Annotated in this window: 45 protein-coding genes (2 of these 45 cut by a window edge); 22 read left to right on the forward strand and 23 right to left on the reverse strand. The window is 48.4% G+C overall.

The features are described from left to right. The 12 genes from AB6805_RS16100 to AB6805_RS16155 form a co-directional block, all read left to right on the forward strand. Positions 1-598, forward strand: partial view of a FecR domain-containing protein gene (locus AB6805_RS16100; protein WP_370910456.1) — the 3' portion only. It extends 581 nt beyond the left edge of the window; 598 of the gene's 1,179 nt are visible here — the last part of the coding sequence; the start codon falls outside the window, past its left edge; the stop codon is at positions 596-598. A gap of 227 nt (positions 599-825) precedes the next feature. Beyond that, positions 826-4,197, forward strand: coding sequence for a SusC/RagA family TonB-linked outer membrane protein (locus tag AB6805_RS16105; RefSeq protein ID WP_370910457.1), 3,372 nt, complete (start codon positions 826-828; stop codon positions 4,195-4,197). A 10-nt stretch (positions 4,198-4,207) separates the two neighbouring features. Next, positions 4,208-5,707: a RagB/SusD family nutrient uptake outer membrane protein gene (locus AB6805_RS16110; RefSeq protein ID WP_370910458.1), complete on the forward strand. Its 1,500-nt coding sequence runs from the start codon at positions 4,208-4,210 to the stop codon at positions 5,705-5,707. A 1-nt stretch (position 5,708) separates the two neighbouring features. Next, positions 5,709-6,500 (forward strand): DUF4397 domain-containing protein, encoded by a 792-nt coding sequence (locus AB6805_RS16115; RefSeq protein ID WP_370910459.1) that lies wholly within the window; start codon positions 5,709-5,711, stop codon positions 6,498-6,500. A 36-nt stretch (positions 6,501-6,536) separates the two neighbouring features. After that, positions 6,537-7,463, forward strand: coding sequence for an ABC transporter ATP-binding protein (locus AB6805_RS16120; protein ID WP_370910460.1), 927 nt, complete (start codon positions 6,537-6,539; stop codon positions 7,461-7,463). A 9-nt stretch (positions 7,464-7,472) separates the two neighbouring features. Next, positions 7,473-9,803: a Gldg family protein gene (locus tag AB6805_RS16125; protein ID WP_370910461.1), complete on the forward strand. Its 2,331-nt coding sequence runs from the start codon at positions 7,473-7,475 to the stop codon at positions 9,801-9,803. A gap of 11 nt (positions 9,804-9,814) precedes the next feature. Then, positions 9,815-11,119: a DNA mismatch repair protein gene (locus AB6805_RS16130; RefSeq protein ID WP_370910462.1), complete on the forward strand. Its 1,305-nt coding sequence runs from the start codon at positions 9,815-9,817 to the stop codon at positions 11,117-11,119. Positions 11,120-11,135: 16 nt separating this feature from the next. Continuing rightward, positions 11,136-12,452: a DNA mismatch repair protein gene (locus AB6805_RS16135; protein ID WP_370910463.1), complete on the forward strand. Its 1,317-nt coding sequence runs from the start codon at positions 11,136-11,138 to the stop codon at positions 12,450-12,452. A gap of 20 nt (positions 12,453-12,472) precedes the next feature. Continuing rightward, positions 12,473-13,954, forward strand: coding sequence for a S41 family peptidase (locus tag AB6805_RS16140; protein WP_370910464.1), 1,482 nt, complete (start codon positions 12,473-12,475; stop codon positions 13,952-13,954). 48 nt (positions 13,955-14,002) lie between these two features. Beyond that, positions 14,003-15,229: an MFS transporter gene (locus AB6805_RS16145; protein WP_370910465.1), complete on the forward strand. Its 1,227-nt coding sequence runs from the start codon at positions 14,003-14,005 to the stop codon at positions 15,227-15,229. Positions 15,230-15,235: 6 nt separating this feature from the next. Next, positions 15,236-16,927, forward strand: coding sequence for a beta-xylosidase (locus AB6805_RS16150; protein ID WP_370910466.1), 1,692 nt, complete (start codon positions 15,236-15,238; stop codon positions 16,925-16,927). A 255-nt stretch (positions 16,928-17,182) separates the two neighbouring features. Beyond that, positions 17,183-18,460, forward strand: coding sequence for a TCR/Tet family MFS transporter (locus AB6805_RS16155; RefSeq protein ID WP_370910467.1), 1,278 nt, complete (start codon positions 17,183-17,185; stop codon positions 18,458-18,460). 4 nt (positions 18,461-18,464) lie between these two features. Here the strand turns inward: AB6805_RS16155 and AB6805_RS16160 are convergent, their stop codons facing one another. From AB6805_RS16160 to AB6805_RS16170, 3 genes are all read right to left on the reverse strand, one after another. Further along, complete coding sequence (locus tag AB6805_RS16160) at positions 18,465-19,499, reverse strand: hypothetical protein (RefSeq protein WP_370910468.1); 1,035 nt, start codon at positions 19,497-19,499, stop codon at positions 18,465-18,467. Positions 19,500-19,628: 129 nt separating this feature from the next. After that, positions 19,629-20,819: a formaldehyde dehydrogenase, glutathione-independent gene (gene fdhA / locus AB6805_RS16165; protein WP_370910469.1), complete on the reverse strand. Its 1,191-nt coding sequence runs from the start codon at positions 20,817-20,819 to the stop codon at positions 19,629-19,631. A gap of 18 nt (positions 20,820-20,837) precedes the next feature. Further along, the gene (locus AB6805_RS16170; RefSeq protein WP_370910470.1) at positions 20,838-21,239 is read right to left on the reverse strand and encodes a heme-binding protein; all 402 of its coding nucleotides are present in this window, start codon (positions 21,237-21,239) and stop codon (positions 20,838-20,840) included. 173 nt (positions 21,240-21,412) lie between these two features. Between AB6805_RS16170 and AB6805_RS16175 the strand changes: the two genes are divergently transcribed. Further along, positions 21,413-22,315 carry an AraC family transcriptional regulator gene (locus AB6805_RS16175; protein ID WP_370910471.1) on the forward strand — a complete coding sequence of 301 codons (903 nt, stop codon included), beginning with the start codon at positions 21,413-21,415 and terminating at the stop codon, positions 22,313-22,315. Positions 22,316-22,317: 2 nt separating this feature from the next. On the opposite strand, the gene AB6805_RS16180 is transcribed toward AB6805_RS16175, so the two are convergent. After that, entirely contained in the window at positions 22,318-23,454 is a 1,137-nt protein-coding gene (locus AB6805_RS16180) for a M23 family metallopeptidase (protein WP_370910472.1), read from the reverse strand. Positions 23,455-23,634: 180 nt separating this feature from the next. Here AB6805_RS16180 and AB6805_RS16185 point away from each other — a divergent pair, with 180 nt between their 5' ends. Further along, positions 23,635-25,263 (forward strand): glycosyl hydrolase family 18 protein, encoded by a 1,629-nt coding sequence (locus AB6805_RS16185; RefSeq protein WP_370910473.1) that lies wholly within the window; start codon positions 23,635-23,637, stop codon positions 25,261-25,263. Positions 25,264-25,309: 46 nt separating this feature from the next. Then, positions 25,310-26,188 (forward strand): polysaccharide lyase, encoded by an 879-nt coding sequence (locus AB6805_RS16190; protein WP_370910474.1) that lies wholly within the window; start codon positions 25,310-25,312, stop codon positions 26,186-26,188. Positions 26,189-26,276: 88 nt separating this feature from the next. On the opposite strand, the gene AB6805_RS16195 is transcribed toward AB6805_RS16190, so the two are convergent. Further along, a complete protein-coding gene (locus AB6805_RS16195) occupies positions 26,277-26,960 on the reverse strand; it encodes a response regulator transcription factor (protein ID WP_370910475.1) in 684 nt (227 codons plus the stop codon). A gap of 1 nt (position 26,961) precedes the next feature. Beyond that, positions 26,962-28,464 carry a sensor histidine kinase gene (locus AB6805_RS16200; RefSeq protein ID WP_370910476.1) on the reverse strand — a complete coding sequence of 501 codons (1,503 nt, stop codon included), beginning with the start codon at positions 28,462-28,464 and terminating at the stop codon, positions 26,962-26,964. Positions 28,465-28,623: 159 nt separating this feature from the next. On the opposite strand from AB6805_RS16200, the gene AB6805_RS16205 reads away from it, so the two are divergent. Next, entirely contained in the window at positions 28,624-29,439 is an 816-nt protein-coding gene (locus AB6805_RS16205; protein WP_370910477.1) for a GLPGLI family protein, read from the forward strand. Between the two features lie 76 nt (positions 29,440-29,515). Here the strand turns inward: AB6805_RS16205 and AB6805_RS16210 are convergent, their stop codons facing one another. The 4 genes from AB6805_RS16210 to AB6805_RS16225 all read right to left on the reverse strand — a co-directional run bounded on the left by AB6805_RS16210 (position 29,516) and on the right by AB6805_RS16225 (position 33,871). Then, positions 29,516-30,256, reverse strand: coding sequence for a hypothetical protein (locus tag AB6805_RS16210; protein WP_370910478.1), 741 nt, complete (start codon positions 30,254-30,256; stop codon positions 29,516-29,518). A 141-nt stretch (positions 30,257-30,397) separates the two neighbouring features. Beyond that, positions 30,398-33,214 carry an outer membrane beta-barrel protein gene (locus tag AB6805_RS16215; protein WP_370910479.1) on the reverse strand — a complete coding sequence of 939 codons (2,817 nt, stop codon included), beginning with the start codon at positions 33,212-33,214 and terminating at the stop codon, positions 30,398-30,400. 93 nt (positions 33,215-33,307) lie between these two features. Next, entirely contained in the window at positions 33,308-33,511 is a 204-nt protein-coding gene (locus AB6805_RS16220) for a helix-turn-helix transcriptional regulator (RefSeq protein ID WP_370910480.1), read from the reverse strand. Between the two features lie 6 nt (positions 33,512-33,517). Next, a complete protein-coding gene (locus AB6805_RS16225) occupies positions 33,518-33,871 on the reverse strand; it encodes a hypothetical protein (protein ID WP_370910481.1) in 354 nt (117 codons plus the stop codon). Positions 33,872-33,995: 124 nt separating this feature from the next. On the opposite strand from AB6805_RS16225, the gene AB6805_RS16230 reads away from it, so the two are divergent. After that, positions 33,996-35,546, forward strand: coding sequence for an alpha/beta hydrolase-fold protein (locus AB6805_RS16230; RefSeq protein WP_370910482.1), 1,551 nt, complete (start codon positions 33,996-33,998; stop codon positions 35,544-35,546). Between the two features lie 30 nt (positions 35,547-35,576). Here the strand turns inward: AB6805_RS16230 and AB6805_RS16235 are convergent, their stop codons facing one another. The 7 genes from AB6805_RS16235 to AB6805_RS16265 form a co-directional block, all read right to left on the reverse strand. Continuing rightward, a complete protein-coding gene (locus tag AB6805_RS16235) occupies positions 35,577-36,173 on the reverse strand; it encodes a TetR/AcrR family transcriptional regulator (RefSeq protein ID WP_370910483.1) in 597 nt (198 codons plus the stop codon). Between the two features lie 31 nt (positions 36,174-36,204). After that, a complete protein-coding gene (locus tag AB6805_RS16240; protein ID WP_370910484.1) occupies positions 36,205-37,488 on the reverse strand; it encodes a TolC family protein in 1,284 nt (427 codons plus the stop codon). A 44-nt stretch (positions 37,489-37,532) separates the two neighbouring features. Continuing rightward, complete coding sequence (locus tag AB6805_RS16245) at positions 37,533-40,652, reverse strand: efflux RND transporter permease subunit (RefSeq protein ID WP_370910485.1); 3,120 nt, start codon at positions 40,650-40,652, stop codon at positions 37,533-37,535. Positions 40,653-40,692: 40 nt separating this feature from the next. Beyond that, complete coding sequence (locus AB6805_RS16250; RefSeq protein WP_370910486.1) at positions 40,693-41,721, reverse strand: efflux RND transporter periplasmic adaptor subunit; 1,029 nt, start codon at positions 41,719-41,721, stop codon at positions 40,693-40,695. A 223-nt stretch (positions 41,722-41,944) separates the two neighbouring features. Then, on the reverse strand, positions 41,945-42,850 hold the full coding sequence (locus AB6805_RS16255) for a helix-turn-helix domain-containing protein (protein WP_370910487.1): 906 nt from the start codon (positions 42,848-42,850) through the stop codon (positions 41,945-41,947). A 77-nt stretch (positions 42,851-42,927) separates the two neighbouring features. After that, entirely contained in the window at positions 42,928-43,926 is a 999-nt protein-coding gene (locus AB6805_RS16260; RefSeq protein ID WP_370910488.1) for a lipid A-modifier LpxR family protein, read from the reverse strand. A gap of 85 nt (positions 43,927-44,011) precedes the next feature. Continuing rightward, the gene (locus AB6805_RS16265; RefSeq protein ID WP_370910489.1) at positions 44,012-46,462 is read right to left on the reverse strand and encodes an ABC transporter permease; all 2,451 of its coding nucleotides are present in this window, start codon (positions 46,460-46,462) and stop codon (positions 44,012-44,014) included. 182 nt (positions 46,463-46,644) lie between these two features. Between AB6805_RS16265 and AB6805_RS16270 the strand changes: the two genes are divergently transcribed. From AB6805_RS16270 to AB6805_RS16280, 3 genes are all read left to right on the forward strand, one after another. Further along, positions 46,645-48,198: an MFS transporter gene (locus AB6805_RS16270; protein WP_370910490.1), complete on the forward strand. Its 1,554-nt coding sequence runs from the start codon at positions 46,645-46,647 to the stop codon at positions 48,196-48,198. 66 nt (positions 48,199-48,264) lie between these two features. Continuing rightward, on the forward strand, positions 48,265-48,666 hold the full coding sequence (locus AB6805_RS16275) for a DoxX family protein (protein ID WP_370910491.1): 402 nt from the start codon (positions 48,265-48,267) through the stop codon (positions 48,664-48,666). Positions 48,667-48,682: 16 nt separating this feature from the next. Beyond that, positions 48,683-49,696: an alpha/beta hydrolase family protein gene (locus AB6805_RS16280; protein WP_370910492.1), complete on the forward strand. Its 1,014-nt coding sequence runs from the start codon at positions 48,683-48,685 to the stop codon at positions 49,694-49,696. Positions 49,697-49,710: 14 nt separating this feature from the next. On the opposite strand, the gene AB6805_RS16285 is transcribed toward AB6805_RS16280, so the two are convergent. After that, the gene (locus AB6805_RS16285; protein ID WP_370910493.1) at positions 49,711-50,301 is read right to left on the reverse strand and encodes a TetR/AcrR family transcriptional regulator; all 591 of its coding nucleotides are present in this window, start codon (positions 50,299-50,301) and stop codon (positions 49,711-49,713) included. A 67-nt stretch (positions 50,302-50,368) separates the two neighbouring features. Between AB6805_RS16285 and AB6805_RS16290 the strand changes: the two genes are divergently transcribed. Beyond that, on the forward strand, positions 50,369-51,166 hold the full coding sequence (locus tag AB6805_RS16290) for an alpha/beta fold hydrolase (protein WP_370910494.1): 798 nt from the start codon (positions 50,369-50,371) through the stop codon (positions 51,164-51,166). Between the two features lie 169 nt (positions 51,167-51,335). Further along, on the forward strand, positions 51,336-52,154 hold the full coding sequence (locus tag AB6805_RS16295) for an HAD-IIA family hydrolase (RefSeq protein WP_370910495.1): 819 nt from the start codon (positions 51,336-51,338) through the stop codon (positions 52,152-52,154). Positions 52,155-52,191: 37 nt separating this feature from the next. On the opposite strand, the gene AB6805_RS16300 is transcribed toward AB6805_RS16295, so the two are convergent. The 5 genes in view from AB6805_RS16300 to AB6805_RS16320 are tightly spaced (at most 44 nt apart) and all read right to left on the reverse strand, a layout consistent with a single transcriptional unit that may run on beyond the window. Continuing rightward, positions 52,192-52,989, reverse strand: coding sequence for a glycerophosphodiester phosphodiesterase family protein (locus AB6805_RS16300; RefSeq protein ID WP_370910496.1), 798 nt, complete (start codon positions 52,987-52,989; stop codon positions 52,192-52,194). Next, positions 52,989-54,341 carry a PhoPQ-activated pathogenicity-related family protein gene (locus AB6805_RS16305; protein WP_370910497.1) on the reverse strand — a complete coding sequence of 451 codons (1,353 nt, stop codon included), beginning with the start codon at positions 54,339-54,341 and terminating at the stop codon, positions 52,989-52,991. Before AB6805_RS16305 ends, AB6805_RS16300 begins: the two co-directional genes overlap by 1 nt. Positions 54,342-54,385: 44 nt before the next feature. Beyond that, positions 54,386-56,095 carry a SusD/RagB family nutrient-binding outer membrane lipoprotein gene (locus AB6805_RS16310; RefSeq protein WP_370910498.1) on the reverse strand — a complete coding sequence of 570 codons (1,710 nt, stop codon included), beginning with the start codon at positions 56,093-56,095 and terminating at the stop codon, positions 54,386-54,388. A gap of 21 nt (positions 56,096-56,116) precedes the next feature. Continuing rightward, complete coding sequence (locus AB6805_RS16315) at positions 56,117-57,433, reverse strand: hypothetical protein (protein WP_370910499.1); 1,317 nt, start codon at positions 57,431-57,433, stop codon at positions 56,117-56,119. Positions 57,434-57,455: 22 nt separating this feature from the next. Beyond that, positions 57,456-57,671, reverse strand: the end of a protein-coding gene (locus AB6805_RS16320) for a TonB-dependent receptor plug domain-containing protein (RefSeq protein WP_370910500.1). The gene runs 1,890 nt beyond the window's last position; 216 of the gene's 2,106 nt are visible here — the last part of the coding sequence; its start codon lies beyond the right edge, outside the window — the gene reads right to left on this strand; its stop codon occupies positions 57,456-57,458.

Consider the following 57,671-nt stretch of genomic DNA (forward strand, 5'->3'; position numbering starts at 1 on the left):
CCGGCTGCAGCTGCCGGATGGTACCGCTGTATGGCTTAACGCGGAATCCAGCATCACTTATCCTACTGTTTTTACAGATAATTACCGCAAAGTAAAAGTGACCGGAGAAGTTTATTTTGAAGTGGCCCAGAACAAGGAGCAGCCGTTTATGGTGGATATTAATAACAAAGCCACTGTAGCAGTTTTAGGTACCAGTTTTAACGTAAGCGCCTATACGGATGAACAAGTGATCCGGACCACTTTACTGGAAGGAAGTATTATGATGATCCATGATCAGCAAACTGCGATGCTTCGGCCGGGGCAGCAGGCGCAGATCAACAATGAGTTGAAGATGAATATCATTCACAACGCGGATGTGGAGATGGTAGTAGCCTGGAAGAATGGACTGTTCCGGTTTAACCATGCGCATCTCGACGAAGTGTTGCGGCAAATGTCGCGGTGGTATGACGTAGGCGTCGTTTATGAAAACGGTGTACCGGATATTATATTCAGCGGGGAAATAAAAAGAGATCTGAATTTATCACAGGCACTTGTTGTGCTGGAAAAGATGGGTGTTCATTACAGGATCGAAGGAAAGAAAATAATAGTAATGCCATAGCTAAGGTTCGTAGTATCAATCAACATCAATTAATGGGTATGCCAGTCCGGAACCACCACTATCCGGTATGTTTAAAAGAAAAGCTGTAAGGCTACAGGCGTAGCTTTGTCCAAACTGAAGAATTAAACGCATTTGAAACGGGGAGTGATCACAGTAAAGTGACTCCTCCGGGAGTGGTATGCTCCACAGGAAAGAATTAGTTATTTAAATCAACCAAAAAGATTGTTATGCTAAGATCCAGACTTTACAAGCGGTTGTGCCGGAGGGACCGGGTGTTCAGCAGGCTGATTGTATTATTCCTTATCACTGCTGCACTGGGTTTGCCAGTCCATGTATTATCCCAAACCATCACCTTCAGCGGCAAACAGGTACCGTTGCAGCAGGCTTTTGATGAAATAAAAAAGCAGGCTGATTATGCGGTGATATTTAATCCCGAGCTGATCAATGTAAACGTGGCTATTTCGGTAAATGCAAAGAAGCAGCCGCTGGAAGTATTTATGAAATCGATATTGGCTAAACAGCCTTTAAGTTACACGATTGTAGGTACCACCATTGTTGTTTTTCCCAGGGTTGACAACGGTTCGGATTCGATAAAAATAGCCCTGGATCCGGTGGTGCATGATGTAACCGGCTTGGTGTATGATGAGAAGACCAGCGCTCCGGTGATAGGCGCCAGTATCATTGTAAGTGGTTCTGCTAAAGGAACGCAAACAGATGAAAAGGGATCTTTTGTTTTGAGAAAGTTAAAGGAGGATGAGCAACTTACGATTACCTGTATCGGGTACGAAAAGGTAACGGTAAAAGTTCCAATGGGAATGTCGCTCGTATACGTGACTATGAAAACGGCTACCAGCGTGTTAGATCAGGCCGTGGTGCAGGCGTATGGTATTACCAGCAAGCGTTTGGCTACCGGGAATATCAGCAGGGTAACGGCGGAAGAAATAGAAAGGCAACCGGTGATGAATCCTTTACTGGCATTGCAGGGGAGAGTACCGGGTTTATTGATCACACAAACCAGTGGTTATGCTGCTGCGCCTGTGAAGGTAGAAATAAGGGGAAGAAATTCGCTGAATCCGGATATGTTATCTGAACCATTGTATGTAATAGACGGGGTACCACTAACGGTACTGGATGTAAGCGGCTCTATCCGTTATAATTCCGGGGTATCGCCGGGATATACGCAGGGTGGGCTTTCAGTTACCGGCGGGCAAAGTCCGTTGTTCAGTATGAACCCCAGGGATATTGCCAGCATAGAGGTGTTGAAAGATGCAGATGCCACTGCTATTTATGGCTCCCGCGCAGCGAATGGGGTGGTATTGATTACCACTAAAAAGGGCAAGCCGGGGAGGACCACTTTCAACATGGAAGTTAACCAGGGGATCATTGATGTGCCCAAGCGTTACCAGATGCTGAATACCTCACAGTATTTGCAGGTGCGGAGAGAGGCGCTGAAAAACGATGGTATGTTTCCAACAATAAGCACTGCGCCGGATGTGGTATTGTGGGACAGCACGCGGTATACCGACTGGCAAAAAGTGTTGCTGGGAACCGGTAAGCAAAGTGGAGTGGTGACCAGTTTAACGGGCGGCGATAACCTGGCGATGTATCGCATCAGCGCGAATTACGCGCAACAGGAAGACCTGATGAAGAACAGCGGTCTGAATCAGCAGGCGTCTGTAACATCCAGCATAGATGTGCGCAGTGTTAATCAGAAATTTTCACTCGGCCTGGTGCTTGGTTACAGTTATACCAACGTAGATGCGCATTTTGCCGCTATCTCTATCTTAACGCTGCCTCCCAATGCGCCACCGGTATACGACAGCAAGGGTGACCTGAACTATGCCGACTGGAATGCAGCGGGCGTAGGTGATCGATTCCCTTTTGCAGACCTCCTCAGGTCGAATAATACACAAACTAACCAGTTCAGCAGTAGCATCAGGATGAGTTATGAGCTGGCGAGAGGACTAAAGTTTGTTACCAGCGGAGGCTACTCTTTGATGACGGGTACAAGTAACTATTTTATGCCCATCGCATCGTACAACCCGATTAGTAATCCGACAGGGTCAGCTGTTTTGGGTACGTCGAAAAATGCCAACCTGACCGTTGAGCCGCAACTCACGTACAACCGTTTTATAGGCCGTGGAGATCTGAGCTTGCTGGTAGGAGGTACTTATCAATCCACGATGACGAATGGCATCACCACCTACGCTGCGGGCTATGGGGATGATGATCTGATCCGCAGTGTTGGGAGCGCGCCTTTTTCGCAAACCAGTGAGGGATATAGTAAGTATAAATACGTCGGTTTTCTGGCGCGTATCAATTATGACTGGGAGCACAAGTATATTTTAAATATGACTGCCAGGAGGGATGGATCTTCACGCTTTGCCCCAGGCAGGCAGTTTGGTAATTTCGGATCGGCAGCTGCTGCATGGAACTTCTCAGAAGAAAAATGGATAAAGCGTTTCCTGCCGTCCTGGGTGAACTTTATGAAGCTAAGGGCCAGCTATGGACTTGTAGGAGGGAATACACCAACGGATTACCAGTACCTGTCGCAATGGGCAGTAATAGCAGCCGGTGATTTTATGCCGCTTTACGCCTATAACGGTGTGCAGCCTTTTGTACCCATACATGCCGTTAACCAGGACTATCACTGGGAGACAAATAAGAAATTCGAAGCAGGCTTCAGCGCCAGCTTCCTGGAAGAGCGCATTACGATAGATGTATCCCGGTATCAGAACCGTTCCGGGGATCAGATTACCGGTCTGCCTACCCCTGCTTATACAGGCTTCAAAACTGTGACGAGCAACTGGTCTGCACTGGTGGAAAACAGTGGCTGGGAAGGAATGATCTCTGCCACTTTGATTAAGAAAAAGGATTTAATATGGTCTGTCAGTTTTAACATGGCCGCTAACCGCAACCTGCTGGTGTCTTATCCGGATTTTGAATTATCTCCTTACTACACCCAGTATAAAGTGGGACAGTCGTTGAATGCACAATATGTATTGCATTACCTGGGGGTAGATCCGCAAACGGGTGGATACAGTTTTGCTGATCACAATAAAGACGGCCTCGCACAGGCAAATTATAACGTTCCTGCCGGTACCATGGACGACGACCGGTATATCGTCATAGACCGAACACCGAAATATTTTGGCGGTATAGGCACCACCGTAAACTATAAGGGACTTTCCGCTAATCTTTTATTTGATTTCAAAAAGCAGTTGGGACGGGATCCGTTTATTACCAACGTACAAGGGCAGATGTCTAATTTTCCCGTAAGCATACTCAATGACCGCTGGCAAAAGCCTGGTGATAACGCCCGGTATGTCCGCTATTCCAATACCAGCAGGGGGGGAGTATCCAGTTCTGATGCGGGGATGACAGACGCCTCCTACTTTCGTTTGAGGTCTGTGGCCATTAACTATTCTTTCTCCGAGAAATTATCAAAGAAGGCTGGATTAAAAGGATGTACGCTGTCGTTCCGGTTGCAGAATATTTTCACGATCTCCAACTACCCGGGTATAGATCCTGAAGTGCAGGATTATTCAGCTGTTCCGGCTGGCCGGAGTTTTTCCGGCGCCTTATCAATTACGCTTTAAAATACCAGTGATGCGGATCTATCAAAGAACAACACTCATCGTTATCAGCAGCTTTTTCTGGAGTATGATACATTCATCCTGCAGAAAACTGATCGCTATTCCTGCACCTATCAACACTATTACCACTACACAGGTGTTTAGCTCAGAAACAAAGGCCAACGCTGCTATGGCCGGCATATACAGTGTCATGATCAATGGAGATAAGGTGCAGAGTGTGGTGTCGGCCGGGCAAAGTTTTCTTAGCGCCGGACTGTTAACTATCATGGGCGGGCTATCGTCCGGCGAAATGGATAACTATTCAGGTAGCAATGAACCGGCGCTAAATCTGCTCAGTACCAACAAACTCACCGTTTACCAGGCCGATAAGGCCGGAATGGCCTGGGAAACGGCCTATAAAACAATTTATGCTGCCAACTCGGTGATAGAGGGCATTGCAGCATCTACTGCGGTAGCGCTGAGAGACAGCACACGCAAAGCGCTTACCGGGGAAGCAAAGTTTGTGCGCGCTTTTAATTACTTCTATCTCACCAATTTATTTGGCGATGTTCCCCTTGCGCTCACGGTAGATTTTAACCAGACGCGCAGCATGTTCAGAACGCCGCAGCAACAGGTGTACCAGCAAATAGTAGCAGACCTGAAGGATGCGGAAGCCAATATGCCGGAGAGCTATCCTACCGGCAACGGCGAAAGGGTACGCCCCAACAAAGCCACTGCCACCGCTTTGCTGGCACGGGTATACCTCTACCTGGGTGAGTATGCCAACGCTGTTGCCGCTGCTACAACGCTGATCAACAACACGGCGGTGTATGGCCTGGAAACTGATCTGACACACGTTTTCTTAAAAGATAGCCGGGAGGCCATCTGGCAGTTAAAGCCAACTACCACAGACGCTTCCCTAAAGAATGCCACACCGGAAGGATACCAGCTACTGCCTGGCATTTTTGTTACCGGCAAGACGAGCTTCATGTTATCCGGTCAATTGTTGAAAGTTTTTGAAGAAGGGGATCAACGTTATGTTGCCTGGACGGACAGTACTGATAATTCCAATGGAACAGGCACATTTCCTGGCATTACCCACTATCCCAGTAAGTACAAGATCGGCTCCGGCAACGCTGTTTACGGTGCAGATGCAGAAGAATATTATGTAGTGTTCCGTTTGGCTGAAATGTACCTGGTACGTGCGGAAGCCGCCGCCAATGGAGGTCCCGGAGGTCTCGCGGCGGCGATTGCCGACCTGAATGTAATCCGCCACAGGGCAGGGTTGGCAAGCCTGCCGGCTAACCTCACCGTTGTGCAGGTAAAGGCTGCCGTAGCAAAGGAGCGGCAAACAGAGCTTTTTGCAGAATGGGGACACCGCTGGCTGGATCTGAAACGCACCGGCATGGCGCATGATGTGCTGTCGGCTATGCCGGTGAAACAGCCCTGGTTAGGCGATTATCAATTGCTTTATCCTATTCCGGTATCGGAAATTACTGTTAATCATTTCCTCACCCAAAATCCCGGCTATTAATATGCAGCAGATATTTTCCAGATACGCAACTGTATGGCAGCCGCTCCGCAGCGCGCTTATGGCCGCCCCGCTGCTCATGCTCATATTGGCCTCCTGCGCCAAACAAACAACAGCGCCCGGTAACGCATCACTTACCCTGATCAATGCGGTAGTGGGCAACAGCTCAATGGTAACTAATTTCAAAGGAGGAAATCCGTTTGAATATTATCACGCCAACCGGATATACTACAAAGCATACAGTGATTATAATAACCGCTATACACAGTTTAGCGGTACCCAGCAGCTGGCCCTGTACCAGTATCCCGACACCACGGAGAAAAGCGTTCCTCTTTTTAACCTGGTGCTGGACCTGCCCATTGGCTCTATTCATACGTTGTTTTTAACGGGTACTGTTGCCTCACCGGATACACTGTTTATTAAAGATGACCTGCCTTATCATGTCACCGCCGACAGTTCAATGGGTATCCGGTTTGTCAATCTTTCTCCCGGCAGCAAGGATGTCAGCATCAACATCAAAGGACAAACAGGGGCGCCGGAAGTAGCACGCCTGCCTTATAAAGGCAGTACTGTTTTTAAGAAATACAGTGCCGGGTTTGAAGTACCCGACTATGAGTTTGAGTTCCGGGATGCCGCCAGCGGCGTATTGCTGGGAAGCTTTATCACAGCGGGCATCTACCATCAAACTACTGTTTGGGCGCATCCCTGGATGTATAAGAATTTTACCCTGGCCCTGGTGGGACTGCCGGGAGGTACCGGCATCAACGCACCTGCAGTAATGCTGATCAGGTACTGAATTAATTCATCAATATTTTATTACTAAAAACGCACTATGAGCACTATACTGAAAATTGAGGGGCTCTCACACAGGTACAGCACTTCCTGGGCTATACGGGATATTAACCTTGAAATAGAACAAACCGGGGTGGTAGGACTGCTGGGATCCAACGGGGCCGGGAAGTCCACCACCATGAATATTATGTGCGGTGTGCTGAATCAAACGGAGGGCCGTGTTTATGTCAACGGAATCGATATCAGGGAGCAACCGGAACTTGCAAAAAAAGAGATCGGTTTCTTACCGCAAAATCCTCCTTTGTATACAGACCTTACGGTAGATGAATTCCTTACCTATTGTGCAGAGCTGCGGTTGATAGAAAAACACCGTATCAAAGCAGCGGTGAACGAAGCCAAAGAACGCTGCGGTATTGCCCACTTCAGCACAAGACTGATCCGCAACCTGTCCGGCGGATACCGTCAACGGGTGGGCATTGCGCAGGCCATTATCCATAAACCCAAACTGGTAGTCATGGACGAGCCCACCAATGGGCTCGATCCTAACCAGCTGATTGAAGCCCGTAAACTGATCAGGGAAATTGCCCTGGATCATACCGTGTTGTTGTCTTCTCACATTTTATCTGAAATACACCTGCTCTGTAAAGAAGTGATCATGATGGAAGGAGGAAGGATCATTTTCTCCGACAGCATGGACGCATTCAATAACTATGTACAGCCGCATACCCTGTTGGTGGGAATGGAAAACATGCCTCCGGCTCCCGAGCTGATGAGGATCAGAGGGGTTTCCAAAGTGGAGTTGCTGACGGAAAAACAGGCGCGTATTTATTTCGATGGGGAGAAAGATATCACGGAAAGGATCATCGCCGCCGCCGTACAACATGAATGGCGCCTCCAGGAAATCAGTCTTGATAAAGGTCTGCTCGACGACATTTTCAAGCAATTAACTATTCAATCCCACCAATAAACTTACGACATGAAGATGATATTTAAAGTTGCGAAAACAGAGCTTCGGAATCTCTTTTATTCGCCGGTAGCCTGGTTTCTGACGATCGCATTTATGGTGCAGTGCGCGGTTTTTTATACTTACGCATTGTATCCGCTTACAAAGTGGCAGGAAATATTGGCAAAAAATAATCCGAAGTTCAAAGACTTTAATCTTTCGCTGACGGCGGGGATGTATTTAGATCCCAATGGTATTTTCGTTAATGTGCTGCAAAACCTTTACCTGTTTGTTCCATTGCTTACCATGGGCCTGATCAGCAGGGAAATTAACAATGGTACCATCAAGTTACTCTATTCGTCCCCGGTGAAGTTGCGTGAAATTGTTTTTGGGAAGTACCTGGCTATTATGTTATACAACCTGTTGCTGGTAGGTATTGTAGGGATCTTTATTGTAACAGGTTTATTCACTATCCGGTCGGCAGATTACGGCATGTTGTTATCCGCTATGCTGGGCTTTTACCTGCTGATGTGCTGCTATACGGCCATCGGGTTGTTTATGTCCAGTCTTACTACCTACCAGATCGTATCCGCCATTGGCAGCTTCCTGGCTGTTTTTATCCTGAGCCGTATCGGTGGCTTATGGCAGAAGTATGATTTTGTGAGAGACCTGACCTATTTTCTTTCCATCTCGGGCCGTACCGGGAAAATGTTGCAGGGGCTCATTACCACGAAGGATGTCATTTATTTTGTGCTGATCGTTTATATGTTTGTATCGTTTACGATGATCAAACTGAAAGGAGGACGGGAATCGAAACCCTGGTTTGTGAGCGCCGCGAGATATGTAGCAGTTGCGCTGGTGGTGCTGACGATCGGCTATGTATCCTCACGCCCGGCACTAACCGGGTATTGGGATACCACCGTTGGCGACATCAACACCCTGCATCCGAATACACAGAAGATCATAAAGGAACTGGGCAAAGAACCATTGGAGGTTACCCTTTATACCAACCTGTTGGGAGGAGGGGCGGGCCGCGGCTTCCCGGAAAACCGGAACGATTATTTAACAACCCTCTGGGAGCGCTACCAGCGCTTTAAACCGGATATTACTTTTAAGTACGTATACTACTACGATAACGACGACAACGACAGTTCCGTTTACAAGAACTGGCCGGGCAAAAGTTTAAAAGAGATTGAAGAGCAGGTAGCAGATGGGTATGATTTAAATCCTTCTATGTTTATGCCGCGGGAAGAGATCCGTAAGAAGATCGACCTGGGACCTGAAAGTTACCGGCTGGTGATGCAGCTGAAGTACAAAGGCGAAACTACCTTCCTGCGGACTTTTGAAGATAATCTATTCTGGCCCGAAGAGCAACAGGTGGCGCCGGCTTTCAAACGGCTTTTAAAAGCTGATTTACCAAAGAACCTTTATCTCACGGGCAACCTGGAGCGTAGCATTATTAAAAGAGGAGAACGGGAATTCCGTTTCCATACCATTGAAAAAGGTAACCGCAATGCCCTGATCAACCTGGGTTTTGAGTCGGATACGCTTTCACTGGATAACGCGGATATCCCTGCTAACATCACCACACTGATACTGGCCGATCCTAAAACGGAACTGAGCGCTGCTACCATGGGCAAATTGAAGCAGTACATCGACAAAGGCGGCAATATGTTCATATTGGGAGAACCAGGCAAGCAACAAATGCTGAACCCCTTGCTGGCACACCTGGGCGTGCGGTTAATGGATGGTACACTGGTGCAGCTCTCCAAAGATGAAATGCCTCATATGGTGGTGCCATTTATTACGCGCGACGCTGCTAACCTGGCCGACGAACCTTTTCTCCTCATACTGAAGGAAGCGTATAAGGAACACGGCGACAGCATGTTCATGATGACTCCCGGAACTACTGCTTTTGCCTATGCGGATACCGGCGCTTTTGTGATAAAGCCTTTACTGCAAACACTGGAAAACAGGGTATGGCTGAAAGCCGGCACCCTGGTAACAGATTCAACGCCTCCTGAATTTAACCCCGGGGAAGGAGATAGCCAGGCGAAAGCTTATGCCAGCTACATCTCCCTGGAAAGGAAAGTCAACAACAAGGATCAACGTATTGTTTTAGGCGCAGACGCTGATATGATGAGCAACCTGCGGCAGGGCGGCGGCTTCCTCGGCAAAGGATTTTACAGCTGGCTGGACGACAACCATTATCCTATCTATACACCCCGTCCAAAACCACTGGATAGCCTGTTCACCATTTCATCTGCCGGGGCAGCTGTGTTGAAAATAGTATACGTATGGATATTGCCGGGTGCGGTATTGCTATTCGCCATCATATTATTGATCCGGCGTAAGAGAAAATAAAAACAGCAACTATGTTTTTACAAACAGATGATCAAACGATAGAAGACCTTAGAATATTTGGTAAACGTGATGTGAGCGGCATCTACGACCTGTACAATCATACCCACACCCGTGGGGGTGAAACGGTACTGGAAGAAATGTTCCGTAACCCGTTGTCGGATCGCGATGAGATTAACCGGCGAAGTGACGTGATCGCGCATTTTGCCGGCCTGAAACTGGCCTTTCCCTTTGATGCGGCCTTGTTTGATATGGCCGAGAAGTATTTAATGAATACCGGCGCCAATGCAAAGCAAACCGTGCTGAGCGAAAAGGATATCTCTAATGGGGTAAGCGCGGTGATATCACTTATTCATCTTATAAAATTTTTTATAGAGAGAGAAGAAGTGACCGGCATTGTTGCCTATGCACGGGAGCGGGAACGCATTGCGGTATTACTCACCGACCCTACCTTTGAACCGGCATTGAAAGAAAGCGGGAAAGGGAAGTTGTCTTATGCGGCGGTAACCGCATATGATCTCCTTTTCCGCACCCGGGAGCGTTATAAGATAGAAAAACTGATGGGGTATATCTACTATCTCGATGTGTATCTCTCCGTAGCAAAAGTGGCGGTGGACAGGCAATTTGTTTTTCCAAAAGCGCTGGACAAAGGCACTACTGAACTGAAACTGGAAGGGGTATATCATCCGGGGCTGAAACAACCCATTGGCAACAACCTGGTGATGAATGCCAGTCAGAACCTGATTTTTTTAACCGGGGCCAATATGGCGGGAAAGTCAACTTTTTTGCGCTCCTTAAGTACGGCGGTATACGTAGCGCATATGGGCTTCCCGGTGGCGGCAGGGTTCATGGAGTTTTCGGTGATGGATGGTATTTACACCACTATCAACCTGCCGGATAACCTGGGTATTGGCGCCAGTCACTTTTATGCGGAGGTGCTGCGCGTAAAAAAAATAGCTACGGAATTAAGCGGCGGAAAATCATTGCTGGTAATATTTGATGAGTTGTTCCGCGGTACCAACGTGAAAGATGCACATGAGGCTACAGTGGCTATTACCAAGGCATTTGCAGGAAAGCAGAAAAGTATGTTCATTATTTCCTCGCACATCGTGGAGGCCGGCGAAGCATTAAAGCAACGGGGCAATATCGGGTTCCTGTATTTGCCCACGCGTATGAACGGCCATACACCGGAGTATACTTATACGCTGGAGCGGGGGATCACAGATGATCGTCATGGTATGATCATTATCCGGAACGAAGGGATCCTGGAAACGTTGAAGAACGGGAAGAAGCGCAGTGTTGTACATCTTGTGAAATAAAAAAATAATCATCATCATGGGTTTTAATACAGACAGGCAAACGATGGTTGAACTGAACCTGCTGGGCAAATACCGGCAGGGATCAGTATATCACTTGTTCAACCACGTAAAAACAAGAGGAGGGGAACAGTTGCTCGACGATATGTTCCGTCATCCGATGGAGCATGCCGATGCTATCAATAACCGCAGCCGTATTTTCCGGAGTTTTCAGCGGGCGGAACTGGGCTTTCCATTTGATATATCGCAGCTGAATTTAATGCGCGAATACCTGGATGCCGGCATGCTGGCTAACGGGTTACTGACACTGGCGGATACCCTTCTCAAAAAATGGCTTTCCGGTCTTACCCGCGATGAACGGTACAAGAAAAAAGTGCAGGGGTTGCAGGCAACTATTGTAACGTTGAAAAGATGTTATTCCTTTCTCGAAATGGCGCCGCCGGACATGGGGCCTTTTACCGTCCGTTTACAGGCCGTAAAAACGATCCTCTCCGATAAATTGCTGGAGCGGTTGCTGAATATGGATATCTACCAGGCGTTGCCGGTGAAAACCCTTGCCTTTTATGATCACCTGCTGAAGAGCAGGTTCCGGAAAGAGATGGAAGCAGTGCTGTTGTTTATTTACGAACTGGATGTAAACATTGCCGTGAGCGACGTGGCGCGCGCCAGGGGCTTCACCTACGCTGAAGCGTTGCCGCCGGCAGAAAATATGCTGGCCGCGGAGGAGCTGGGCCATCCCTGTATAGAGGGCGCGGTGGGAAATATTGTGCAGATGAATGACCACAGCAATGTGCTGTTTTTAACCGGCGCCAATATGGCCGGAAAATCCACCCTGATGAAATCTGTAGGCATCGGGATGTACCTGGCGCATATGGGTTTCCCGGTGGCAGCTGCACATATGCAGTTTTCAGTGCGGGAAGGCATTTATTCGTCTATCAATGTGGCGGATAATATCAGTCTTGGTTACAGCCATTTTTACGCAGAAGTTGTACGTGTGAAACACGCCGCAGAAGCCGCCGCCAGCGGTCAGCGGTTGCTGCTGATGTTCGACGAGCTGTTCAAAGGCACCAATGTAAAAGATGCGTACGACGGGACTTTGGCGGTGACGGCCGCTTTTGCCGAGTACCGCGACTGCCTCTTTATTGTGTCCACACATATTATTGAAGTGGGCGAGGCATTAAAGGACAGCAGCAATGTTCAATTTGTTTATTTACCAACTATTATGGATGGCAACCGTCCGCGTTATACCTACAAACTGGAGGAAGGTATTACAGAAGACCGGCAGGGGATGATGATCATCCGGAATGAAGGCATCCTGGAGCTGATCGGTTCTTAACACAGAAATCAAAAAAACATATGAAAAAACTGTTGATACTTGGCGTTACCGCCATACAGGCATGTTATTGTTTAAACACAGCTGCCCAGGAGAAAAAGTTATCGAACCTGACAAGGGAAGATGTTATTTCAGATTTTAAACTGGCGGTAGATATCTTGAAGAAACAGCATCCCAATCCGTATAAGTTTATAGACTCCGTCACCTTTACGCGCAAAGTGGATTCGTTGTTAAACAAGGTAGCGCAGGAGCCGGATGTATTGTCTGGCCTGCAGTATTCGCCTGTTTACCTGTTAAAGGATGTACATACCAACCTGGGCTTCTCAAACGATAACGGGAAGGAGTTGTACAGCATGATCAATTTTTTTCCTTTCCCTGTTGTGATAGAACGGGAGAAGATATTCGTTAACATGAAAGGCGGAAGTATTCCTTTTGGGGCAGAGGTGGTGAGCATTAACAGTATGCCGGTGAAAGATATCCTGGCTGCTTTGTCGGCCCCCGCTTACAGCGATGGGTACATTACTACCGGGATGGACAGGCTGTATCCGAATTTCCAGGTGGTTTTCAGCCTGTTGAATCCAAGGCTTAAAAGTTACGAAGTAACTTTTCTTGCGCCCGGGAGCAGGGAGGTGAAGCGCACTACGCTTCCCGCTGCCGATCCTACCCAGGCGTATCACGCCGGGCGGTTGTCGGTTTTCCCGGTAAACCTTTTGCAGCGGGCGTATTATATCTACAATGATTACTTTGATGATACACAAACGGGGCTGTTGACAGTAAACACTTTTGGGTTAAATGAAGCGGATGCATATAAAGAATTCAGCGAATTTTTCCGGGAAGTAAACAAGCGGAAATACAAGCAGGTGATTATAGATATCCGTAGTAACGGGGGAGGTAACCCGGCTATTTCCGCATTGCTTTATTCCTTCCTGGTAGATGCGCCTTTCCGGAATGTTTATAATTACCGCACCCGCACCATAGATCTGGCCTATCCCGAATATGCGGTGGCGGATAACGGCAGAAGATTATCTGACGAAGATATCCAGGGGCATAAGAACTTCCTTTACCAGCGTTTTGATAAAGATTCTTCCGGGTTTTATGTTGGAAATGCCCGTTTGAAAGAAGGGTTACTGGAAAATTTTCCGCCGGATAAAGATGCGTTTCACGGGAATGTATATGTGCTGACGGGCGGTGGCACTGTTTCTGCTGCTACTTATTTTGCGTCGCTTGTCCAGAAAAATAAGCGGGGAGAGATTATCGGGAAGGAAACCGGCAGCGGCGTGGCTGCTACTACGGCAGCGTGGTTTATGAAATACCTGTTGCCCAAAACAAGGTGCGTGTTAACCGTGCCGCTGTCGGAGTTATATTTCTTCAATGCCAGCGCCGACAATGGCCGCGGTATTATCCCCGACCGGGAAATTCCGTTGACGAAGTTTATGACGTATATCCAGGCGGGTAAGGACCCTGAAATTACCTATACGATGGAACTGATTAAAACAGGCAAATAAAGTTGATTAGATACCGTATTTTGGGTAAGCGAATCAACAGCTATTGTAATGATTACCAGCCCTGTTACGGACAAAAGAATAAAGGACAGCAATATAAGAATAGCCACTCTGCTGGCTTTTGCCATGATCCCGATGTCGGGTTTTGCCACGGATATTTATATCCCGTCACTGCCGGGCATGACCAACGCCCTCGGCATTTCCAGCAGCCAGGCCCAGCTCACGGTGAGCCTTTTCCTGATCAGCTATGGCGTATCGCAGCTTTTTATAGGAGGTTTGCTGGACAGCTTTGGCCGGTACCGGATTGCATTGGTAGCGATGCTCATCTTTTGTGCATCGTGTGTGATCATTGCCAATACGCATAATATTTACGTCATTTATGCCATGCGGGTGCTGCATGGTATTACCATAGCCATGATGGTGGTGAGTAAGCGCGCCTTTATCGTAGACCTCTACAAGGGCGAGCAGCTGAAACATTACCTGAGCCTGTTTACGATCATCTGGTCTACTGGGCCTATTGTGGCCCCTTTTATTGGTGGATATCTTGAAATCACCTTTGGGTGGGAATCCAATTTTTATTTCCTGGGTGTTTTTGCCGCCATATTATTCCTGCTGGAATTAATATTCAGCGGGGAAACCATTCAACACACCACGCCGTTTCACCCGGTGAAGATCCTGTCTATTTATTATGGGATGATCCGTACCGGCAGTTTTATACTGGGTATTGTGATGCTGGGACTGGCCTATTCGATGGTGATGGTATATAACATGTCCGGTCCTTTTATCATTGAGCATTATTTTAACTTGTCGTCTGTGATCACCGGTTATTGTTCGCTGTTACTGGGCATTGCCTGGATGTTGGGCGGCTTTTTGAGCAAAGGAATGATCCGCAAACCTTTTGTGAAGAAGATCAGCATCAACCTCGCACTGCAGCTGGTGATGGCTTTGCTGTTGCTGCTGTTGTTTTCGGTGTATGGCGGGTTATGGACGATACTGGTGTTTGCTTTCCTGGTGCATATGGGCTCCGGGTTTACCCATAATAATTACTTTACTTTTTGTTTACAGATATTTCCCAATAATGCAGGGATTGCCGGCGGGCTGACGGGCGGCTTATGCAATGTAATTGTTTCCATGCTGAGTTACGGGTTGATATATGTGTTGCCTGCGGAAGATGGGAAACACCTGTCGTTTAGCTATATCTTGCTGATTCTGATGAGTGCGTTGGTGATGTACCGGGTGTTCTTGTTGTACCGTAATTTTTATGTAACCAGAAAATAATTGACCATGCAGAAATACCTGTTACAATTTTTTACACTCCTGCTGCTCTTAACGGCATTGCCGGGGCATGCGCAACAAGACACGCTGTTGATAGGCGTAGATGCCCGGAAAAGCAAAGGGCCGCTGAAACCCATATGGGCCTGGTTTGGCTACGATGAGCCCAACTACACCTACATGAAAGATGGTAAGAAATTGCTGACGGAAATTGCCGCATTGAGTAAAGTGCCGGTATACGTGCGGGTACATAGCCTGCTGGTAACCGGCGACGGCACGGCTGCGTTGAAATGGGGCTCCACCAATGCGTACACTGAAGATGCTGCCGGGAATCCTGTGTACAGCTGGACGATCATCGACAAGATCTTTGACACCTTTATAGAACGGGGCATGAAGCCGATTGCGCAGATCGGGTTTATGCCGGAGGCGCTGTCGGTGAAGCCATCGCCTTACCGCCACCATTGGCAGCCGGATAATAAGTATGGTGATATATTTACCGGTTGGGCATATCCTCCGAAAGACTACCGGAAATTTGCGGCATTGGTATACGAATGGGTAAAGCATTCCGTGGCGCGTTATGGAAAAGCGGAAGTGGAAAGCTGGTACTGGGAGTTATGGAACGAGCCAAATATCGGTTACTGGAAAGGCACTACAGAAGAATACATCAAGCTGTATGATTATACTGCCGACGCGGTGAAACGTGCATTGCCCACTGCCCGGATCGGCGGCCCTGAAGTAACAGGCCCTAACTGGGATGTATCTGCCAAGTTTTTTAAAACCTTCCTGGATCATGTGGTGAGTGGTAAAAACTATGCCACCGGCAAAACAGGCGCGCCGCTGGATGTGATCACCTTTCACGCCAAAGGTGCACCCAAAGTGGTGAATGGCGTGGTACAGATGAACATGGCCGCACAGCTGCGTGACATTGATAAAGGCTTTGAAATAGTAGCTTCCTATCCGTCGCTGAAGAAGCTGCCCATCATTATCGGTGAATCAGATCCGGAAGGATGTGCTGCGTGTTCAGAAGCATTTCATCCTGCCAATGCTTACCGTAACGGCACCATGTATTCGAGTTATACCGCTGCATCGTTTGCGCGGAAGTACGACCTGGCGGCAGCCCGTGGCGTAAACCTGGCAGGCGCAGTGACCTGGGCTTTTGAGTTTGAGGACCAGCCCTGGTTTGCGGGCTTCCGCGACCTGGCCACCAACGGAGTGGACAAACCCGTTTTAAATGTATTCCGGATGTTTGGCCTGATGCAGGGCAACAGGCTGGAAGTAAGCGGATACACGAACTATAACTACCAGCAAATCATCGACAGCAGCGTGCGGGGAGCCAGGCGTGATATTAATGCATTAGCGTCCGGTGATGAGCACAGCGTGAGCGTAATGGTGTGGAACTATCATGACGACAACATTATTCCGGCACAATCATCTCCCGTAAAAATAAAAATAAAAGGACTGCCGGCTACCCGTGTACTGCTGAAGCATTACCGGATTGATGCTGCGCATAGCAACGCCTACGAAGCGTGGAAAAAGATGGGATCGCCTCAGCATCCTGATGCTTCGCAAATAGCGCAGCTGGAAAGTGCGGGGCAATTACAGTTGCTGTCGTCGCCCGCATGGATGCAGCCGGAGAACGGTGAAATAGTGCTGCCAAATGATTTACCCGGACAAGGTGTATCGTTGCTCCAACTAACGTGGTAACATTTATATCTGTCGCAAACTGCCCTTTTATTGTCTTATTTTGCCCGCTCATTTGACAATGAAGTAAATATCTTTGTTCCCTGAGGTTTCACCGGTAAAACCAGGCGTTTTACCGGTGGAACAATGATCCTGACCGGAAAGGTTTTCCATAAAAAAACAGTGCATCCTATATTTGAAACCGAATCAGGGATACCCGTTGTGAGAAGGAGAAAACATCCGCCAAAGATCTGAAAGATATTTTACAAAAACACCAATATGCACACATCCAGAAAGGCAGCTATCAGCTTTATTTTTGTTACACTATTAATTGACGTAATGGGGTGGGGATTGATTATTCCCGTGATGGCAGATCTCATTGCACAGTTAAAACACATCCCCGTTAACGAGGCCAGTACTTATGGCGCGTTGCTGTTATCCGTTTTTGCGATCACGCAGTTTTTATTTTCCCCGGTGATCGGGAACCTGAGTGATAAATACGGCCGCCGGCCGGTATTATTACTTTCCCTGTTAGGTTTTGGGATCGATTATATTATCCTGGCATTGGCGCCTGCATATGGATGGTTATTTGCGGGACGCGTTATTGCAGGTATTACCGGCGCCAGCTTTACTACCGCTGCTGCTTACATTGCAGATGTAAGCACGGATGAAACTTCGAGGGCTAAAAACTTCGGGCTGATTGGTGCGGCTTTCGGACTGGGATTTGTGCTTGGTCCGGCGCTGGGTGCATTGCTGGCCAACTGGGGTATTCGCGCGCCTTTTTATGCCGCTGCTGTATTGTGTTTGGTTAACTGTATATGGGGATACTTTTTCCTGCCGGAATCTTTAAGTAAGGAAAACCGCCGGTCTTTTGAATGGAAAAGGGCCAATCCATTCGGGTCACTGAAATTTTTAACCAGGCATCCGGAAATCGGCGGACTGGCATTCGGCTTCTTTCTTATTTACCTGGGCGCCCAGGCAGTGCAGAGTAACTGGAATTTCTTTACCATTTATAATTTTAACTGGAGCGAGAAAATGGTGGGTATTTCCCTGGCAGTAGTGGGAGTATTGGTAGGAGCGGTACAGGGCGGATTAACAAGAGTGGTGAACCCCAAAATCGGTAATGAAAAAAGTATTTATCTCGGGCTGGCGCTTTATGCAGTGGGATTGGTATTGTTTGGCTTTGCCACACAGGGATGGATGATGTTTGTATTCCTGATCCCTTATTGTTTGGGCGGCATCTGCGGACCATCATTGCAGTCGGTGATATCGGGGCATGTACCGGCTAACCAGCAGGGGGAACTGCAAGGGGCGCTTACCAGTTTGATGAGCCTTACCACGATTATTGGTCCACTGATCATGAACAGCACCTTTGCTTATTTCACCTCGTCGAAAGCGCCATTCCACTTGCCGGGCGTACATTTCCTGATCGGCGCTGTTTGTATATTAATCAGTATCGTTATTATCCATAAGGTGCTGAGCAGGGAAAAGAAGGAACATCCGGAGCTGGTGGACGTGATCAACAGCAAAGACCTGAGCAGTACACCGATGCACTAAGTCATTACATTTTCAGCCATTTCATCATATCTGCCGTCATTTCTTGTTTGTGGGAAATGACGGTGTCTTTTCCGTTAACCCGTTTCATTTCCTGGAAAGAGTGATCGGTGGGATACACCCGGAATGTAAGGTTCTTTTTGCCGAGCCGCAGGAACTCCAGCTTTACATATTCCAATCCGTAAATGGGTGAGCTGACATCATTGGTACCTGCTGTCATAAAAATAGGAATGTTCAGTTTTGTGAGGTTGTTCATTGGAATGTCTGAGCAGAAGCTGGCCCAGCGTTGATAGGAATGACCTTCCCATTCGCGTTGGGTATCATAAGGAGCGGCGTAAATAGCCGCGAATTGCGCAAACAGCGAATCCACCTGTTGCTGTGCTTCCTGTGGAGAAATGGCCCCCTGGGCGGCTTTCATGCGCACAGCGGTTATAAAATCATAGAACTGGTTAAGACCTGATCCGGCGATGCAGGCGCAATGCGTAATTTTTTTATTCGCCACCGACAGTCCCGGTACTACCTGTGCACCTTCAGAGTAGCCATACGCTACCACTTTTGATTTATTCACGGGAAAGTGACTGTATACATAGTCGAGTACCTTAGACGCTGCCGCTATGCGCCATTGCAAGCCGGCCCGCTGCGCGTATTCCTGGGATGGAGGTAGTAGTGCAACAGCATCTGCCACGCTGGCGCTGTCCTTATCTATATTGATTGTATCACAGAAATTGATGCCTGGTTTACTGATCATTACCACGTGAAATTTATCTGCCAGTTCCAGCAACCCCTGATCAAATGAATTAGCGACAAAGGAGCCTTTCCGGAGCTGCACGAATAACGCCATCGGGTACTGACCGGAGCCATCCAGCGCCAGTAAAACTGGTTTCTTTTTGCCGATATCTTTACTGCTCACATAAAAACGAATGGTTCCAAGGGAGTTATTGTGAATGATGAAAGCCTGCAATCCATAATCGGCGGGTTGAGTAGGTTGGCTTTGCGATATAGCGCAATACATCAGCAGGAAAAATAAAAGGCGGAAACGCATACCGGGCTGGGTTTGGTAAAGGAGATGAATATAAACAGGTTTCCGTGAATATACAAATCGTTGGCGGTTGGGAACTAAAACAAAATGGCCGCCATTACTGGCAGCCATTGTTGTTTTAGTTCCCGTTTATTATGCCCTTATCATGCCATGCGGATCAATCACAAATTTTTTCGCTGCGCCTTTATCAAAATCGTGGTAGCCTCTTACCGAGTCGTTGAGGGTAATCACTTCTACATTTACGGCATCGGCTATTTTTATTTTATCGTACAGGATGGCGTTCATCAGCTGACGGTGGTATTTCATGACGGGGCACTGACCGGTATGAATGGAGTGCGATTTTGCCCAGCCAAGGCCGATGCGGATGCTCAGGCTTCCTTTCTTGGCGGCTTCGTCTACCGCGCCGGGATCGCCGGTAACATACAGGCCGGGTATGCCCAGTTGCCCGCCTGCACGGGTAATTTCCATAATTGAATTCAGCACGGTGGCTGGTTGTTCCACATTGCTGTTGTGCCCATGTCCTTTGGCTTCAAAGCCTACGCAGTCCACAGCAGAATCCACTTCCGGTGTGCCGGTGATAGCGGCGATCTGGTCGGCGAGGGAGGCCTCCTGTTTCAGGTCGATGGTTTCGCAGCCAAAGCTCCTGGCTTGTGCCAGCCGTTCATCGATCATATCTCCCACAATTACTACCGCCGCTCCGAGCAGGTGGCAGGAGGCGGCACATGCCAGTCCTACAGGGCCTGCACCGGCGATATAAACGATACTGCCTGGTCCTACGCCTGCGGTCACCGCGCCATGAAAGCCCGTCGGGAAAATATCCGTGAGCAGCGTGAGGTCCCTGATCTTTTCCATGGCCTGGTCGCTGTCGGGGAATTTAAGCAGGTTAAAATCGGCGTACGGCACCATTACGTATTCTGCCTGTCCGCCTACCCAGCCGCCCATATCCACGTAGCCATAGGCTGCGCCGGGGCGTGCAGGATTTACATTCAGGCAGATGCCTGTTTGCCCGGCTTTGCAGTTGCGGCAACGTCCGCAGGCAATATTGAAGGGCACCGAAACGAGGTCGCCTACTTTGATAAATTCCACATCCCTGCCTGCTTCAATGACGAGGCCGGTAATTTCATGTCCCAGTACCAGTCCGGCAGGAGCGGTGGTACGTCCCCGCACCATGTGCTGATCGCTTCCGCAGATATTAGTGGACACTATTTTCAGGATCACCCCATGTTCACATTTACGGTCGCCCAAAGCCAGTTGGGGATAATCAATTTCCCTTACCTCCACTACACCGGGTTCTATATAAGCAACACCATGATTTTTACACATACCATATCTTTTTAGAAGTTATTTAATTGCATCTGCGCCTGCCTGCGCCACTATATGATCATTTTCCACGGAATCGCCGGATACGCCCACGGCGCCAATGATCTCATTTTTTTCATTGCGGATCACCACACCGCCGGGAAAGGTGATGAGGCCACCATTGGAGTGTTCGATATTATACAGGGAGCCGCCCGGTTGCGACAGCTTACCGATTTCGCCGGTGGGCATATTGAAGTATCGTGCCGTGCGGGCTTTTTTCTGCGAAATATCTATAGACCCCAGCCAGGCGTCGTCCATGTGAACAAAGGCGATGAGGTTGGTACCTGCATCCACGACGGCAATGTTCATCAGTGTTTTAATTTCGGTGGCTTTGGCTTTAGCGGCAGCAATAACAGCTTCCGCCTGTTTTAACGTGATATTCATAACAGGATTTTAGTGTGAAGGAATTACCAATATTAAGCATATTGGAGATGGGGGAATTGAACGATTATCCTGATTGATAGAACGATGCTATTTTTTATTTCTTTGATGATCCAACGGGAATTTATCGATAAATTTATAAGGCGGAAAACCTGCGTTACGATAAAAATTCCACCATGAACCAGATATGCCATCTTTCTCCTATTAACCTGAGTGATGCCACTTCGCTGGATACGATGGTAGAGCACCGCCGGGTGTTCAACCTGCGGCACTGTGAGCTGAACATCTTTGAAACTTTTCATCGCTGCAGTAATGTGGCATTGTCTTACAACGGGCTGGTAGTATCCAGTATGATGCGGGGTAAAAAGATCATGTCGTTATCCGGGTCGGAAGAGTTCTTTTTTTTGCCGGGAGAAAGTGTGATCCTGCCGGAAGGCGTGTCTATGAAAGTAGATTTTCCGGAGGCGGATGAAAGGCATCCGGTGCAGTGCGCCACCCTGGCGCTCGACTGGGATATGGTGAATAAGAACCTGGCTTTTCTGAATGAGCAGTACCCCAACAAGGCGGCGCCATTTGAATGGCAGCTGAATTTTAGCCGGTATCACTTTTTAAATAACAAAGAGCTGGCGGCCAGTATGAATAAACTGATCGGGATCAGCATGGAGAGTGATCCTGCAAAGGACGCACTGGCAGATCTCTCGCTGAAATTTTTGTTGCTGCGTATTATACAAACACAAAACCTGGTGGCCATTAATGATGCAGGCGTGGGTGATCACCGGTTTACACCGGTGTTGCAATATATCAGGGAACATCTTACCCAAAAGATCACTATTGATGCATTGGCAAAAGTATCCTGTATGAGCCGGTCTGTTTTTTTCCAGGCGTTTAAAGAGCAATATGGTATTTCACCGCTGGAGTATATCCTGCAGGAGCGGATCCGGCGCGCAAAGCAGATCATGGCGGATCCTGGATTGAGTATCACAGACGTGTGTTACCAATCAGGTTTTAATAACCTGAATTACTTTATTAAATTGTTTAAGCGGGCAGAAGGAATTACGCCCAGGGAATACCGTAAATAGTATCAGGGAAATGTGATGACGCTATTGGAAACGGGCAGCTCACGGCGTACGGGTTGTGATTGCGGAATATACGGTGTGCTGCCAAACTTGTTGAAGTCGGGGATGGTGCCCGTCAGCGTAAATTTTTCAAATACAAAGGGAAGTCCTTCTGCGCCCAGCGGCGCATCGGCGTTCGCCACATGCAGGTGAAGGTGCGGCCCGGTCGACTGACCCGTGAATCCCAGCCGGGCGATCACGTCCCCTTTCTTTACCCGCTGGCCTGCTTTTACCACGATACTTTCCGGCTGCAGGTGTTCATAAAACACGTAGGTATTTTCTGCTATTTTTAAAGAGATATAATTGCCCGTGGCCAGGTGGGCGGCATAATCCGGGTGATTGGATAATGCGGTGCTTTCCGGGAAATCGGTTCTGGTGGAACTAACCACGCCATCTGCCACTGCCAGTATGCCGGCGCCATAGCCGTACCAGTTAGTGATCCTGTCGTCATCGCCGGCGGCGAATTTGCCGGTGCTGTCGAGCTTTACAAAGTCGACGGCAAATCTTCCGGGAATACGTGCTACCCCATCTTTTACAAATATTACGCGGCGGTGCCCCTGTGCCCATACCGGGCTGTAAACGGCGGTCCACGGGCCTCCTTTCAGCGGGGCGCCCAGTACAATCGCGGGACTGGTTACCGGTTGTATGGCCGCGCCGGTGATGGTATATTCCGTGGCCGTATCACGAAGGGTATTTTTGAAAGATACCTGGTGAATAATTTCAGCAGGGAATTGACCGGTGGCAGATGAATATTCCACAAACAGCACCGCCGCATTACCGGGCGGTATGGTGGCAGTGGGGGACTGCTGTCCGGGTGCCAGCCGTTCCAACAGGCCGGTGTCTTTTATCAGCGTCAGCGCGGTGGTATTCTTTGCATCCTGTGCTTCCACTTTTGTGAGCAGCAGGGGCCAGGGAGAGAAGTTGGTAAGATGAATTTCGTAGAAGAGGGTGGGATGTCCGCCGGTTACTACCGGTTTGGGAACGTGGTGTACTTGTATTTCAAGCGCCGGAGGCAGGGCAGGGATGCGGTTGTCCTGTGCCTGGCAGAGGAAGGCGGGCAGGATGAACAGGGGAAACAGCGCTTTTTTTATGTGGCTTATCACGGGTATTATTTAGAATGAAAAGATAAGCAACTTCTTCTTCCGTTGCTGATTACCCGCGAAATATAAAAAAATATCCCCGTGACGTAGTAATGCCGTAGTGCCGGATGATGGTTCTTTTATGCGAACCCCTACTTTTGAAAGGATTAATCCACATTTCTTTTCAACCAAAAAACTACCCGTATGAAACCATTTCTAAAGCTGTTAGCTATCCTCCTTGTTTGTGCGCTCAATACCATTGCTCAAACCCCTTTCCGCGTTATTGGATATATGCCTTCCTGGGCAGGCAATGTAAACCAGGTGCAGTATAGTAAGCTTACTCATATCAATTACGCATTCCTGTTGCCTACCAGTACCGGCGGATTGCAGGCAATCGACAACCCCGCGAAGTTACAGAGCCTGGTGAGCACTGCGCATGCCAATAATGTAAAGGTGCTGATATCTGTGGGCGGCTGGAATGATGGCAACGACAGCGGTTTTGAATCGCTCGCCGCCAACAGTACCTACCGCAATAATTTCGTGACCAACATGATCAATTTCGTGAACCAGTATGGTCTTGATGGCGTGGATATCGACTGGGAGTATCCCGATGCCGGCGCATCGGCCAATAACTATATTACGCTGATGACGCAGCTCAGCACAGAGATGCACAACAGGGGTAAACTCCTTACCGGCGCTATTGTGGGTACCGGCGGGGCCAGTATCTTAAACAGCGCTTTTGCGTTGGTAGATTTTTATAACCTTATGGCTTATGACTACAATAACTTCGATCACTCCACTTACAGTTATGCCACCCAGTCGGTGAACTACTGGCGCGGCCGCGGATTACCAGCTTCTAAAACCGTGCTTGGCGTGCCTTTTTACGGAAGGCCCACCTGGGAGTCGTACGCCCAGCTGGTGGCGCGGGACGCCAATCCTTATGCCGATGTATTTGACAATGTTGGCTACAACGGCATTACAACCATCAAACAAAAAACGAACCTGGCCTTTGACCAGGGCAGCGGTGTGATGATCTGGGAGTTGTCGCAGGACGCCACCGGGGTTAATTCCTTGCTGTCGGCCATTCATGAGGTAGTACTTAGCCGTACCGGCAACCCGGGCGGCAATGCGCCTGTTGGGCAAACGATATGGCTGCGCGGCAACAACAACCTGTATGTGAGCGGCGAGAATGGCACCCAGGCGATGAACTGCAACCGTACCAGCGCACAGGGCTGGGAACAGTTTACCGTAGTGGATGCCGGCGGCGGCAAAATTGCCTTGCGCAGCCAGGGCAAGTATGTATCATCCGAAAACGGCACGCAGGCCATTACGTGTAACCGTACCAGTATCCAGGACTGGGAAAAATTCACCTGGATCAATAACAGCAACGGCACCATTTCACTGTTGTGCAACAACGGCGGCTATATCTGTTCGGAAAATGGCACGCAGGCAATGAGCTCCTGGAGAACTACTGTTGGCACATGGGAATCCTTCAATTATGGAGCGGTGAGCGGACTGGCAGCCATCAGTAGCACCACCGCTGCGGTTGCAGCAACGCATGGGGCCATTCCGGAAGAAACCGCCGCTGCTGCTATCCATGTATATCCCAATCCCATCCGTTCGGGCAGTGCATTCACCGTTACCCTGCAACACTACAACCCAAAAGCGCCGGTAAAGGCTACCCTGATCAGCGCGGGCATGCAGCCCGTGGCAGTACAGCAACCCAATGCAAAAACCTTCAACATAAATACCGGCACCATCGCCGGCGGCACATATATCCTGGAAGTGATGCACGACAATCAACGGCTCGTGAAGAAAATCATCATCCAGTAAATTCTCCTGATGATAAACCTATTTTCTCACCCACAATTACACATTCATGAATTCCACCGTTTTCTCACGTAATGTTGCAGCAGCCGGACTGCTGTTATTCAGTACCAGTTTTATTTCCTGTAAGAAGGAACTGGCGCAATCAAACCTGCCCCACAACACAACCCTGGCTGCCGCCGATGCAGTCATCGGAATTAACGCCATTAACAGCACATGGTCCGTTAACTGGGACAACTACGCCAATGGCACTACCTACACATCTACCAATGCTGCCAGTGATTTTGGCAATGTAACCGGCTGGAACAACAACCGTGGCTATATTTCCAATGGCAACCTCCGCATCCAGCTGGATCCCAACGCACTCTCCGCTGCCGGCGGGGTAGTAGCCAACATCGATGTATCTGACGGCGCCGCTTATGAAATGGATTATGATATCCGTTTTCACAGCCAGTTCGACTGGAGCCGTGGCGGTAAAGTAGGCTTCGGCTTTTCTATTGGGGATGGCAACACCGGCGGCGATCCCGCCTGGGATGGTAACGGCGGCACCCTCCGGCTCATGTGGTACCGTAACGACGCCAACAGGGTGTACTTCCAGCCTTACCTGTATTACAGGGACCAGCCGGGCCAGTATGGCGACGACTTCGGCCTCACTTATCCTGCCAGCGGCAGCATCCAGAAAGGCACCACTTATCACGTACACTTGTACATAAAAAGCAACACCGGCAGTAATACCGATGGTCACGTTCAAATCGTGATCAACGGCACCGTGCTGCTCGACAGGGATATCCGGTGGACCACCAACGACAGCAAACGGCTGATCAGGGGCGTAACTTTTCATACGTTCCGCGGTGGCAGCCAGTCTTACTGGGAATCATCTACCGTAGGTTATATTTACTACGATAATTTGAGCATTCATAAGATTAATTAATGAAGAAGCCCGCCGGTGCATGCCGGCGGGCTTTTTTATGCGCATATTTTTAAAGAAGCACACGACGATCATCTGCAATAAAAAAAAATCAACCCAGCACAAACCGGTACCCTATACCTTTAATGGTAAGGATCTGCAGGTTGTCATCCTCTTTCAGGTGCACGCGCAGCCGGGTGATATACACATCCAGGTTGCGGCTGTTGAAAAAGGAATCATGTCCCCAGAGCAGGTCAAGGATATTCTTCCGGTCGATGATGCCGTCGCGGTTTTCGTATAGTAGTTTCAGTAGTTCGCTTTCCTTGTACGACAGCTTTTTTTCTTCTACGTCGTTGGCCAGTACCTGGCGATTGGTATAAAACCGGAACTTACCGATTTTGATGTGATTGGCAGTAGGAGCAGGTGTTTTATCTGATTTACGCAATACGTTTTCTATGCGTACAATCAGTTCTTCCATACTGAAAGGCTTGCGGATATAATCGTTGCCTCCCAGCGTAAATCCTTTTACAAGGTCGTTGGTTTGTGTTTTGGCGGTGAGGAACAGGATGGGTACTTCCTGGTTGATAGCGCGTATTTCGGCGGCAATTTCAAATCCGTCTTTATTGGGCAACATGATATCCAGCACGCATACAGCAGGGTTTACCTGTTTGAACAATTGCATTACATGGGCGCCATCGCTTTCCAGTATTACTTCGTATCCCCGTCGCTGTAAACTTTCTTTCACTATTTTGCCCAGCGACAGTTCATCTTCGACATATAAAATTTTAATACTCATTTCATCCTGTTTTAAGCTTTATCACCCGGCGGTTTTTGTCGTAATGAATGACCGGCGCTTCTGCGAAGGGAAGCTTGATGGAAAACGTACTGCCTTTATGCAGTTCACTTTCCACTTCAATAAAGCCCATGTGCGATTGTACAATGTGAGATACATAACTGAGGCCAAGGCCATATCCTTTTATATTATGCCGGTTGCCACTGGGCACGCGGAAAAATTTCTCAAAGATCTTGTTTTTATATTCACGCGCAATGCCTATACCGTTGTCGGTTACACGTAGTTCCAGGTATTGTTTGTGATCAATGATATGGATCAGGATATTAGGGTCCTGGCTACTGTACTTTAATGCATTATCCAGCAGGTTGTACAATACGCTGGTCATATGCAGTTTATCGGCGGTGATGATAAAGTTATGACCGGTTCTTTTCAGCGTGGTAACCGCGCGTTGTTTTTCAAACTGCAGCTTCATGGAAATCATCACGCTGCGGGTAAGGTCTGTAAGATCGAAGGGTTCTTTGTTTAAAGGGATTTCCCTGTTTTCAAACATCGAGAGTTTCAGCACTTTATCTACCAGCAGCGCCAGGCGGTTCATTTCATTGGCCGATATATCGAGGTATTCGAGTGTTGTTTGCAGGTCTTCCAGTGCATCAAAATTTCTCAGCGCTTCAATGGCCACACTAACAGTGGCGATGGGCGTTTTCAGCTCATGCGTCATGTTGCTGATAAAATCATTTTTGAGTTGCGCCAGCCGTTGTTGTTGTTTCAGGTTGCGGTAAAGCAGCAGGAAAGAGAAGATGGTAACAGCCAGGAGGAAAAAGGATATCAGTATAGGCTGACTGATACGTTTCAGCAGGTACCAGGTATTGTTTTCAAATAACACCTGGTAACTCATGGGTTTGGTAAAACCGATGGTCACCGTATTGCCTTCCAGGTCATCCGGGAAGGTATTGAACATATGATTGGTAGTAGTATCTACAGGAATGGTATTAACAGTAAAGGAAACGTTAATCTTTTCCCGTTCCAGCGCCCGTTGGTACCGGTCTACAACTTCTTTTACCGTAATAGAATCCCTGAGGGAGTCTACACCGGCCAGGAACTGGAATACTGTTGTAGCGGGAACTCCTTTGGTAACGCCGTATTGTACATTCACAGAATCATCCTCCGGCATCGATGCGGGATCTACTGCCACAAACATTGTCCGTTTCCTGAGAGGCATAGCAGGCGCGCTCATGGTAGAATCTCTCATTCTTTCCTGCAACACATTGGTGACACCCGTCATACCCGCACGGTCGTGTACCCGCAGGCTGATATTAGAATCCAGGTTGAGCTTTACGGCCTGCAGGCGAAAAATGGTTTCCCGGAAAAGAATATTCGTGCGGGCGGTAAACAATCTTTTTTCCTCCCGGTAGTTATTGCTCAGCCAGTATGCCTGGAAAGCGGTGATCAGCAGGATGGTCAGCGCAATCAGGGAAATGGTAGCCGGTATGGAAAGTTTATATCGCACTATGTTGATTGAATGGTAAGAAATAACAATACTACCGCAAATGTATCATTTCCTGCTTCCCAACGCGGAAACATTAACCTAAATTAACATTAAATCAAGTGATGTTAACCTCTGTTCCGGCAGGAAGGAAATAGCTTTATTTTCTTAAATGTATGTAACATGAAGAAGATAATTTTTACGTTAGCCATCAGTGGATGCCTGTTAACCGCCAGCGGCCAGCAACAGCAGGGCCGCGTGCTCTACGAGCGCACCATACAGATGCAGATGCGGATGATGGGAATGGCCGCTGGTGCAGACGCAGGGCCTGAACCCGATAACATACTGCCGCATTCCAGGAAAGATAAGCTAGAAGTGTTGTTTGGCAACGGGCAGTCGCTGCGCCGGGCCGTGGAGGAAGATGCCCCCGAAGAATTCGCCGGGGAAGGCGGCATGCATATCCGCATGATGGTGGCCGGCGACAACGACGTGACCTATACCAGTTTTTCAAACGACCGTGTAGTGGAACAACGTGAGTTCGCTGCAAAGAACTATCTCATTACGGATAGTATCCACCGGCTCAACTGGAAGATCACCGGCGAAACCCGTACCATCCTTAATTATCCCTGCCAGCAGGCCGTGACGCAGCGTATCGGCAAGCGTGGCATGACCTCCATGGAAAACGGGCAGATGAAAACCAAAGAAGTAGCGGATACGGCCAATATCACCGCCTGGTTTACATTGGCTATCCCGGTGCCTGCCGGGCCGGACTTCCAGGGACAGCTTCCCGGGCTTATCCTGGCTGTTGATATCAACAACGGCGCTACCGTTTACCAGGCGCTGGAAGTATCGCCGCAGGCAGATCTCGCCGCTATCCGGGAGCCTTCCAAAGGGAAAAAGGTAACGGAAGAAGAGTTTAATAAAGCACGGGAGAAGCTGATGAATGAAATGCAGCGCAATGGCGGCGGGGCCACCCGCAGCATCAGGATAGCACAGTAAAAAACTGCCATAAGAAGAAGCCGCTTCAAAATTAATTTTTGAGGCGGCTTATTCCGGTATAGCAGAGGTATTGAGATTATTGTTTCGAAATATAAAGTACCTTATGAGAAAAATCGGGGTTTACACCAGCACCCAACACCTGTTTATATTCATATCCTTTCAGACTGCTATCCGCCATAAATACAAAAAATAATCTGCCGGTTATCCTCACGGGGCCACCAGTCCCATCATATTCAAATCTCAATGTTCCGGACTCTCTTGAATAATAAGAAGTGGACTCAAAATTAAATCCCGTACCGCCAGCCGGAATATGTACCTGGCCGTTCGTCAGAAAGTCGAACTGTGCAAGCAGGCTACTGCCACCTTTGTCGGTGGTACTTCCTTTCCAGGTGGTGCCTTCTATTACCTGCTCTATTTCTGCTTTATTGATTTCACTGTGGATAATTTTCCAGTCTGATTGATTAAAAGTAAAATCTGTCAATTTCCCTTCTACGGCAATCTTTGCCGACACCTGAGAAGCTGCCGCGTTAAATCCAAACATGATGGTACCGGCATTTTTGTCAACCGTGTATTTACCATTGTAAGTACCTGAATATTCCCTCCAAATCAAAGTACCGTCCTCTTTAAAAGTTATATTAAACGGTTCTGTTACCGGCTTGCTTGCATATTTGAATTCACCACACCAGGTTTTGCCCCTGAAAAGTTCACTGTACTTATCGTCCGGGCCGGGATTATTATTGCTTTTACTACAGCCGGCTATTGCCACTATAGCTGCTATCAATAGCATGGCAACGAATAGTTTGGTTTTGAAAGACATATGGTCAGAATTAAGGTTAAACAGTACGTGGAATTTATACATTTATTACAGCGCTGATAGGGTCAACCAGCAGTTTACGGGTTTCATTTATTATTTGGTGCAATAAGGGATGTAACTGGCAATGAGACGGCCCTTTATTTTTTAACGCCGGATCATCCTGATCCCCGGCGCTGCGGCATTGAAAATGCCGTTCTTACTAAGACTGTAAGTGAAGCTCAACAGGAAGAAGCGTTGCAGGTTTTTTGTGCGGCTGTCTTCAATATAATTCTGGTTGGTGCTGCGGTTAATGCCCACATTTTCATTCAGGATATCAAAAACACTCAGCTTCAGTTCCCCGCGGTTAAAGCGAAGGAACTGGCGGCTGACAGACGCATTCCATAACGGTACCTTTGCATTAAATCCATCTGTACGGCGGCTGTTAATAGTATAGTTAAAACTGGTACTCACATAAAAATTTGCAGGCAGCTGCCAGTTTACTTCTCCGTCATATTGTTGCAGAAAATAGCCGGTGTTGAGGGCAGGCTGCAGGGAGTATGCTGTTTTGTAGTAATTAATGCCCCCGCCCAACGTGAGGTTCAGTTTATCCGAAGGGTTCAGGTCAAAACGTACAGAGGGTCCCAGTGTAACAGTACTAATACCGTTGGATACCTTGTTGATAAACTGTTTTGTTTTGCTGTAACCCACGTTGCTGCTAAAGTTAACCGTGCCTTTCAATGCGCGAAGGGGCAGGCCCAGGCTAATGCTGCCGGTCATGTTGAAAACACCGTTTACATTCACCGGCCGGCTGTATTTAATACCAAGACTATCCACCACATCATCATTCACAATCTTGTTCTGCGTTTCCTGGATGTTGAAGAAAGCAAACAGGTTTTTATTTTTGAAGGGGTTTACCGAAATGAAGTTGAGCTGTACGGCGTGCGTTAACTCCGGCTTCAGATCGGGGTTGCCTTCGCGAATATTGAGGGGATCGCTGATATCCGGCACCGGTTGCAGCTGCGACATATCGGGCTGGTTGGTAATGGCTGCGTAGTTGATGCTAAGGTTCCGGTAACGGGTAAAGTCGTATTGAAAACGCAGCGATGGTAACAGGTTATAAAACGTTTGACGGATCACGGAGTCTTTGGTGCCTGCGATGATGGTGCCTTTCAGCGAAGCATACTGCCAGTTAAGGCCCGCAGCGAGACTGTATTTTTTTTGTTTTGTACGCAGACGGATACCTGCATTGGTATAGCTGTAGGCATTTTCGAAGTTGTTTGTCAGCGCAGGATTTGGCTGGTCGAACTTCCCGTTATCGCCGTTGTAATCATATGTGGTTTTATCGGAAGTAGTTTTCGTATAGCTGTTACCGATACTGAACTCCACCAGTGAGTGTTTGAATAACGGTTCCGTATATACGGCGCGGGCGTTGTAGCTGTTCATATCTCCGGATATGGTATTGCGCTGGTGGATGGAATCGTAACCGGGCTGCGAGGCTGGGCGGTTATAAAAATGATTTACGGAAAGCAGGCTGCCATTGCTTTCGCTGTTATTGGTACTGTTTTGCAGATTGAGTGAAAATGTGCGGCCTTTGCGCAGGAATTTTTTGCGGAACAGTACATCATTGCTGAAATTGGAGCCATGTCCTGCGGAGTAGTTATTGCTGAAGCCTTCATTGGCCAGCTGCTGGTCTTCCGACAGGGTTTCATATTTGCTATAGCTTTTGCTGCGGTTTTCCTGGTAGCCCAAAGACGATGATATTTTAACCGAGTGCAGGGAGTCGATCTGGATATCGGCGCCAAGGTTGAGGCGGTGGGTATTATTGACGTTGTTGCTGGTAGCGTGTTGGTTGTAGAAATAAGAGGAGTCCGGCAGGAAATACTGGCGTTGTATTTCGCTTTCCTGGTAAGGATTATAGCGGTTATAAAAGTAGCTGCTGGTAAATTCTGTTTTTTTTCCGATGATGTTGTTATAATTGATTCCTCCGCCCCATACGGTTTTAATGCCGTTGCCGCTGCTGCCGCCCATGAATGCGGCGGCGGGGTCGTCGGCGCTCATGGTGAAACTGGCGTTGCCGCTGCCGCTTTGCCGCATGCGGTTGAGTTCTCCGCTGAAGCTCATCATATCCATAAAGGAGAAGCCTTCTGCATTGGTGTTGTTGGCCATGCCAATAGCGGAAAGTTGCCGCGCTCCTTTAAAGGAGTTGAGGTTGAAACGTCCTTCGTACCGGTCGCTGGTACCCGCGCCGGCCATGGCCTTTCCAAACATGCCTTTCTTTTTATCCTGTTTGAGTTTCAGGTTGATGGTTTTTTCGCTGTTGCCATCATCAAAGCCGGTGAGTTGTGCCGCATCGCTGAGGCGGTCGTATACCTGTACTTTGTCGACCGCATCTGCGGGGAGGTTTTTAGTCGCCATTTTAGGGTCTTTGCCAAAAAACTCTTTCCCGTCAACCATCACGCGGTTGACTTTCTGGCCCTGCGCTTTTACGGAGCCGTCTTTTGCCACCTCTACGCCCGGCAGTTTTTTCAGTAGTTGTTCTACGCTGGAATTGGGGGGTGTTTTAAAAGAGCCCGCATTATACTGGATAGTGTCGCCTACGAGCGTTACCGGTGGCGCTTCCCCGGTTACTTCTACTTCATTGAGCTGGATGCTGAGGTCGTGAAGCACAAGGGCAGGGAAATTCATTACGGGCATTGCGCTGCTGATCGTTACCATGCGCTGGAGGGAATGGTATTTTACATGCGTGATGAGCAGCCGGTATTCGCCGGCGTGTATGCCGTTGATTTCAAAATATCCTTTGTCGTTGGTCATGGTAAAGGATACCAGTGAGGAGTCTTTTTTCTGCAGCAGGGTGATAGTGGCTGATGCCACTGGTCGCCCGGCACTGGTATCAGACACCGTGCCTTTGATAACACCATTTTTTTGCGCGTTAGCGGCAAGGGATAAACAGGAGATAAGAAGCCACAGGTAATATTTTTGCATAGCGGACGTTTACTTTGTTACCGAAAGTAGGTCCGGGTGCGGCAAAAGCAGGTTAACAAGCCTTGCATTAATGTTAAGGAAGGTTAATAAAAGTCATTCATCCTGCGGTTCCAGTATAAACAGCTGCTCCACCGTAGTACCAAAGATGCGTGCTATTTTTAACGCCAGTAAGGTAGATGGAATAAACTTACCCAGTTCTATGGCGTTAATGGTTTGCCTCGATACTTTTGCTTTCTCCGCCAGTTCTGCCTGCGTGATATTTCGTTTGGCCCGCTCCACTTTAATCGTGTTTTTCATATCGCCTTACTTGCTGTAGCTGCCGGTAAAGAGCAACCTGGTGTAAAATATCAGGATACCCAGGGTGAGTACCAGCATGATAAAGTAGCGGGGAGCAGACAGCTGGAAGGTGAGTACACCCTTGCTGTGAAGATAGGTTGTAGCCACTTCAATGATGTATCCCAATGCAAAGCTGATCATGAGCGCATTGGCACGGAGGCTTTGCGCCCTTTCATCTTCTGTTTTTTCGCGGGTAAAAAGTACCAGGAATAACCCGGTGATGAGCGGTAGCTCAGACCCGGTTTGCGCATGGTTCATCCAGAAAAGAGGGATGCCTGCAAGTACCAGTGCGATACCAAAGTATTTCGTGGCTGTGAACATAGGGAGACTTGTTTTTCTGATATAAATGTAAAGTATACTTTACATAAAGACAAATTTAATTGACGGCCGGAGAAGGAGCTTCATCACCGGCTGAAAAACCTTATTTTTATAGATACCTTATAAAATGAATCGATCTACCATCGCCAAAATTCCGCTGTTTATCCTCCTCCTGGTTAGCATTAAAGCCAGGTCGCAGCATATTTCCACAATAAAAGACTCCCTTTTTTCTGCCACGCTGAAAGAAACCCGGCCGCTGAATGTAGTGCTCCCGAAAAATTACGATCCCGCCACTTCCGATGAATACGAGGTAATATATTGCCTGGGCGATATCCCGGACTTTTTGAACGTGGAATGGAGCCTTTTGCAATGGGAAGGCTTTATCCCTAAGAACACGATCCTGGTGGGCATTCCGGACTTTGAACAAAATGGCGTGAATATGCGGGAAAGAGATCTTGCACCCACAAAAACGTCTGCGAATTCAGGGGAGGCCGGCCGGTTCCTGTTGTTTTTCCGGAATGAGCTGATGCCCTATATCGGCAAGCGGTATCATGCAAAACCAGGCGGACATACCTTGTATGGCGGTTCAATGGGCGGACTGTTTGTAATGTATACGTTTTTAACCGCGCCTGATCTGTTTACTTCCTTTGTAGCGATCGATCCGAGTTTATGGTGGGATCATTTTTATTTACATCAACTGGCAGCGGAAAAATTTGCCCGGCGCGACACCATGAATAATACGCTTTTTATGGCAGGCCGTGAGGGCGCTGCCTATCAATCCATGGGCGTGGCAGGCATGGATTCCATTCTCAAAGCAAACGCTCCTCCCGGCCTCGATTGGAAATGTGTGCAGTATAGCAATGAAACGCATTATTCCACAAACTTTAAAGGCTTTTGGGAGGGATTGAAATTTTCCTATGGTGGTTTCTACGCCTCTACGGGAGGTTACCCTACATCCCGGAAAATTGCCATCAAGCCGGATAATGGGATCGTATTACGCAACAAGCCGTTCAAATTAATATGCTATAACCTGGTGGCAGATGCATATCTCCATTATACTACTGATGGTACCACACCCGGTATTTATTCTCCCCGGATAACAGGCGAAGAAACCGCTATTACCATCAACAGTAACTCAAAAGTGATTGTTAGATCTTTAGGCAAACGAAAGGAATACGACAAATCAGCAAGCGGTTTTTTTCAGGTGGAAGAAGTGTTTCCAGCGGTGACCATGCCGGCAGGAGCCAGGCCCGGCGGACTGCAATATAAATATTATGAAGGCAACTGGGATACCATAAGTGATTTCAGGAAGTTGACGCCAGTAGAAACAGGTATTGCCGGAGAGGATTTTAATCTTAATAAAGTTTCAAAAAATAATAATTACGCATTGGCACAGGAAGGATATATTAAAATTAGTGAGCCGGGGTATTATATTTTTGAGATGGGAACCGGTAATGACCATACCAGGCTGTATTTAAATAACCGGCTGATTCTTGGTGTGCATTTCAAAACAGGTGAAGGCGAGAGCTTTATAGTGCCCCTGGAGAAAGGGTTTTATCCATTGAGGATTAATTATTTTCATAAAAAGAATGAAGGAGATCTTCAGCCCATTTATATTAAAACAGAAGGACAGGAAGATGTCCCCCTTCCGGTAGATATGCTTTTCAGCGGGAAGTGATTTGCATCAATGAACAGGCGGCCCGCCTGTTCATTGATGCAAACCGTTAATCAGTTTCATCCCCTTTATATTCACCAGTCCGTGTAAAAATATCATATTCATTTCGCGGTAGGCCCTTTCCGGGTCTATGTCCCGCATCCAGAGGTCTTCCAGGATAATCTGCAAAAAGGTAAAATGTATTTCCCCGATGAGGCGCCTGTCGATGTTGCTGCGGTAAATTTCTTCCTGCTGTCCCCGGTCGATATTGCCCACCAGGAAGGGAATGAGCGCATCATTCCTGCATTGATCAAGTTTCTTCCAGCTGCCTGTATGGTATTTTTTGAGTTCATAGAAAAAGATGGGCTTAATGTGCCGGAGCATATTTTCGGTGATGCGAAAGAAACTACTCATTTCTGAGATGGCATTTACTGAAACATACCGGTTGAGCGACAGGTACCTGGTCGATTTTGCCGTCCATTGTTCTATGATGCAGTCTACCAGTTGATCTTTACTGTGGAAGTACTCATAGAAGGTCCTTTTGGACATGCTGCAGTTCTTCATAATGTCTTCCACTGTAATGCTTCTGATACCACTGCGGCAGAACAGTACCGATGCGGTGCCCACTATTTTTTCTTTTTCTTTTTTCATACAATGCCGTTTTAGCTGTTACAGGAATTGATTACTGCAGGGCGCCGGTTGCTTTTTTATAAGTCGCTTCATTGATCTTATATTCCACTTTGCTGTCGATAATACTGCTGTATGCCTGTTGCCAGATGGCCTGTGCTTCCTGCACATCTTTACCGGTGATAGTGCCGGCTTTGAGCCGGTCGTTGGCCAGTTTAAGGTTTTCCTCTGCCTGGGTGAGGGAGAGGAGCGATTTACTTATTTTTCTGACAGATTGATTAAGGGCGAGATAGGCCTGTTGTACTTCAATGCTGATCAGTTCCTGTGTTTCCTCCAGTTGCTGCTGTTGTGCGGCGATCTTAAAGGATTGTTCTTTTACTTTATTGGCTTTTTTACCCCAGTCGAAAATAGGGATGCTGACGCTGGCAAGGCCATAGTATGAGCCCATGAAATTATTGCCGTTGCTGATATTTACGCCTTTCCCTGCGGCGGCAAGACCAGCGGCGCTAACGCCAATGGTGGGGAGCAGATCGCCCTTCAGTATTTTTTTCTGCAGCTCTTCTGCTTCCAGCGAGTTTTTAAGCAGCTTTATTTCCGGACGTTTGTCAGCGGAGGTTTGCCATTCCTGTATGGTTAGCTCATTAAAGTCGCCCGTAACTGAATCAGCTACCGCAAAAGAGGTATTGCCCGCCATGCCTGTGATCTGTGCCAGGGAGAGCTTTGCGAGTACAAAGCCGTCTTCCGCCTGGGAGAGGTTCAGGGCTGCTTCATTGAGATTTACTTCTACGCGGAGCAGGTCATTTTTATAGATGAGTCCTGCGTCGAAGGAATTTTTTAATTCTTTTTGCAAGGCTGTCAGCATATCCTGGTACCTGCGGGCGAGGATTATTTTTTCATTGGCTTGTACAATCTGCCAGTAGGCTTTATTTACATTCAGGAGTACTTCTGCCGAAGTAAGGGCTTTCTGATTTTCCCGGATGCTGATACTTTTCGAGGCGGCAGCTTTGCCGGCGCGGATTTTTCCGCCTGCGTAAATGGGTTGTGTAGCCGTAACGGAGCCGGTGGCAAAATACTTGGGGATGGCTCCATTCAGCGCGCCGCCGATAGGTTTGCCGAGATATGCGCTCATTACCGACCCGTCGATAGAAGGGTAGGCGCCGGCTTCCGCGGATTTCAGCGCCGCCTGGGCTGCATTGATTTCAAATTGCGCGGCCTTTATTTTTTTATTCTGTTCCAGCGCCATCCGCTGGCAGTCTGCTATGGATAGTACCGGTGTTTGTGCTATTGTCACATTCGCTGCCAGTACCGCCATTATGATGTATATGGATCTTAGTTTCATTGCTGTTGTTTTATAAATATTCCTGCCACCGCAGTATGGATAAATTAGTGCGCCGGTTTGTACATGATTTCTACGGCAGCATCAGGCGCTTCTGCAGCTTCCGGAGCGGGTCTTACAAAAAGATAATAGAGCACCGGTATCACAAACAGGGTGAGCACCATTGATACAATTAATCCCGATGCCAGTACGCTGCCCAACGGCGCCCACAGCGGCGATTTCCCGATGATCATGGGCAACACGCCAATAGCCGCTGCCGCCGATGTGAGGAAGATGGGCCGCATACGCCGTTTGGCTGCGCCGAGTGCGGCGGCTTTTATCGTATAGCCGTGGTCGCGTATCAGTTCATCGGCATAGTCTACGAGGATAATACCATTGCGCACTACGATGCCTATGAGGCTGATGATACCCATGAAGGCAGTCATGCCCATTGGATTACCGGTGAGGTACAGGCCGAGGAAGGCGCCCAGTAAACTGAGCGGGAATGTAGCCAGGATGATCAGCGTTTTCCCAAAGGTTTTAAACTGGAAAAGCAACGTAAGCAGGATCAGGATCAGGCTGGTGCCTAATGCCGTGGCCATGCCGGGGGCATTTTCGCCGGACGATTCTGCATCACCGCCGTATTGTATGCTGATGCCCGGCGGCAGCTGCAGCTTTTCGATTTCCGGTTGCGCTTTCTTCAGTATTTCGGAGGCCATTACGCCCATTTGTGCTTCAGACAGTACCGTGAGGGTACGGATACCGTTCCTGTGGGCTATTACGCCGGTATGCCAGGAAGGCGTGAGTGCTGCTACTTCTTTCAATGGTACCTTGCTGCCATACATGCTGATAAGATGAAGGTTGCTGAGGTCACTGAATTCTTTCCTGTTACTGGCATCCAGCCGGAGGAAAATATCCACGGGTTTGTCGCCTTCCCATATCTGTGATACGGCGTAGCCTTTCAGGCCGGCGCCGATGGTTTGTGTGATCAGCTGGTTGGAAACACCCAGCCTGGCGGCGGCATCTTCTTTTATTTTCAGGCTTACACCTAAGTAATCATCTTCATAATCGGAGCGTACCCAGTTGGCGCCCTGCGTATGCCGGAGGATTTCTGTTACCTGTGCGGCAACACGCTTCTGATCATGGAGATCTTCGCCTATGATGCGTACCGCCAGTGGAGAACCTTCCTGCATGCTCAGTTGCCGCAGCCGGATGTAGCCGTTAGGCACAAACCCTTCAAACTTTGGCAGGTATTCCTTTACGAGGTCGTTGGTAGCGTCGTTACCGGAAGTGGTGATAAATACCTGCGCGAAGTTCCTGCGGGGCATTTCCGGCGCATAGGTAACGTTGAACCGGGGAGAGCTGCTGCCTACAAAGCTGGCAATGCCCGTTACGCGCTTGTCTTTTTGCAGTTCCTGTTCCACCAGCTTTACCACGCGTTCTGTTTCTTCGAGGGAGGTGCCGTTGGCCATCCATATTTCGGCGTTAAACTGTTTGCTTTCGCTGAGCGGGAAGAACTCCTGTTTTACTTTTCCTGCCAGCACCAGCGATAATACGATGGCGCCTGCGGCGATGCCCACGGTTGTTTTCGGGAAGCGGAAAGCCAGTTCGATACCTTTGTTAAAGGTATTCTGTAAACGATCCAGCAGGCTTTTTCTTTGTTTGGTGGTACTTACTTTATGCTTCAGCCCTTTCTTGATAAATACATAACAGGTGTATGGTGTTAACAGCAGGGCTACCGCCATAGAGGTGATCAATGCTACTGCTATGGTTACCGGCAGGGCGGCAATGAAATCTTTGGAGATGCCGTTCATGAACAATGCCAGTGGCGCGAAGGCGAAAATAATAGCCAGCGTTGCGGTGAAAATGGGCAGTGATAATTGTTTCGCTGCCTGCCAGGCAGCGGTCCACGGTGTGATGTCTTCATCCAGTTTCTCAATATAATTGTCTACCACAACAATGGCATTATCTACCACCATGCCCAACACAATGATGAGCGCGGCAAGCGTTACCTGGTGCAGTTCTATACCCATAATGTTGATCAGGCCGAATGTGATGAGGATAGAGACGGGTGCGGCGAGGGAAGATACGGCTGCCACGCGCAAGGGCAACAGCAGCATTACCACAATGATCACGGAAGCGATAGCCAGCCCAAACTCCTTCATAAAGTGGCGGATACTTTCATCCACCACTTCCGGCTGGTTTACGATGGTGGTTATTTTTACATCTTCCGGGAAATCCCGCTGGATCTCTTTCAGTTTATCCTGTACAATATGACCGAACTGCACAATGTTGTTGCCCGGCTGCATTTCTATTGCGAGCATCATTACCTTGTCGTTACCTATACGGATAAACGAAGAAGGTTCTTCAAAGCGGCGTTCAATTTTCGCCACGTCTTTAAGCCGCACCACCGTGCCTTGCGGCGTGGTGTAAATGATCTGCGATGCAATGTCTGCTTCCGTTTTATACTGGCTGTTGGTGAATACCGGGAAGGTATTGGAGCTGATGGTCATTTCCCCTGAGTAGCCGGTTACATTTTGCGTTTGCAGGGTGCGGATAATAGTTGACAGGTCAAAACCATACTGCTGCATCTTCTGATCATCGATGGTAACATATAGTTGTTGCTTCTGGCCGCCGGACCTGTTTATTTTGGACACTTCCGGAATGATTTTGAGCCCGTCTTCTATTTTATCCAGGTACTTTTCTATCTCGGCATAATTGCGTTGATCAGAGGATACCGTAATGATTTGTGCCGTTACATCTCCAAAATTACTATTCACCACAGGGCCTATTACACCGGCGGGAAGCGTTTGCCTGGCAACGGTGTTGAGGCCATGCTGCAGGGTGCTCCAGAATTTTTTCCGGTCTTTGATGCTGGTGTGTAATTCCACGGTGATGAAAACCTGGCCGTCTTTTGTTTGTGACTTTGTTTTTGTTTTATTTACTTCTTCAAAAGAAAACAGGTATTGTTCTATTTTATTGGTAACCTGTTTTTCCATTTGTATTTCATCTGCCCCGGGGTAAAATGCGTATACCATTGCTACGGGCATATCTATCTTCGGATTCTCGGAGCGCGGCATATTCAGCAGGGAGTAGGTGCCCAGCAGGAGCAGCAACACGGTTACCACAATGGTTACCTGCTTGTATCGCATGGCAGCTTCAATGAAGCTGATCTTTCTTTTTTTCATTCTTCCAGGATTGTCGGACTACGTAAAAAATTGTTTAATGCTACAGGCTGATGGCGGTACCGTCTTTCAGGTTGGTCTGCCCGGCGGTAACAACCTGTTCGCCGCCATTTAATCCTGTTGTTACCACTACTTCATTCCTGCCCGTGAGAGCACCCACCGTGATACGTTTGCGCACAGCTTTATTTTGTGCGTTGGTGATAAACACATAGGTGATATCGTCTGCATCCCTTACTATAGCGGTGGCGGGGATGGTGAGTGCATTTACCGTACTGCCGGTACTCATTTTTATGGAGGCCAGCATGCCGGGAAGGAGTTGTCCCTGTTGATTGTTCAGTTTTATTTTGACACTGTACGTACGGGAAGTGGCATCTGCCTGTGGATTGATGATCGTGATTTTTCCGGAAGTGCTGTCGTTCAGCGTAGGAATAAATACCATGGCGTTGGCACCTTGTTTCAATACGCCCACTTCGCTTTCCGGCACCGTTACTTTTGCATACACCATATCTGTTTTGATGATGGTGAAGGCCGGAACACCGGGGGCGGCGGCGCTGCCTCTTTCAATTTTCCGGGCAGTAATGATACCGGCGATGGGAGCATACAGGCGGCTGTCGGAGATATGCTTGGCGCTGATCAGTTTATTGGCTTTTGCCTGTGCGAGTTTTGTTTTTATGTCGATATAATCTTTCGCCGGTAAACTGCCCTTTTCATAGAGTGCATTCAGGCGGTCATACAGATCTGCTGCCTGGTCGAATGATGCGTTGGCAATGGCGAGTGCGTTACTGTATTCCGTGGCGTCGAGCGATGCCAGTAACTGTCCCTGTTTTACCAGTTGTCCTTCTTCCACAGCAATATTATTTACTACGCCAGCTACCGCAAATCCTATTTCCGCGGTATTATCAGGTTCTATGGTGCCGGAGTAAACCAGCTCCCGCGCGATGTCACTTTTCTGCACTTTAAACACGTTCACTTTCACGGGTGATTGCTGCGGTTGTTTTATTTCTTTGCTGCCACAGGCGGTAAGCACTGCCGCCATGATAAAAAAGGAAACTGGTTTAAACGTCGTTGACATAAACGGATTTTATTGCTATGATGAAATACAAGTTTGCGGATACAAAAGTAGTGGAGATGACAGCGCGGGAAAAGGTTGATAAATCGGGTAAGATGGTCTGAAAGTCGGTTTGTTTTTTTAATGCAAACGGTAATGGGTACACGAAGAAGAAGAGGCCGGGTAAGAGTATCCCGGCCTGTACCTTAAACCTACAACTGTTACACTGTTAGTCGTAACAAAATCTTTATTGATGAATAGCGCGGAACTCTTTAGGGGAGTAGCCGGTATGGCGTTTGAAGAATTTACCAAAGAAGGACTGATCGCTGAAATGCAGCAGTTCTGCTACCTGGGAGATGCTGAGTTTCGGATCATCAAGCAGGAGTTTGGCCTCCAGCATCACGAAGTCGTCGATCACTTCACCTGCATTTTTGCCTGTCATTTCCTTCACGGTTTCCGTTAGGTATTTAGGCGTTACAAACAGTTGTTCTGCATATTGCTGCAGGTTGCGCTGGTGCCTGAACTGCAGCTGTACCAGGTTGGTAAAGCTGATCACGAGACTTTCCTTTCTTGAAATATTGGATGCTTTCTGTTCCTGGTATTTTGTGCTGAGCGATGCCAGTTCATAGAGCAGCAGGAAGAAGGTATGGTGCAGCAATTCCTTTGCAAAAGGCGCTTTATGCAACAGGTTGTCCGCACGGACGGACAGCTGGTTTAAGTGTTCCGAAATGGTAAGCGCATCTTCTTTATTAAGCCGCCAGTGTGGCGAGTACCTGGTAGTGAAATAATCATACAGCTCCATTTTGGCGGGAGGCATTCCGATGGCAACCAGGAAATCCAGTGTGAAGCTCAGTACAGACACGACTGCGGTTTTATCGATGGAGATCATCTTTTTGTTGCTGCTGGGCGATGCCAGCAACAAGCTGTTGGTGCTCATTGTAAATTCTTCCCGGTTTAAGGCGCCTGTTATTTTTCCTTTCTTTACCAATAAAATGGTGGTGAAATCAGATCTGAAGTTTGTTCTTATATTATCGAAATCAGCCAGGTGCATATCATTGAAGATAGAGATGCCAAAATTATGCGGCGATTCCGGCAAGCCGTTTTCACGCATAAATTCCGCATGTTTGTATATCTCGCCCCGTCCCAGTTTCATAATGCAAAGTTTCATTGATCTGAGTTGCCTTCAAAGGTTAATAAGTCGGCAATATTGGTCAGAAAGTCGGTTGTCCGTTACCATGCAAGATAGAAAGAAATATTACCTACTTCGTGATGTGATATGCCGTTAATCACCGGCGACATGGTTTTCTGGGTGAGAGAGAAGCCTGCCTTTCCGAATACAGCCACCACTCCGCAGTCTATCCCCGCTAACAGTTTATTGTTCGCATATGTAGGGCGGTTACCCGGAAGCGGTGGCTGCCCCGGGCTTTCTACGGGCGCTACGCCTTTCACGAGCGCATTAGTGAACATCAGCTCCACACCGGGCCGGATGATAGCATAGAGCTGCCAATGCTTTGTGTTGGCGTATTGGGTAATATACCCGTTATAGTAAGGAAGCATTTTACCAATCCTGATCAGAGAGTAGGCCGCGAAACCATTCAGCATGGTACCGGCATATAGCTGACCACCTGCTGTTATCTCCGCTATTTTTTTATAGGCGGCTACCTGTTTCTCTGCCGTGAGATTGAGATTCAGGAGTACTTTGTTACCGATCTGGTTACGCCATCCCCGGGGCCTGGTAAAGCCGAGAATGCGATGGGCGATGGTTTGGGTTTCTTTTGCCAATGCCCACGGACCCATTACACCGGCAAACCATTCCGTTTGCAGGTTGAATTTGCGGACCGGATTAGTGGAGTGGATAGTATGCGTGATGAACAATCCGCCGGCATAGGCAAAGTCGCCCGGCACCGGCACCACTTTCCGGAGATCCCTGGGCGTAAACATCACCTGCATAAATCCCCAGCCATATGTATTGATGCTTTCTTTGCCAGCTTTGGGCATCCAGCGGTCGGGAAAGGAGCGGGGAGGTTGTGGCCGGGTATAAAACAAATCGAACCGCGTACCATTGGTATATGCCTGGTCCGTTCCATTACCATTGAGGTTAATGAAGTCATTGTCTTCGTAAAAGCGGAACAACCGCGTATTTTCAGTGGAAGCCTGTGCTCTCAGATCATTCCAGGGTGTGCCTATTATGCCGCAGTAAATTAATACTGTTAGAATCGTCTTTTTCATCTAGCGCCTGACATCTTTGCGAAAATCGTACAATGAAGATAAATAAAGATGGTCGATCTGCCGGCATAATTAAATGATCATTTGACTATTCTGCTTTTAAGCTTTTCACCGGATTGGCAAGCGCTGCTTTTACCGATTGGAAACTAACCGTTACCAGTGCAACGAACATGGCAATGATGCCGGCCAGCACAAATATCCACCAGGAGATAGGAGCGCTGTAGGCAAAGCCCTGCAGCCACTTGTGCATGGCATACCAGGCAATGGGAGCGGCCAGCACGGCGGCAATGAAAACATACCGGAGGAAGTCCCTGCTCAGCAGCGTTGCAATGTTTGTTACACTGGCGCCCAGCACCTTGCGGATACCGATTTCTTTGGTGCGCTGGCGGGCAGTAAAGGCGGCGAGGCCAAATAAACCAAGACAGGAAATAACGATGGCAATAGTCATACCGGTGTTCATCAGTTGTTCCATCTGCCGTTCCCGTTCGTAAAATTTGCGGATGGTATCGTCAAAGAAATGGTAGTCGAATTTCTCGTTGGGATATACAGAGGCATATGCCCGCTGTATATCAGCAATGGTGTGTTGCAGTTGTGCGCCGGTATAACCGGCCAGCGACAGCTTCACATTTACAAACCGGCAGATATCCAGGGAAGAAGTGACGAAAACAGGCTTGATCTGGTCACGGAGTGCAACGGTATGAAAATCGGCCAGTACGCCAACAACGGGCATGATTTTCCGTGAAGGCCCGTCGCTCATGCCCGACTCTACAAATTTACCGACCGCATCTGCCGGGTTTTTAAATCCTAAGGCTTTGGCGCAGGTTTCATTGATCAGCACTTCCTTCATGGTATCTGAAGGCTGCAGGTTCCTGCCGGCTAACAGCTTCAGCTGGTAAAGGGGCAGGTAATTCTCATCGCCGAATTCCAGGTGACAATTTGCCCGCAACTCGTTTTTGCCGGTGTATTTAAGATCGGTGCCCCAATGGCCTTTGTCGGCAGGAGGGCCCTGGCTTAAGCTCACCATTTCCACCTGCGGCAGCAACCGGATCTTCTCCGCCAATACCCGTGGAAGGGTTTTGGCATATGCGCGGTTAGTGTCAAAGGTGATGATCGCATCTTTCGTAAATCCAAGATCTTTGTTCAGCATATACCTGATCTGGTTATTCACCACCAGTGAGCCTATAATAAATACCAGGGAGATGGTAAACTGGAAAACTACCAGGCCTATACGAAGATATCCCCGTTGGTTTCCCTTTACCCCGGTGCTCCCTTTGAGACTTTGCACCGGCTTGAACGACGACAATATTTTTGCAGGATAGAACCCGGATAGCAGCGTGGTGAACAGTGTAATCAGCAACAGGAACACAACGGTAGGCCAGCTGAATAAATACAACGCCACACCGTCAGGCATAAACGAACTGAAAATATCCAGTAAAGGTTTTACTGCTAAAAGCGACAACAATACAGCAGCTACCGTAAGGAGAAATGTTTCCGTAAGGAAATACACCACCAGGCTTCGTTTGTTGCTGCCCAGTACTTTCCTGATCCCTATTTCCTTGGACCGCTCCACTGATTGGGCGGTAGACAGATTGATGAAGTTGATGGCGGCAATGATCAGTATAAATAACGCAATGGCCATGAGTCCGTACATCGTAGGCAGGTGTGCCTTATGCCCGAATTCATCCGTATAGTCGCCGTTGAAATGGATATCTGCCAACGGCTGCAGCCGGAAGGCTTTGCTTTCCCCGGTTTCGGCTAATACCCGTTCGCTGGCGAAGGCCGCCAGCTGCCTGTTCAGCAGTGCGGTATCGGCGCCGGGATTCAGTTTTACATAGGCCTGTGTGCCACCAAACATACCCCATTGACCAAACCCGAATTCGTTTTCGAACGGACTGTTCTTTGCCGAGGCAAAGGAAATAAAATCGTTGAAGAGGAAATCACTGTTCCGTGGCAGGTCTTTCACAATACCCGCTACTGTTAAAGGGATAGAATCGTTGTAGTGAACGGTTTTTCCCAGGTATTTTTCGGCAGGCAGGTCGCCGAAGTACTTAGCTGCTTTGCTGGCGGTTAATACCACCTTAAGGGGTTCCTGTAAAGCGGTGGCAGGATTGCCGGCCAGCCAGGTATATTGAAATACGCTGAAGTATTCGGGAGAAGCAATCAACACATCGGGCTTGCCGCTGTTTTCAAATTTCTTTACCACGCCGTTGCTGCCATAAACAGAGACCTTGGGATAAATAGGATGAATAGCCGCGAGCGTTTCAACGCCTGTAAATTTGTTGGTTAAGGCCTCCGGGGCTGAATCCGGCACACGTGACATTTTACGGGCGCCGCGTTCAGGGGAATTGAGCTGCGACACGATCCGGTAAATATTTTCTTTGCCGTGGTGAAAGTTTTCATAACTCAGTTCAAAGTGAACACTGAGAAAGATCACCAGGCAGGCGCTGATGCCAAGCCCAAGGCCAATGACGTTGATGGCAGCGTATACTTTGTTGCGGAGCAGGTTTCTCCAGGCAATTTTTATGTAACTTTTAAACATAACAGGAAGTGTGGGATTGACAACCAAAGCATGAAAAATATGCCAATCATCAGGAGTATTGATATTGATAACGTTATGCTCCTTATTATCATGTAAAATGTCCGCTTGCGTAATCGGTGTGTCCGGAAACGAACATCGATGATGAAGGGAACATTTTAAGCAGTTGAACGTTAATGATTATCATGACAACCGTAGCACTCCGGAGTTCCGAAGGCAGATGGGTAATGGTTACCACCATTCTCGCTTCTGCGATGGCTTTTATAGATGGTACTGCATTGAATGTAGTGTTGCCTGCGCTGCAACACAATCTGAATGCCTCCGCGGCAGAGCTGTTCTGGGTGTTAAACGCCTATATGCTCATGCTGGCTTCTCTCATATTGATAGGCGGCACGTTGGGCGACCGGCTTGGCCGCAAAAAAGTTTTCATGGCCGGCATCTTTATTTTTATCCTGGGATCTGCCGCGTGCGGGTTTGCCGGTAATGCCACGCTGCTCATCATTTTCCGGATGATACAGGGTATTGGCGGTGCATTGATGATTCCCGGAAGCCTGTCCCTGATCACTGCTTCCATTAATGAAAATGAAAGGGGGAAAGCTATTGGCACCTGGTCGGCCATCACCACGCTGGTTACCATGGGGGGGCCTATACTCGGCGGCGCCCTGGCAGATGCCGGGTTGTGGCGGTATATCTTTTTCATCAATGTGCCCATTGGCGTGGCGGCCCTGGTATTCCTCGCATTGAAAGTAAGCGAGAGCAGGGAAACGGAAGGGGATCAGCGGCTCGATTATCCCGGCGCGGTGCTTACGGCGGCAGGACTGGCGCTGCTCACTTTTGGGTTCCTGCGGATGCCGGTGCTGGGTTTCGGTCACCCGGAAGTATATGGCACTATTGCAGGTGGCGTCATATTGCTGATTGTTTTTATCGTGGTAGAAAACAAAAGCCCTCATCCTATGCTACCGGTTCACCTGTTTAAGAATTTAACCTTTACCGGTACCAACCTGCTTACGTTCTTTTTGTATGCCGGTCTTGGTGCAGGCATGCTGTTCCTTTCGCTGAACATGGTGCAGGTGCAGGGGTACAGCCAGCTCCAGTCGGGGCTTACCTTTTTGCCTTTTACGGTATTAATGATCGTCATTGCGCGTTTCGCGGGGAGCCTGGCCGATAAATATGGTCCCCGTTTATTCCTGGTGGCGGGTCCGTGTATTGCCGGTGGTGGCTTACTGATGTTGTCTTTTGTAAAACAAACACAGGGCGCGGCCGATTACTGGACTACTTTTTTCCCGGGCATTGTGGGGTTGGGTCTTGGCATGTCTATCACGGTGGCGCCGTTAACCGCCGCGGTGATGGGGTCGGTGAGCGATCATTTATCCGGCACTGCCTCTGGTGTAAACAATGCCGTTACCCGTATTGCCGGTGTTTTTGCCAATGCTATTTTTGGTGCGCTGGCCGTATTGTTTTTTTCGGGAGCGGTGCAGCGGGAAATCCATGCGTTGCCACTAAGTGGTGCGCAGCAGGAGGCAGTGATAGCCCAAACGGTGAACCTGGGTAATGCATCCGTGCCTGCGGATATTGACCCCGCGCACCAGCAGGCCATCCGTAAAGTTTATAAAGATGGTTTTATTGCCGCTTATGGAACTATTATGCGGTTGTCGGCAGGGCTGGGCTTTATGGGCGGATTAATGGGCTTTCTTTTTATCCGTAAACGGCCGGCAGCGGTGTCTCCTGCAAAGCAATAGAAATACCGGTTTACAGGTATTGTTTCCGGCGGCCGCTTTTCTATATTTGTATAATAACCACTCCTGATGCAAAAATTCCCTTTCCTGACCCTGAAGCAATCGTTACTCCTACTGCGTATATCTGTGGCTGTTATATTCCTGGCACATGCGATCGTGCGGATCTGTAATGGTACCATTCCCCGTTTTGGTGAGTTCATGGAAAGTAAGGGACTGCCTGTTGGTGTAGCATGGGTATGGGCTATCACTGCCTATGAAATTGCGGGCGGACTGTTGCTGCTGCTGGGCGGGTATACACGATTGCTCGCAGCGGGTTTTATCGTGTTGTTACTGGTGGGTATTGTATTAATACATGCTTCCCTCGGTTGGTTTGTAGGCGAGCACGGTACTGGTGGATGCGAATATAGTTTTATACTTATTGTAGCTTTGCTGGTAATTGCCGCGGAGAAGCGGCCGGAGGGGGGTGTTTAATATGACTTCTTTTATAGTGAAATCAGCATGCTGGCTTTTAATTGTTTTCCCGCTGGCGCTTCGGGCGCAGCAAGGAAGCGAAAAGTTATTTGGGTACACGCATCTCCAAACTTTATATAAGGGTGATACGGTGAACATGCTGGTAAAATCAAAGGCAGGGGAAGAGAATAAGAAAAAGCCCATTTTTCTCTTCTGCCAGGGAAGTTTACCAATTCCACTGATGATCACTTATACCGCGAATGGAAAAACCCAGGTGGGAAATGTTTTTGTTTTTAATCCCGATGTATTGACAGATAAGTATCACCTGGTTATTATCAGTAAGCCAGGAATTCCACTCATAACTGATCAGCGGGCGCTGTCCGATAGTTATACCTTCAAGGACAGTACCGGTAACTTTCCAGGGGCATATACGGAACGGAATCTGCTGGATTACTATGTTGAAAGAAATAAAGAGGTAATCCGGTTTTTGAACAGGCAAAATTGGGTGTCAAAAGAAGGGCTGGTAATTGCGGGTCACTCCGAAGGAAGTACCATAGCGGCTAAGCTGGCATTGGAAACCAAAGCCGTTTCAGCATTGATCTATTCCGGCGGGAATCCCCTGGGACGGATCATGACCATTATTGAGCGCAACAGGTTGCTGGAGAAGGATTCCGCCGATTTAACAACAGAGGATATGGTCCATTGGCAAAACGTGGTGAATGATCCGGAGCAGATGGAGGGTACAAAAGGTGATTCGCACAAAACAACCTACCAGTTTTCGGTACCACCTATACAATATCTTGAAAAATTAAAAATCCCGGTATTGGTATCATATGGTTCAAAAGATGCAATAGCGCCGTTTGAAATGTATTTACGGGTAGAAATGATCCGGCAAAAAAAGAAGAACTTCAGCTTCCGTGTTTACCGGGGAACGGAACACAATTATTTCCCGCTGCATGCGGATGGTTCCATCAACTATGATATTTTTAACTGGGACCAGGTAGCAAAAGACTGGCGTGAATGGTTGCTGCAGATAGATAAGGGAAAGTGAATGTGTGATCTTTCTCACCCAAAAACAATCCGGTGCACCGACCAGCGCCAGGTTTCCAATATCGCTTCATTATCCAGTTTACACAGGTCTTTCAGGATCGTAACAGATTCTATCCCGAAAAATATACTCAACGCATTTACCATGTGCCTGAAGGCCGTGGAATCCATTGTTTTCCGCAATGGTTTGAGCGCTTCTTCTATGAGCACAATACGCCGGCCGGCCCTGGAATAACCACTTTTAGGATGAATGGATTCCGATATCACGGAGCTGAGGAATAACCTGAACTCTGTTTCATTTTTTGTAAAGAGTTCGAAATGGTAATCGATCAGTTTATTGACGCGCGCTTCCAGGTCTTTTTCGGGGATGTTGGCAAAGAGGTCGTCGCTTGTTTGGGCTTTCAGCTGTAAGGAGGCTTCTCTTCTTAATACTTCTGTTCCGGTGAAATAGCGGTAGGCCGTAGCTTTGGAGATGCCGGCTTCTTTGGCTACCAACTCCACGCTGATGTCTTTCCCTTGTAACAGGAGTGTGTTGGCCACTGCTATCAGGGCTTCCCGTGTTTTTAATTTTTGCGCAATCCTGCCTCCGTCCAATGATAATTTGCCCATGCGTGGTTTTAAAATTTGATTTCAGCTATAAAGGTACTACTTTCGTGAGACTAAAGTCTCATTAATTATGAAGCAGCACCTAAAGGTAAGGGGAATCAATATAGTATACGATGATTACGGGAGCGGGGAAACGATCGTGTTTATCCATGGGCAGCCATTTAACCGCAGCATGTGGGATCAGCAGGTGGCAGTATTCAAAAACGGCTATCGCCTGATTGTGCCCGATCTCAGGGGATATGGGGAGAGTGATATGCCTTCCGGGATGACGTTGCTGGATGAAGTGGCGCTGGATATCATTCATTTGCTGGAGGCGCTGCAAATAAGGAAGGCCACGTTTGTGGGGCTGTCGATGGGCGGACAGGTACTTTTTGAATTGTACCGGTTAGCGCCGCATTTGTGCCATGCCCTGGTGCTGGCAGATACCGATGCAAAAGCCGAGAGTGTGCAAAGTTACCAGGCGCGGTTGCAGTTATCACAGGATCTGTTGGCGAAAGGAATGCAGTTTTATACAGATCAACACCTGCATCAATTCCTCGGTAAAGCAACGATGGCAGGGAAATCTGCTGTAGTAGCACATTTACGCGATATGATGGTGAACACAAACCCGTTGGGCGCCTCCCTGGTGCAGCGGGGCAGGGCAGAGCGAAGGGACCATACCGGGTTGTTACCGGATATCCATTGCCCGGTATTAATTGTAGTGGGAGAAGAAGATGGGTTTACTCCCGTGGAAGTGGCGAAAGGAATGCAGGCGCGTATCAAAAATGCGCAACTCGTTGTAATAAAGGACGCTTCGCATATGCCGAATATGGAACAACCGGAGATTTTCAATCATCACCTGGAATTATTTTTACAGGGTATTCAATAGATCCGTTGTTCTTCTCACAAAAAGAAAAAAGTTTTTAATTTATTTTATTATCTTTAGGGGGAAGCTATCCAATTCTACGGATGCTTCGCTGCGGCTATACCGTTTCCCGCCTTTATTCATTCCATGAAATTTATTGAATCACAAACCAGTTCATTAACATCTGATTGCTATGAAAAAAAAGGGATTTTTAATCGACATGGATGGCGTAATCTACAAAGGCAGCGAACCTATTCCCGGTGCAGTAGAATTTATTAATGGTCTCAGAGATAAAGGCCTTCCTTTCCTGTTCCTCACCAACAATAGCCAAAGAACCAGCAGGGATGTATGTTACAAGCTGAATAAGATGGGCTTTAAGGTAAATGATACAGATATTTTTACCTGTGCCATGGCTACCGCAAGATACCTGGCTTCCAAAAAAGAAAACGGTACAGCGTATGTAATCGGTGAAGGCGGGTTATTGACGGAACTTTACAATGCCGGCTATTCTATTGTAGATGATCAGCCTGATTATGTGATTATAGGAGAAGGCAGAACGATCATGCTGGAATCCGTTGATAAAGCGATCAACATGATCATGAAAGGCGCCAAATTAATCGCCACTAATCTTGATCCTAACTGCCCCATGGGCGATGGTAAATACCGCGCAGGTTGCGGCGCACTGGTAGCGATGCTGGAATTTGCCAGCGGCATCAAAGCCTTTAGTGTGGGGAAACCCAGCCCCGTGATGATGCGCATGGCGCGCAAAGCATTGCAGCTCACTACGGATGAAACGGTGATGATAGGCGATACCATGGGAACAGATATCCTTGGTGCAGGCTCTATGGGCTTTACTACCGTGCTCACCTTATCAGGCGTAACACATGAAGACGACCTCGTGAATTTTGGTTATTCGCCTGATTTTATTATTAAATCCGTAAAGGATTTACTGAATGAAGAGTTGTTTATGAAAGTAATGGGAGAACCGGCGTTCGCAGAAGCGGAATACTAAATAATTACAGGGGCGCTTGAATGGCGCCCCTGCTTTTTTATTTTGTAGATTGATATTGCTTCAGCCAGGTGATCAGCGCATCCGGGTGGTCCGTTTGCACGCCCTGTATTCCTTTGCTCATCGCTGCCTGCCAGCTGGCAGGGCCTTCATCGGGCGACTGTACATCCAGCCACACCGCGGTGTTGTATTTGCCGGTAACCGCCAACATCGCAGGATCGGTAATGTTATCCAGTACGGCTATACGAATTTTTTTCAGGAAGGCTTCCAGCTGTTCCGGTGTTTTTACTTCGTCCGGTAAACTGGCCATCAGCGGTACTTCCGGCGCTGTTTCCCTCCACGCTTTGTATTGTTTTTTTTCATTGAGATATACTACCACCTGTTTTTCCATACCGGCGGCCTGTAGTTGTTTCCAGGTTTCGGGCACATCGGCGGCTTTAAAGTCGAGGTAGATGTTCAGCTTACCCTTACATGCCTCTAATGCTTCTGCGAAAGTAGGCACCCGGTATACTTTTCCATCGGCACTGCGCACCTGCAGTTTTTGGATCTCCGCCAGCGTAAGGTCCGTTACATTGCCGGTGCCATCCGTCATTTTATCCACGGTGGCGTTGTGCAGGAGGATCAGCTGCCCGTCTTTGGTGGTGCGGAGATCCAGCTCGGCGTAGTCGGCCCCGCAGCGGATGGTTTCTTCGATGGCTGCCACGGTATTTTCCGGCACGCTCACGTGGTTACCACGATGCGCTACCACCACAAATTTATTTCGTGTAGCCGGCAGCGTTTGGCCAAGGGCGTTAATGGCGAGACAGCAGGCAGCTGCCAGTAATATCATTGATTTCATCAAAGAATGGCTTTAGTATCGGTAACGAATACACGTGTACTAACGGTGTAGGTACCGCCGGTGGCATTTTGGTATTTCAGGTCCACGTAAAAAGCACGGTAGCCATTTGGCGGCAGCGTGGTGGTTACTTTTACTTTCGACTGATGCGCCATTCCCAGGCTTTTGGATTCCCATTTGTCGTTGCGGAAATCCAGGTCCGAAGAGTTGGCCGACCACAGGATTACATCCAGTAAACGGTCGGAGGTAGCTTTGGCCGTAAGCTGTACTTTACCGCTGTGCGTGCGGGTAGTCCAGCTGCAATCGGGGTAGGGCTGCTTGCTCAGCGTCATTCCGAAGAAGGCGCTGAGTCCCTGGAAGGCCTGCTGTTTATCGCCCAGGTTATGACCGGCATTGGGTACATAGTTAATAAGATTCTTACCGGGGATGCTGTCGATGTAATTTTTGATATTATCTACTACCCAGTATTCATCATTGGTGCCCATAAATATCATTTTAGGAATAGACAGGCTGCTACGGTAGGAGTAGGGATCAATCATCGTATTGATGGCCATGCCTTCGGTAGTATGCGCCGTTTGGGGGATACCCAGTTTCACGTAGTCTTCTATCTGCACACTATATTCTTTCCAGGTTTTGATCTGGTAATCCAGGCTCACCGGCATATTCAGCACATCAATCACCATGGGCGCAATGGCTACCACGCGTTTATCGTTGGCGCCGGTGAGCCAGGTGGTCCAGCCGCGTTTGGACGCGCCGGATACTACAAAGCCATTCACTTTGCGGTTCAGTTGTTTGTCTGCAAACTCCTGGATTACATCCATAGCTCTTACAGCGCTTTTTACCATCGGGAAGAGCAGTGGCCAGTTGTAGTCGCCATCTTTTTTAAACTGGTGAAGGGTGTATGAAATCAGCGCATCTTCTGTTAGTTTACCAAAGAGCGGCTGATTGGGGGTTTGCCGTAATACCGCTGTTACTGCGTGATTCACGGCGGCAACTTTTCCCATCTGCTGGTACAGTTCATCCGTAGGGCCGTTCCAGTTAGGCAGTCCATCTTTCACGGAGCCGCCGGTGATAAACAGCAATGCACCGTCGTATTTAATTTCATCGGGCACAAAAATAGTGAGCTGGTGCGTCCAGGTGTATTCCCGCCATTTCTGCGAAGTAAGGAGTACGTTATAGCCTTTGCCGTTAGTAACGTTGAAGGAATCCTTCAGTTCCCATTTGAACGAAGTATCGCCGTTGTCCAGGTAGCTTTTCAGCGCGTTGGCAGGTGTTACGGTTTGTTGTGCAAAAGTATTCGCCTGGCTTAGCAGGAGTACAAATGCAGTGGCGGCATTTAAAAAGAGTTGCTTCATATCCAGATAGAATTGTTTTTTATGGGTTGATGAAATATAAGAAATTACCAGGGTTTTCCGGTGCCCTGGATGATCCAGGGTTTCGACCACGGACTATTTTTAGTGCCATTGGCGCCAAAGGACGAGTAGGTGGTTACTTCCAGCCGGCCGGCAGCTGCTTCCATGTTTGCTTTATTCAGGTTACGTTCTTCCAGCATATAGTACAGTCGCACCGGTACTACGGGGCCTTTTGCATACGGGCCGGCCTGTAATACCGGGTAGCCTGTTCTTTTATAATCCGCCCAGGCTTCGGTGGCGGCAGTCCAGCTGGCGATCCATTTCTGTATAATGATCTGTTCCTGCGTATGATTGAATTTTACGGAAGGCTGCGCGAGATAAGCGGCAGTGCTGCCGGCTACTCCCCAAACATTGAGCGATGCCTGAACGCCCGCGTTGTAATGCGCTTCCGCATCACCGGCCGCCCATCCTTTTATGGCAGCCGCTTCCGCCAGAATAAAATGTACTTCTGATGCAGAGATGATCCTCGCTTTCAGCAGCGGTCCTTTAGGTTGTTTGTAGATGTCGTTGAGCCAGGATACATGCGGGTTCCTGGATGCCTGGCTGGCATCGGGACTGAGATTATATACCGCCGGGCCGGAAATAGCAGGAGGAAGCCCCACGTAATTTTCGTCCTGGTTAATATCATTTGCAGTAAGTCCTTTGGAGGCCAGCACATCAGGTGAAATGTATCTTACCTTCCGCGGTTCTCCTGCTATCACGGTGTCGGTGGCTTTATAAACGTTGCCGGTGCCGGCTGGTTTGGTATCATCTACCAATAAAAAACACTGCACTTTATTGGCCCATACGCCCAGCCTTGGATCGTGCCTGGATTGCAGGGCATTTACAAATGTGCTGCACATCTTCAACCGGCGGTAGTTGCTGCTGTCGGTGTCGTAGGCTACATTCATGGGCCAGGAATCCGCATTGCTGTTGCCGGGGAACGACATGGTGGCATCTTCTGCGCCGTCGATGCTGAGGATAAGAGGATATTGCGCGGGATCGGCTACCATTTTTTCAATACCGGCTTTTGCGATGGCGGGCAGCTTCTCAGACAGGCGCATATAATACCGTAATGCGAGGGAATTGGCCATTTTACGCCATTTCGCCGGGTCGCCCTGGTAATACACATCCACGGCATCAATAGGGTTGGAATAAGCGCTTTTAGGCTTTGAAAGCAGGGTGTTTGCTTTTTCAAGATCAGCGAGTATTCCCATGTAAATAGTTTGCTGCGGATCAAATACCGGGAGCGTGGTTTCGGGTGTGCCCTTTTCTCCCTGCAGGGCGTAGGTGTAAGGTGCATCGCCCCAGAGATCCGTGATCAGGCCGAAGATCAATGACTTCATCACCAGTGCCACACCCTGGTGCAGTTCACTGTTCAGTTCCACGCCGCGGTTATATACCAGTTGGTTGTTCCGCAGCACATCGTAGTACCCTGTCCAGCTGTTGGAGCCGGACCAGTCGTATTCATTGTGGGTGGTCGTCCAGCCATCTTTTTGCGTGTGCTGCATCACCCCGGCCATATCCTGGTAGCCCAGGAATACCAGCTGGAATCCTGTGGTGGTGAGCACCGTAGACAACACCAGGTTAGGATTGATGGTAACCGGATTGGCGCCGTTGGGATTTTCGTTCATGCTGATCAGGTCCTTTTTACAGGAGGCAACAGATAAACAAAGAAATCCGATACTGAGTATAATAGATTTACGCACTGTTTTCATATATCAGAATTAAAGGAACACTTAAAAGGTGACGTTCAGTTTTGCACCCACCGGGATAGCCCAGGGAGTAACATTGTATCTTTCAATACCCTGCTTGAACTGCATGCCCGAGCCCTGTACAGCGGTAGAAGGCTGATAGGCGTTTTCGGGATCAATGCCGATTTTGGCGGCAGTCCACAGGATAATATTCCGGCTGTATACAGAGAAGCTGGCGCGCTGCAATTTCGCGGTACTGATCAGTCGCTGCGGCAGCGCATAGGTAAGCGACACTTCTCTCAGCTTCAGGTAAGATGCAGGGAATAAGAACGCCCTTGTAAACGACCAGGCGGTACTGCCTGCATAAGGAAGCGTGAGGGTGCCATCGTTACCAAGGTTTTCAAGATAGCCGGTGGGGTTACCGTTGCTGTCGTATCCTTTTGCCCTTACACCCGGAATAAATACGCCGCCATAAGGCAGCACATACGGACCATAAGTAAAAGGAAAACTATTGTATTCCGGCGTAGGACCGCCTACCAGCGGGAAGTTATTGCCGGTGGGGATTACCAGTTGATCCTGGTGACTCACCAGGTAATCGCGCAGTTCCTGGCCTTTCATAGTGCCGGGGTCGGTGAGCTTGTCGAGGAACAGCTGGGAGTTGCCATGTTCTTCTCCGTAACGGTAGGTTTGCGATACAAAGTCACCGCCATTCCGCCAGTCGAACGTCATACTCAGTGTAAAACTTTTATAGGAGATGGACGTCTGAAAACCCATGATAAAGTCGGGGTTAAAATTGCCGATCTTATTTTTTGTATTGATGGCATCTATACTTTGCCATTTACCGGTGTTATCTAATATAGGATAACCGTAGTAAGGGGACGATTTGTCTGTAACGGTTACCAGCTGTGCATCGTAGATGTCGCCGATATCTTCTCCCACATAGGTCCAGGCGCCGCCTTTTCCTTCTTCCCAAAGGGTATAATAAGGCATATCATCCGGCAGGGAAATGATGCGGGTTCTGTTGCGGGTGAAGTTAAAGTCCACATCCCATCTCCAGTTCCTGGTTTGTACCGGTGTGCCGCCGAGCGTTAATTCAATGCCCCTGCTCCTGAGCAAACCCGCGTTGATGCTGCGGGAAGAGTAGCCCGAAGAAGGAGGTGTTTTAGGACTGAAGATCTGGTTTTTGTTTTCAACGATATAATAGGTGCCTGAAAAATGCAGGCGGTTCTGAAATAGATTAATATCCACACCGCCTTCATACGACGTAGCGATTTCGGGTTTCAGGAAAGGATTCAGCAAAGTCCCGAAAGTGGTGAGCTGCGGAATGTTTCCCCAGGCGCCCACACTGCCCAAAGTAGCCACCAGCTGGTAAGGAGAAGCATCGTTACCTACCTGCGCTGCCTCTTAATTTGATCATATTGATATTGGTAGAGGTGATGTGCGCCATTTCATTCAGCAGCACACTCAGTGAGGCCGACGGATAAAAGTAGGAAGCGGCATCAGGGAGGGTGCTGGACCAATCGGTACGGCCGGTTACATCCAGGTACGCCATTCCTTTGTATCCTATGTTCAGCATGCCGTAAAGACTGTTCACACCTTT

The organism is Chitinophaga sp. RCC_12 (assembly GCF_041360695.1).
In the GTDB taxonomy this organism is placed as follows: Bacteria; Bacteroidota; Bacteroidia; order Chitinophagales; family Chitinophagaceae; genus Chitinophaga.

Bases quoted from the DNA above. Each gene is read 5' to 3' on its own strand.
- AB6805_RS16130 (WP_370910462.1), top strand. From the start codon at position 9,815: ATGTTTTTACAAACAGATGATCAAACGATAGAAGACCTTAGAATATTT.
- AB6805_RS16110 (WP_370910458.1), top strand. From the start codon at position 4,208: ATGCGGATCTATCAAAGAACAACACTCATCGTTATCAGCAGCTTTTTC.
- AB6805_RS16255 (WP_370910487.1), bottom strand. From the start codon at position 42,850: ATGAAACTGGGACGGGGCGAGATATACAAACATGCGGAATTTATGCGT.
- AB6805_RS16135 (WP_370910463.1), top strand. From the start codon at position 11,136: ATGGGTTTTAATACAGACAGGCAAACGATGGTTGAACTGAACCTGCTG.
- AB6805_RS16300 (WP_370910496.1), bottom strand. From the start codon at position 52,989: ATGAAATCAATGATATTACTGGCAGCTGCCTGCTGTCTCGCCATTAAC.
- AB6805_RS16150 (WP_370910466.1), top strand. From the start codon at position 15,236: ATGCAGAAATACCTGTTACAATTTTTTACACTCCTGCTGCTCTTAACG.
- AB6805_RS16170 (WP_370910470.1), bottom strand. From the start codon at position 21,239: ATGAATATCACGTTAAAACAGGCGGAAGCTGTTATTGCTGCCGCTAAA.
- AB6805_RS16205 (WP_370910477.1), top strand. From the start codon at position 28,624: ATGAAGAAGATAATTTTTACGTTAGCCATCAGTGGATGCCTGTTAACC.
- fdhA (WP_370910469.1), bottom strand. From the start codon at position 20,819: ATGTGTAAAAATCATGGTGTTGCTTATATAGAACCCGGTGTAGTGGAG.
- AB6805_RS16175 (WP_370910471.1), top strand. From the start codon at position 21,413: ATGAACCAGATATGCCATCTTTCTCCTATTAACCTGAGTGATGCCACT.
- AB6805_RS16190 (WP_370910474.1), top strand. From the start codon at position 25,310: ATGAATTCCACCGTTTTCTCACGTAATGTTGCAGCAGCCGGACTGCTG.
- AB6805_RS16225 (WP_370910481.1), bottom strand. From the start codon at position 33,871: ATGTTCACAGCCACGAAATACTTTGGTATCGCACTGGTACTTGCAGGC.
- AB6805_RS16230 (WP_370910482.1), top strand. From the start codon at position 33,996: ATGAATCGATCTACCATCGCCAAAATTCCGCTGTTTATCCTCCTCCTG.
- AB6805_RS16195 (WP_370910475.1), bottom strand. From the start codon at position 26,960: ATGAGTATTAAAATTTTATATGTCGAAGATGAACTGTCGCTGGGCAAA.
- AB6805_RS16105 (WP_370910457.1), top strand. From the start codon at position 826: ATGCTAAGATCCAGACTTTACAAGCGGTTGTGCCGGAGGGACCGGGTG.
- AB6805_RS16235 (WP_370910483.1), bottom strand. From the start codon at position 36,173: ATGAAAAAAGAAAAAGAAAAAATAGTGGGCACCGCATCGGTACTGTTC.
- AB6805_RS16160 (WP_370910468.1), bottom strand. From the start codon at position 19,499: ATGCGTTTCCGCCTTTTATTTTTCCTGCTGATGTATTGCGCTATATCG.
- AB6805_RS16125 (WP_370910461.1), top strand. From the start codon at position 7,473: ATGAAGATGATATTTAAAGTTGCGAAAACAGAGCTTCGGAATCTCTTT.
- AB6805_RS16265 (WP_370910489.1), bottom strand. From the start codon at position 46,462: ATGTTTAAAAGTTACATAAAAATTGCCTGGAGAAACCTGCTCCGCAAC.
- AB6805_RS16115 (WP_370910459.1), top strand. From the start codon at position 5,709: ATGCAGCAGATATTTTCCAGATACGCAACTGTATGGCAGCCGCTCCGC.
- AB6805_RS16295 (WP_370910495.1), top strand. From the start codon at position 51,336: ATGAAAAAAAAGGGATTTTTAATCGACATGGATGGCGTAATCTACAAA.
- AB6805_RS16215 (WP_370910479.1), bottom strand. From the start codon at position 33,214: ATGCAAAAATATTACCTGTGGCTTCTTATCTCCTGTTTATCCCTTGCC.
- AB6805_RS16140 (WP_370910464.1), top strand. From the start codon at position 12,473: ATGAAAAAACTGTTGATACTTGGCGTTACCGCCATACAGGCATGTTAT.
- AB6805_RS16240 (WP_370910484.1), bottom strand. From the start codon at position 37,488: ATGAAACTAAGATCCATATACATCATAATGGCGGTACTGGCAGCGAAT.
- AB6805_RS16270 (WP_370910490.1), top strand. From the start codon at position 46,645: ATGACAACCGTAGCACTCCGGAGTTCCGAAGGCAGATGGGTAATGGTT.
- AB6805_RS16155 (WP_370910467.1), top strand. From the start codon at position 17,183: ATGCACACATCCAGAAAGGCAGCTATCAGCTTTATTTTTGTTACACTA.
- AB6805_RS16220 (WP_370910480.1), bottom strand. From the start codon at position 33,511: ATGAAAAACACGATTAAAGTGGAGCGGGCCAAACGAAATATCACGCAG.
- AB6805_RS16285 (WP_370910493.1), bottom strand. From the start codon at position 50,301: ATGGGCAAATTATCATTGGACGGAGGCAGGATTGCGCAAAAATTAAAA.
- AB6805_RS16250 (WP_370910486.1), bottom strand. From the start codon at position 41,721: ATGTCAACGACGTTTAAACCAGTTTCCTTTTTTATCATGGCGGCAGTG.
- AB6805_RS16305 (WP_370910497.1), bottom strand. From the start codon at position 54,341: ATGAAGCAACTCTTTTTAAATGCCGCCACTGCATTTGTACTCCTGCTA.
- AB6805_RS16210 (WP_370910478.1), bottom strand. From the start codon at position 30,256: ATGTCTTTCAAAACCAAACTATTCGTTGCCATGCTATTGATAGCAGCT.
- AB6805_RS16185 (WP_370910473.1), top strand. From the start codon at position 23,635: ATGAAACCATTTCTAAAGCTGTTAGCTATCCTCCTTGTTTGTGCGCTC.
- AB6805_RS16145 (WP_370910465.1), top strand. From the start codon at position 14,003: ATGATTACCAGCCCTGTTACGGACAAAAGAATAAAGGACAGCAATATA.
- AB6805_RS16245 (WP_370910485.1), bottom strand. From the start codon at position 40,652: ATGAAAAAAAGAAAGATCAGCTTCATTGAAGCTGCCATGCGATACAAG.
- AB6805_RS16290 (WP_370910494.1), top strand. From the start codon at position 50,369: ATGAAGCAGCACCTAAAGGTAAGGGGAATCAATATAGTATACGATGAT.
- AB6805_RS16275 (WP_370910491.1), top strand. From the start codon at position 48,265: ATGCAAAAATTCCCTTTCCTGACCCTGAAGCAATCGTTACTCCTACTG.
- AB6805_RS16310 (WP_370910498.1), bottom strand. From the start codon at position 56,095: ATGAAAACAGTGCGTAAATCTATTATACTCAGTATCGGATTTCTTTGT.
- AB6805_RS16260 (WP_370910488.1), bottom strand. From the start codon at position 43,926: ATGAAAAAGACGATTCTAACAGTATTAATTTACTGCGGCATAATAGGC.
- AB6805_RS16120 (WP_370910460.1), top strand. From the start codon at position 6,537: ATGAGCACTATACTGAAAATTGAGGGGCTCTCACACAGGTACAGCACT.